This is a genomic window from Photorhabdus heterorhabditis, assembly GCF_001280945.1.
Taxonomy (GTDB): domain Bacteria; phylum Pseudomonadota; class Gammaproteobacteria; order Enterobacterales; family Enterobacteriaceae; genus Photorhabdus; species Photorhabdus heterorhabditis.
Genome location: NZ_LJCS01000023.1, coordinates 1 through 57,671, shown reverse-complemented (window position 1 = coordinate 57,671; position 57,671 = coordinate 1). Strand labels below are relative to the sequence as shown.

The 57,671-nt window shown below is 45.1% G+C and carries 35 protein-coding genes and 6 pseudogenes; 29 read left to right on the top strand and 12 right to left on the bottom strand.

Annotation, left to right across the window (positions count from 1 at the left end; all coding sequences use genetic code 11):
* Positions 1-159 precede the first annotated feature (159 nt).
* The 11 genes and pseudogenes from AM629_RS23010 to AM629_RS10055 all read left to right on the top strand — a co-directional run bounded on the left by AM629_RS23010 (position 160) and on the right by AM629_RS10055 (position 5,670).
* Complete coding sequence (locus AM629_RS23010; RefSeq protein ID WP_054478571.1) at positions 160-969, top strand: TNT domain-containing protein; 810 nt, start codon at positions 160-162, stop codon at positions 967-969.
* A complete protein-coding gene (locus tag AM629_RS10100) occupies positions 969-1,307 on the top strand; it encodes a hypothetical protein (protein WP_054478569.1) in 339 nt (112 codons plus the stop codon). The genes AM629_RS23010 and AM629_RS10100 overlap by 1 nt, the downstream gene beginning before the upstream one ends.
* Before the next feature lie 220 nt (positions 1,308-1,527).
* Positions 1,528-1,860, top strand: a complete 333-nt coding sequence (locus tag AM629_RS10095) for a hypothetical protein (protein WP_054478567.1) — start codon at positions 1,528-1,530, stop codon at positions 1,858-1,860.
* A 365-nt stretch (positions 1,861-2,225) separates the two neighbouring features.
* A pseudogene (locus tag AM629_RS25240) lies at positions 2,226-2,336 on the top strand (Contact-dependent inhibition of growth factor CdiA); the annotation flags it as partial.
* A gap of 177 nt (positions 2,337-2,513) precedes the next feature.
* Positions 2,514-2,750, top strand: a complete 237-nt coding sequence (locus AM629_RS10085; protein ID WP_040150625.1) for a hypothetical protein — start codon at positions 2,514-2,516, stop codon at positions 2,748-2,750.
* A gap of 223 nt (positions 2,751-2,973) precedes the next feature.
* Entirely contained in the window at positions 2,974-3,627 is a 654-nt protein-coding gene (locus AM629_RS10080) for a hypothetical protein (RefSeq protein WP_054478565.1), read from the top strand.
* Positions 3,624-3,866: a hypothetical protein gene (locus AM629_RS10075; RefSeq protein ID WP_054478564.1), complete on the top strand. Its 243-nt coding sequence runs from the start codon at positions 3,624-3,626 to the stop codon at positions 3,864-3,866. The genes AM629_RS10080 and AM629_RS10075 overlap by 4 nt, the downstream gene beginning before the upstream one ends.
* A gap of 16 nt (positions 3,867-3,882) precedes the next feature.
* On the top strand, positions 3,883-4,497 hold the full coding sequence (locus AM629_RS10070; RefSeq protein WP_235525449.1) for a hypothetical protein: 615 nt from the start codon (positions 3,883-3,885) through the stop codon (positions 4,495-4,497).
* Positions 4,494-4,757: a hypothetical protein gene (locus AM629_RS10065; RefSeq protein WP_054478560.1), complete on the top strand. Its 264-nt coding sequence runs from the start codon at positions 4,494-4,496 to the stop codon at positions 4,755-4,757. The genes AM629_RS10070 and AM629_RS10065 overlap by 4 nt, the downstream gene beginning before the upstream one ends.
* 110 nt (positions 4,758-4,867) lie before the next feature.
* On the top strand, positions 4,868-5,434 hold the full coding sequence (locus AM629_RS10060; protein WP_235525448.1) for a hypothetical protein: 567 nt from the start codon (positions 4,868-4,870) through the stop codon (positions 5,432-5,434).
* Positions 5,431-5,670 (top strand): hypothetical protein, encoded by a 240-nt coding sequence (locus tag AM629_RS10055; protein WP_054478557.1) that lies wholly within the window; start codon positions 5,431-5,433, stop codon positions 5,668-5,670. Before AM629_RS10060 ends, AM629_RS10055 begins: the two co-directional genes overlap by 4 nt.
* Before the next feature lie 188 nt (positions 5,671-5,858).
* On the opposite strand, the pseudogene AM629_RS22140 reads toward AM629_RS10055, so the two are convergent.
* From AM629_RS22140 to AM629_RS10045, 3 genes and pseudogenes are all read right to left on the bottom strand, one after another.
* Positions 5,859-5,984 (bottom strand): annotated as a pseudogene (locus AM629_RS22140) (type II toxin-antitoxin system prevent-host-death family antitoxin); the annotation flags it as partial.
* On the bottom strand, positions 5,974-6,858 hold the full coding sequence (gene bla / locus AM629_RS10050; RefSeq protein WP_054478555.1) for a class A beta-lactamase: 885 nt from the start codon (positions 6,856-6,858) through the stop codon (positions 5,974-5,976). The gene bla and the pseudogene AM629_RS22140, both read right to left, overlap by 11 nt.
* Positions 6,859-7,169: 311 nt before the next feature.
* A pseudogene (locus tag AM629_RS10045) lies at positions 7,170-8,045 on the bottom strand (IS110 family transposase); the annotation flags it as partial.
* 212 nt (positions 8,046-8,257) lie between these two features.
* Between AM629_RS10045 and AM629_RS10040 the strand changes: the two are divergent.
* The 6 genes and pseudogenes from AM629_RS10040 to AM629_RS10020 all read left to right on the top strand — a co-directional run bounded on the left by AM629_RS10040 (position 8,258) and on the right by AM629_RS10020 (position 13,091).
* On the top strand, positions 8,258-8,638 hold the full coding sequence (locus tag AM629_RS10040; RefSeq protein ID WP_054478553.1) for a type II toxin-antitoxin system RelE/ParE family toxin: 381 nt from the start codon (positions 8,258-8,260) through the stop codon (positions 8,636-8,638).
* Positions 8,619-8,957 (top strand): helix-turn-helix domain-containing protein, encoded by a 339-nt coding sequence (locus AM629_RS10035; protein ID WP_054478551.1) that lies wholly within the window; start codon positions 8,619-8,621, stop codon positions 8,955-8,957. Before AM629_RS10040 ends, AM629_RS10035 begins: the two co-directional genes overlap by 20 nt.
* A 116-nt stretch (positions 8,958-9,073) precedes the next feature.
* A pseudogene (locus AM629_RS24585) lies at positions 9,074-9,400 on the top strand (plasmid pRiA4b ORF-3 family protein); the annotation flags it as partial.
* A gap of 39 nt (positions 9,401-9,439) precedes the next feature.
* Complete coding sequence (locus tag AM629_RS24580) at positions 9,440-9,607, top strand: hypothetical protein (RefSeq protein ID WP_235525452.1); 168 nt, start codon at positions 9,440-9,442, stop codon at positions 9,605-9,607.
* Positions 9,608-9,934: 327 nt separating this feature from the next.
* Positions 9,935-10,564: pseudogene (locus AM629_RS10025) on the top strand (IS110 family RNA-guided transposase); the annotation flags it as partial.
* 673 nt (positions 10,565-11,237) lie between these two features.
* Complete coding sequence (locus AM629_RS10020; protein ID WP_054478544.1) at positions 11,238-13,091, top strand: polyurethane esterase; 1,854 nt, start codon at positions 11,238-11,240, stop codon at positions 13,089-13,091.
* Between the two features lie 96 nt (positions 13,092-13,187).
* Here AM629_RS10020 and AM629_RS10015 read toward each other — a convergent pair whose 3' ends face one another.
* The gene (locus AM629_RS10015) at positions 13,188-14,168 is read right to left on the bottom strand and encodes a helix-turn-helix transcriptional regulator (protein WP_054478542.1); all 981 of its coding nucleotides are present in this window, start codon (positions 14,166-14,168) and stop codon (positions 13,188-13,190) included.
* A 359-nt stretch (positions 14,169-14,527) separates the two neighbouring features.
* Between AM629_RS10015 and AM629_RS10010 the strand changes: the two genes are divergently transcribed.
* The 10 genes from AM629_RS10010 to AM629_RS09965 all read left to right on the top strand — a co-directional run bounded on the left by AM629_RS10010 (position 14,528) and on the right by AM629_RS09965 (position 44,282).
* Entirely contained in the window at positions 14,528-16,534 is a 2,007-nt protein-coding gene (locus AM629_RS10010) for a TonB-dependent receptor (RefSeq protein ID WP_054478540.1), read from the top strand.
* Positions 16,531-17,778, top strand: a complete 1,248-nt coding sequence (locus tag AM629_RS10005) for an MFS transporter (protein ID WP_054478539.1) — start codon at positions 16,531-16,533, stop codon at positions 17,776-17,778. Before AM629_RS10010 ends, AM629_RS10005 begins: the two co-directional genes overlap by 4 nt.
* Positions 17,768-19,600, top strand: coding sequence for an ABC transporter ATP-binding protein (locus AM629_RS10000; protein WP_054478537.1), 1,833 nt, complete (start codon positions 17,768-17,770; stop codon positions 19,598-19,600). Before AM629_RS10005 ends, AM629_RS10000 begins: the two co-directional genes overlap by 11 nt.
* Positions 19,530-21,338: an ABC transporter ATP-binding protein gene (locus AM629_RS09995; RefSeq protein WP_235525447.1), complete on the top strand. Its 1,809-nt coding sequence runs from the start codon at positions 19,530-19,532 to the stop codon at positions 21,336-21,338. The genes AM629_RS10000 and AM629_RS09995 overlap by 71 nt, the downstream gene beginning before the upstream one ends.
* Before the next feature lie 52 nt (positions 21,339-21,390).
* On the top strand, positions 21,391-27,501 hold the full coding sequence (locus tag AM629_RS09990; RefSeq protein ID WP_054478534.1) for a non-ribosomal peptide synthetase: 6,111 nt from the start codon (positions 21,391-21,393) through the stop codon (positions 27,499-27,501).
* Positions 27,498-37,994 carry a hybrid non-ribosomal peptide synthetase/type I polyketide synthase gene (locus AM629_RS09985; RefSeq protein ID WP_054478532.1) on the top strand — a complete coding sequence of 3,499 codons (10,497 nt, stop codon included), beginning with the start codon at positions 27,498-27,500 and terminating at the stop codon, positions 37,992-37,994. The genes AM629_RS09990 and AM629_RS09985 overlap by 4 nt, the downstream gene beginning before the upstream one ends.
* Positions 37,991-39,085 carry a Gfo/Idh/MocA family oxidoreductase gene (locus tag AM629_RS09980; protein WP_054478529.1) on the top strand — a complete coding sequence of 365 codons (1,095 nt, stop codon included), beginning with the start codon at positions 37,991-37,993 and terminating at the stop codon, positions 39,083-39,085. The genes AM629_RS09985 and AM629_RS09980 overlap by 4 nt, the downstream gene beginning before the upstream one ends.
* Positions 39,086-39,087: 2 nt before the next feature.
* Positions 39,088-39,891: a thioesterase II family protein gene (locus tag AM629_RS09975; RefSeq protein WP_235525446.1), complete on the top strand. Its 804-nt coding sequence runs from the start codon at positions 39,088-39,090 to the stop codon at positions 39,889-39,891.
* Positions 39,892-39,926: 35 nt separating this feature from the next.
* Positions 39,927-42,827 (top strand): salicylate synthase, encoded by a 2,901-nt coding sequence (locus tag AM629_RS25120; RefSeq protein ID WP_152911994.1) that lies wholly within the window; start codon positions 39,927-39,929, stop codon positions 42,825-42,827.
* A gap of 246 nt (positions 42,828-43,073) precedes the next feature.
* On the top strand, positions 43,074-44,282 hold the full coding sequence (locus tag AM629_RS09965; protein ID WP_054478526.1) for an IS256 family transposase: 1,209 nt from the start codon (positions 43,074-43,076) through the stop codon (positions 44,280-44,282).
* Between the two features lie 24 nt (positions 44,283-44,306).
* On the opposite strand, the gene AM629_RS09960 is transcribed toward AM629_RS09965, so the two are convergent.
* From AM629_RS09960 to AM629_RS09925, 8 genes are read right to left on the bottom strand one after another with little or no spacing between them, the layout of a single operon-like run.
* A complete protein-coding gene (locus tag AM629_RS09960; protein WP_054478524.1) occupies positions 44,307-45,497 on the bottom strand; it encodes a 2-deoxy-scyllo-inosose synthase in 1,191 nt (396 codons plus the stop codon).
* 14 nt (positions 45,498-45,511) lie between these two features.
* On the bottom strand, positions 45,512-45,787 hold the full coding sequence (locus AM629_RS09955) for a DUF6137 domain-containing protein (RefSeq protein WP_054478522.1): 276 nt from the start codon (positions 45,785-45,787) through the stop codon (positions 45,512-45,514).
* Positions 45,772-46,545, bottom strand: a complete 774-nt coding sequence (locus AM629_RS09950; protein WP_054478520.1) for a PIG-L deacetylase family protein — start codon at positions 46,543-46,545, stop codon at positions 45,772-45,774. Before AM629_RS09950 ends, AM629_RS09955 begins: the two co-directional genes overlap by 16 nt.
* Positions 46,542-47,792, bottom strand: a complete 1,251-nt coding sequence (locus AM629_RS09945; RefSeq protein ID WP_054478518.1) for an aminotransferase class III-fold pyridoxal phosphate-dependent enzyme — start codon at positions 47,790-47,792, stop codon at positions 46,542-46,544. Before AM629_RS09945 ends, AM629_RS09950 begins: the two co-directional genes overlap by 4 nt.
* Entirely contained in the window at positions 47,785-49,698 is a 1,914-nt protein-coding gene (locus AM629_RS09940) for a hypothetical protein (RefSeq protein WP_054478516.1), read from the bottom strand. Before AM629_RS09940 ends, AM629_RS09945 begins: the two co-directional genes overlap by 8 nt.
* 7 nt (positions 49,699-49,705) lie before the next feature.
* The gene (locus AM629_RS09935) at positions 49,706-53,386 is read right to left on the bottom strand and encodes a hypothetical protein (RefSeq protein WP_054478514.1); all 3,681 of its coding nucleotides are present in this window, start codon (positions 53,384-53,386) and stop codon (positions 49,706-49,708) included.
* A gap of 19 nt (positions 53,387-53,405) precedes the next feature.
* Positions 53,406-54,059 (bottom strand): histidine phosphatase family protein, encoded by a 654-nt coding sequence (locus AM629_RS09930; protein ID WP_072161862.1) that lies wholly within the window; start codon positions 54,057-54,059, stop codon positions 53,406-53,408.
* A 21-nt stretch (positions 54,060-54,080) separates the two neighbouring features.
* On the bottom strand, positions 54,081-55,346 hold the full coding sequence (locus AM629_RS09925; protein WP_200905762.1) for a DegT/DnrJ/EryC1/StrS aminotransferase family protein: 1,266 nt from the start codon (positions 55,344-55,346) through the stop codon (positions 54,081-54,083).
* A 754-nt stretch (positions 55,347-56,100) separates the two neighbouring features.
* Between AM629_RS09925 and AM629_RS24565 the strand changes: the two are divergent.
* Both AM629_RS24565 and otnK read left to right on the top strand, forming a co-directional pair.
* Positions 56,101-56,367 (top strand): annotated as a pseudogene (locus AM629_RS24565) (DUF4158 domain-containing protein); the annotation flags it as partial.
* 101 nt (positions 56,368-56,468) lie between these two features.
* On the top strand, positions 56,469-57,671 hold a 1,203-nt coding region (otnK, locus tag AM629_RS09915; protein ID WP_072161861.1), incomplete at its 3' end, for a 3-oxo-tetronate kinase.

The following is a 57,671-nucleotide window of genomic DNA, read 5'->3' as shown; positions in this document are numbered from 1 at the left end:
AGATGATTGGTTCCTCCATTCGCGATGACCGAGACCAACTAATCGGTGGTAAAAGTCGCGTCGGGGCATTATGGGCCGGACATCGAACTACCCCGGGAAAAATCGTTTGTAACCGATTGAGTACATTGGAGTAATTGGTGTCCGGCGGTCAACTTCGCAATGGAATGCGTTGTTGCGGATAATAATGCCCTCAGCATGGGAAGTCTGTTTGGTGCCGAAGGCGCTAAACATTTTGAAGGTGCGGGGTCGCTGGCTCAAAAGATGGCTCAATCCGGGGCAACACCCGAAGAAATCAACGCAGCCTTAACTCACTATCTAAAAGGGCAAGTCCCTGATGGTCAGGACCCGGCAAAAGGTCTGATTATTGCGTGGGGGAACTTCTTTGGTGTTCCATTGGATGTCGTGTTATCGAATGAGCAGATGACACCGCAGAAGGCGGCGGAAATTGTTGCCGGAGGGATACCCAACAGTGAAGCAAAGCTGATACAGTTTGCGGCAGCGAAAGCATATCTGTCTTTGAGTAAATACGCTACAAAAGAGTCTTCACCACAACTTCCCAATCGTGTTGCAGAAAAGAATACGCTTGTGGTGGATGAAGAAGCTGCTGGATGGTCTCAATATGGTAAATATCGAAATGAAAAAGGGGACTGGAACTGGCCCCCAAATAATGGTGCACTTCCAGGAAGTGTTTCACAAACGACACTCCCCAAAGGGACTATCCTTGATAGATTTGGATCTGAAACAGGCACTTTTGTGTCACCGTCTGGAGTTCCATATCCAGAGCGTTCATTAGCTCCTGGAACGGTCGCTTATCCACCTGTTAAGTATGAAGTATTAAAACCAATACCTGGAGTTGAAAAAGGCACCATAGCTCCGGCCTTTGGTGAGCCGGGAGGTGGAGTTCAGTATAGGTTGCCATATAGCATTGAGTATCTAATAAAGAATGAATATATTAAAAAGGCTGAATAATGAACATATTTAATATGCTAGATAATTATGAAATACAGAAGGAAATAAATAAAAAATTACCTTTTGAAGATATATATACAGAAATAAGGAAAATATTGAATGCATACGATATTCCAATAAATAGTTTTGCATTAGGGAGTCCTGATTGTGATGAACATTATTGCTTGCATATGGAAGATGGTTTTTGGATTACGTATTTCTCAGAAAGAGGGGTTCGTTCTGGGTTGTGTATTTTTTGTAATGTCCATGATGCTGTCAATTTTTTTATATGGTTCTTGTTAAAAGATAAACTGCCTGAAATCAGCTGGAAATCAATTGATCTTTTTAAAAATACATAAGTAGCAATCTTAGATAAAAGCCTGTCTTTTCGTCAGTGTTTCCCGATGAAAAGACAGGCTCTATTTTGGATTTTTTGTTTTAGTTTACTCAGTTAGTACCAGCCCACCAAGATAATATTTAATCTAATCAATGGCAGAGCTGGGATTAAATAGAACAATTATCAGCACCCACCAAATGTAGCTAGTGATGTAAGAACAAATATATTAATAAGGTCGAAAAATGAGATTAGAACACGATTTGGCTGAAAATACTTTGGCAAGAGTTGTTAACATGCAATTACCACTTGATGAAATATTTAATGAAATTAATAGGTTACTCTCTGAGCATGGAGTAGAGGATGACCTCTATGCTCTTAATCAACCTGATATAGATGATAAATATTGTTTACATTTAGAGGAAGGTCTCTGGGTAGCGTATTATTCAGAAAGAGGTGGAAGACATGGGCTATGCATTTTTTGTAATTACCATGACGCCGTTAGATATTTTATCTGGAATTTGTTACGTAATATTTTGCCTGATATTCAGTGGGAAAGAATAAATGTTTATAAATAGTCGTTGATAATAATGCCCTAGCTATACCAATGCCACCACCACCGATAGCCGGTTCAAACACGGGTGAAGCCGTGAATGAAGCAAACCAGACAATAGCTTCAGCTTTGGACAAAAAATTGAAGGAAATGGGAGAGTCTATAGATAAAGCCACCCAATGTTCTTTTGGCCGGGTATGTTCGTCAGATTATGTCGATAATGAAAGCCAACCAAATGTAGGGAAGAATCTGACAAATGAAGAAAAGTCTCAGTATGGTGGAGTTGGTTCTGGATCACCTAGTGGTTGGGAACCACAGGATGAGGAGAATGCGAGAACTCAGCAATCTGATTCCAAAAATTTTGATGATAAGTTTAAAAAGAGTGATTTAGTATCTTCTGCTAATAAGCCTATTAATAATCAAGGATTATCTGCTGGGGCTCGTGCTTGGGAAAAACACGCAGGAAGACCAGGAGGAATATTTGAGCCGTTAAAAGGAAATGTTACTCAGAAAAATGAAGCAGCTAGCCGGTTCGTAAATGAAGTGTTGAATAATAAGAATACTGTCCGAACCGATTTATCCAAGGGTGGTATAGAATACCGTCTACCTGATGGTAGAGGTGTCCGCTACAACTCAGATGGTTCTTTCTCAGGTTTTTTAGATCCTAAAAGGTAAAAAATGGCTAATAATTTTGAAGTGGATTTTTTTAGTGACTCCAGATACGAAGAGCTGACAGCAGAAATTTCGTATAGGGGGCAAATACTTTGTCAACTTAACAAAGACAAGGGAATTGATTCTATTGAGATTGAATTTTTTTCAGATAGTAGGATTTTGGAAAAACCAATAGAAATGAAATTCCCGTTAGACGAGTTTATAAATGTGTTGATGAATACAAAAGTAGATCTCATTACATGATTAAAATCTCGGTTTTTAAGTTGGGATTTTACTTTTAATTATCGGTTTAGAGGGGGCCTCATCTAGATGATTGGTTCCTCCATTCGCGATGACCGAGACCAACTAATCGGTGGTAAAAGTCGCGTCGGGGCATTATGGGCCGGACATCGAACTACCCCGGGAAAAATCGTTTGTAACCGATTGAGTACATTGGAGTAATTGGTGTCCGGCGGTCAACTTCGCAATGGAATGCGTTGTTGCGGATAATAATGCCCTGAGCTTACCCAAAGGCATGGCGGATTATGGTCGGTCAGCATCAAGTCTGGCTACCGCTATGTTAAATGAAGGTAAATCCCCTCAAGAGATTTCGGCAGCATTGTCAAAACATGCCAAAGGCGATCACCCGGAAGGACAAGATCCGGTAAGAGGATTATTAGTCGCTTGGGGAGCAGGAATGTCCACGGTAGCAGCACCACTGCTACTACCATCAGGAGCAACAGTGGGAAGTATTTTTGCTGGAGGTATAATCAGTGGAACCGCTAATGTTAGTAATCAATTGACAAATGGCCCAGTGAACATGACTGACGCATTGATAGCCACGGGAACGGGGGCAGTAACACAAGGCAAAGGCTTTTGGTTTACAGAAATAGCGAGTATTACTGGTGCGTATGTTGGGGCAAAACTACAGGATAAAAGCCCACTTGCACCGGTAGCAGGTGCAGCAGTTGGTAATGTTGTAGGTGCAATTGGAGGAAAAGTTATTACTGATAAACTAGCGCCAATAGTGGCGAACCCAATTAAAAGTGAAGTCGGCGGTGCTATCGGTGGAGCTCTAATTTCTGAAGCGGTAGGAAATAGAGTTGAAAATCAGTTAGATAAACGTGGAGGTGGTAAGTGAAACATCAAAAAGCCACTTATCGGGCTCTTTTATTGCTTACCAGTCTATGGTTTATATTATTTTTTTGTATGGTTTTTATTACCAGCCTTATTCTAGCAACCATTTTTTATTTCACCGATGGACAATTTTTCTTCTCTCTAGAAGATGTCTATTACTCTTTTAAAATGGGTGCTAGTACAGGTATTCCTACAGGAATCGGTATCTGGATTATGTCCAAGTTAAAAGAAAATAAAGACTGACAATAATGCACTAAGCTTGCCAAAAGGGCTGGCGGATTACGGTCGGTCAGCATCCAGTCTGGCTACCGCTATGCTAAATGAAGGTAAATCCCCTCAAGAGATTTCGGCAGCATTGTCAAAACATGCCAAAGGTGATCACCCGGAAGGACAAGATCCGGTAAGAGGATTATTAGTCGCTTGGGGAGCAGGAATGTCCACGGTAGCAGCACCACTGTTACTACCATCAGGAGCAACAGTGGGAAGTATTTTTGCTGGAGGTATAATCAGTGGAACCGCTAATGTTAGTAATCAATTGACAAATGGCCCAGTGAACATGACTGACGCATTGATAGCCACGGGAACGGGGGCAGTAACACAAGGCAAAGGCTTTTGGTTTACAGAAATAGCGAGTATTACTGGTGCGTATGCAGGCGCTAAATTACAAGGGAAAGATCCTTTATCGCCTGTAATTGGTGCAGGTATTGGTAACGTGATAGGTGCAGGGACCGGTAAAGTAGTTACTGATAAATTTAAACCTGTAGTATCAGGAGCTGTTGCTGAAGCCATTGGTGCGGGTTCTGGTGCAATAAGCTCTGAAGTTGCGAGCAGTACAGTAGAAGAGAAGTTAAATAAAAACTGGAGTAAAAAATGAAATCTACGATTGTTTTTCCATATTTATTGTTTTTTCTGACTCTATCCACTATTGCATCGTTATTTACTACAACCTTACTTATAAGATTTGTCGTCGGAATGATTGCTTATTATCAATTTGGCGAAATAGACTTTAATCTTAATGATGTTATATATGCTGCTAAAGTGGGTATTGCAGGAGGGATACCTTTAGGTATTGGAGCGTCGATTTTAGCTAACCTAAAAGAAAGCAAAGAGAAATTTCCCCCTTCCGGTTCTTAGCAAATAAGAATTCTGGCCTTCTGGTCAGGATTGTTGCGGATAATAATGCCCTTAGCTTACCCAAAGGCATGGCGGATTATGGTCGGTCAGCATCAAGTTTGGCTACCGCGATGTTAAATGAAGGTAAATCCCCTCAAGAGATTTCAGCGGCATTGTCAAAACATGCCAAAGGCGATCACCCGGAAGGACAAGATCCGGCAAGAGGATTGTTAGTCGCTTGGGGAGCAGGAATGTCCACGGTAGCAGCACCACTGTTACTACCATCAGGAGCAACAGTGGGAAGTATTTTTGCTGGAGGTATAATCAGTGGAACCGCTAATGTTAGTAATCAATTGACAAATGGTCCAGTGAACATGACTGACGCATTGATAGCCACGGGAACAGGAGCGGTAACACAAGGCAAAGGCTTTTGGTTTACAGAAGTGGCGAGTATAACGGGTGCTTATGTTGGGGCAAAATTGCAAGATAAAAATCCACTTGCACCGGCAGTAGGTGCAGCAGTTGGTAATGTTGTAGGTACTGCTGGAGGAAAAGTAATCGACGTTGGAAATAAATATTTCCCTATAGTATCGGATAAAACGGCAAGTACTATCGGAGCTATTGGTGGTGCTATAGCCAGTGAAGTTACAGGCAGTAAAGTTGAGGATAAGCTGGATAAATCAGGAGGAGCGAAATGATAACTCATTTTAAGTCATTACTGATTCTTCTGTTATTCTGCACAATTATTATGATTATGGTGGTCTTATCAGGATGCCTGTGTGCTGCGATTTTAGTTTATTTGAAAAACGAAACATTCATCTTTAGTTGGCATGATGATGTTGTTTTTTCAGTAAAAAAAGGGGTAGTGACAGGTATACCGACTGGAATAGGAATCTGGATCTTATCCCGTTTGAAAGGAAATCGTGAGAATTAAGACCGTTGCCGTTCTACTGTCAGGGATAAATATCGTCAGGAATACGATAAGGTTCAGTGGATAATAACCATTTAAGCGCCGATAAGAATCGTTCAAATTTCATCTTTAAACCCAAGGATTTAATATTGGTACGTCAGTCAACTCAAAATCAATGATATTTCGTGTGACAACAGTCATATCATAAAAAGCTTGGTGATTCGTTGGTACTCTTCAAAAGTTAGCAAGACATGCGCTGGCTTACCGCGATCTGTGATAAACACAGGGCCGTTTTTAGCCGCCTTCTTTGCCCTGCTAACATCTTGGTTAAGCCAAATGCTCCATCACCAACCGCGTAGCCGAAGCCAGCACATCACGACGTGATTCGGCATCTTGCTGAAATTGGGTGAAGTAAACTGCCAGGATCACAGGTGCTCCCTTTGGCGGCCAAAGTATGGCTACATCGTTAGTGGTACCGTAATCACCACCGCCAGTTTTGTCTCCCACTACCCAACCTGCCGGAGCACCAGCACGAATACTCGCATCTCCAGTGGTATTTCCTTTGAGCCAGTCGATCAACTGGTCTCGTTGTGATGCAGCCAGAACCGCCCCAAATGCGATTTTATTCACACTGGCCGCCATTGCTGCCGGTGTTGTTGTATCTCTGGGATCATCAGGAATGGCGCTGTTCAAATCAGGTTCCCAACGGTCAAGCCGGAATGTATGGTCACCAAGGCTTTGGGTAAAATGGTTAATAGCCGCCACCCCACCTAATTCTTTAATTAACAGATTGGCTGCCGTGTTGTCGCTGTATTGCAATGTTGCAGCACATAATTGCGTGATGCTCATCCCCTGATCCAGATGCTTGCGAGCAATAGGCGCATAAGACAGCAAGTCCACCTCGCTGTAATTGATATGTTTTGCCAGCAAGTCCGATTGAGACATACTTTTGTGCAGCACCGCAGCAGCAACTATCAGCTTGAAAGTACTACAGAAAGGGAAGCGTTCATCCCCCCGATACTGGATCGCCTGACCATTTACAGTATTGATCAGCGTCACCCCCAAACGGCCTTTCGCACTATTTTCCAACTCAGCAAGTTGTTTATGCAATGATGAAGGAATCGCACCTGCCCAAGCGGGAAAAGCAAAGTTGACCAATGGAAGAGTAATACCAGCCAATAACAATGAACGCCGCAATGGAGAATGCTTCATATCTGGATCTCGCAAAATAAAATAGTAGAACTACATGAAGAAAGGCTCATTATAGAGATAAAAACATTAAAACAGCATGCCAATTCACGATAAAATACTCCTTTTCTGCTTAAATGGAGATGTTATTTACTGTAACTTGTATGGAATCAATAAAAATTTCATGGACTTACTCAATTGAATGAGTGAATCAACGATAAAGTTTTTCCACCATAATTCACACTAATGAGCAACTGTCTTTCACTTTAAACCGTGTGGAATGATTCATCCCACGGTTTATTTGTTTTTATCATTGCATTGAGAATGACCAGTCATTTACGCATACAAGCAACGATGGCGACTTTATTTGGCTTGCCTGCTTCGGTCAATCTCTTGTAGAAAGCGCAGAGAACGGGGTTAAATCTAATTGCTGTTAACGTAGCCATATATAACATTCGACGCACTATTGCTCTTCCTCCAAAGATTGTTCGTTTTCCCCAGAAGAATCCCGAATCCTGATTAAACGGTGCAACGCCAACCAAGGCACTAATTTCACGGCGTGTTAACTTACCCAACTCCGGGACATCGGCGATCAAAGTGGCTATTGTGGCAGGACCAACGCCTTTTACTGTCGATAATAAATCGAGTTTGGAACGATGATGGGCCTTGATGTGTTTAGATAACGCCGATTCAATGACCTTAAGTTGTTCTTGTATAAAACTGATCATTAAAGTGATGCTTTCTCGAATTTCTGGATGGCAACTTCCTAATCTTTGGCGCTCCGAGACGGAAAGTGTGACTAATTGGCGACGACATGTGATCATGGCTTGCAGCACTTGTTGCTGAGCAGAGGGCAACACTCTGGTTATTTTATCCCGATCTGTTTGTTGAGATAAAACCAGGGCTAACTGTGCCAGCATTTGGGCATCTATTTTATCGGTTTTGGCTAGATATCCCATTGCCTTAGCAAAATCACGGGCTTGTCGGGGATTGACGATAGCAACAGCCAGCCCTCTGGTCTGTAAAACACAAGCAACGGGCATCTCATAACCACCGGTTGCTTCTAATACAACTAAATCAATCTCATAGTTAGCCAAAGTAGATGCTAGTTGATCATGGCCTTCAGGGGTATTTGGGAATGTCATGACAATTCCCTGTGCACTAAGCGCAATTTCGAGTGAAGCTCTGGCAACATCAATTTTAAGGTTCATCAGGCGCGGAACTCATCGAGGCGCAGGTTCCTTGCCTATAGTGACGCCGGATAGATTTAAGCAAGCCCAAAATTCATCAAAATGAGTGTTGCAAAAACGAGGGTGACCATAGATTTTTACGCTCTCCTGTAACTGGATGGTTGAGGGAGTTGCAGAATATACCATTTATGGTATAGTGTAATTTACGCCATACCAGAAAAGGTATAATCAGGATGGGGCAACAAGGTGAAAAGCCGCTAGTGTGGATTGGCAGCAGCAAGAAAGATTTGCTGGATTTGCCGAAGGACGTGCAGCGCTTCTTTGGTTTTACACTGGACTTTGCGCAGCGTGGCGAAAAGCATGATGCGGTGAAGGTAATGAAAGGGTTTGGTGGCGCCGGCGTTCTTGAAGTGGTCGAGGATGATATAGGCGGTACCTACCGGGCCGTTTACACGGTGAAATTTGACGAGGCGGTCTTTGTGCTGCATGCGTTCCAGAAGAAGAGTAAACGCGGCATAGCGACACCGAAAGAAGAAATGGACATCATCCGCAATCGACTGAAAGTGGCTGCTGTCATGGCCCAGGAGATGAAAAATGAAAGAGAAAACCATTAATGGCATAGAGGTTGAAATCAGCTCCGGTAACGTGTTTGCCGATCTGGGCTTCGCTGATGCCGAAAAACAAAAAATCAAATCTGGCCTGGCCGTTGAGATCATCAAATCTATCCGGCGGCTGGGGCTGACACAAACCACTGCTGGCGAACGTATGGGGATCAGTCAGGCGAAGGTGTCTCATCTGTTCCGGGGCGACTTCTCCAACCTGTCAGAGCGTAAGTTGATGGCGTGTCTGAACCGGCTGGGCTGCGACATTGAGATCACCGTCAAGCCGACCACCGCCGAGACTGGGCATTTAATCTTGGCACATAGCGGGTAAGCTCATATGCCCCTGCTTTGAAACGAGGGGCAAAGAGAGCATAAAAATCTGTGGGGTACTGTGTAAATCGACGATAGAATGAGCAATTAAGTACGTGTTTCATCAGACTCTCTACCATGAAAACTTATATTGTGAAAGTCGCCCTCCGAGGTATCAGTCCAATGGTCTGGCGCCGATTCAGATTATCAGGCGAGACTTCTTTAGCGGCTTTGCACTATATCATTCAGATCGCGCTGGGATGGTAGGATGATCATCTGCATCAATTCCGTATTTATGGCAAAAATTACGGTATTTCCTACTCCGGTGGGATCGGGTTTCCTGACAATCCTTACAAAATCATGCTGAATGATTTTGAATTTGATGCCGGTGACCGTTTTACCTACGAGTACAACTTTTTCGAACACTGGATTCATGATATCCGTATTGAAACGGTTCTCGAAAATTCTAATTTAGCGTCCCCATTTTGTTTGGCCGGAAATAGAATGCCCGACGCGACGTTAGGCGATGAATCTGATAAAACACTGGCATTGCTTGACGTAATTATTCATGCCGATGATTCGACAACGGTTGGAGAGATCCGTCCACTGGAAGGGGTAGTGACCGGGCTACCCGGTCACTACCCCTTCCTGGCCGAACAATCGGTTGAATGAGCTGCTGCCTTGGCCTGAGAATCCCTTCAGTTAACATCCCATTTTGTTGTTATCTGACAACGCAAGGTGAGTTCACCGGAATATTACGTTACTGTCGGCAATCCAGTGAGAGCGTAAAAAAATGTGGGGCATGGATTCGATGAAAGCTGGATAAAATAGTTTAACCACTCAGGTTACGGGGAATTGTGGCGATTGAGTGGTTCTCACTGCTATCTGATAAGCACGCTTAATTGCTTAATTTATAGTGAGTTAAAAAAGTGCCCCACACTAATGAGCTCATTAACGGGCTTAATCCCTTGATGGTTGTCTGACTGCATGATTGTTGCCCGGGAATCGCTGGTCCGGGATAAAGTGAAAACCACTAACCAGATGCAGGCTTTCCTGCTTGAGTTTGGCATCAGTATGCCCAAGGGAATTGCTGTGATAAAACAGCTCTCCACTGTGTTGGGTGAACATGAACTTCCCCCTTATCTGGTACAGGTATTACTGCGGTTACAGGCGCATTATCACTATCTGGTTAAACAAATCACCGAGATTGAAACCGCCCTGTCACAGGAGATTGCTCAGGATGATGCCGGACAACGGCTGATGACGATCCCCGGCATTGGCCCTATCACGGCGAGTGTGCTTTCCTCACAACTGGGCGATGGGAAGCAATACGCACACAGCCGGGATTTTGCAGCCTCGACGGGATTGGTTCCCCGCCAGTACAGTACTGGGGGAAAGACAACCTTATTGGGGATCAGTAAACGGGGTAACAAGACACTCCGGCAACTGTTAGTGCTCTGTGCCCGAACGTTCATACTGCATATCGAGCATAGAAAAGGCAAACTGGCTGACTGGGTTAAGCAGCAACTTGAACGAAAGCATTCTAATCTCGTGGCCTGTGCGTTGGCTAATAAACTCGCCCGGATAGCCTGGGCTATTACGATACAACACACGGTATTTGTTGCCTGAAACTGACGTCATTGTGAATCTATTTAACGATTACCCCACTGGTTTTGCGAAGACTGATAATTGATGACATGAACGGCCTACCGGCCTGATGAGAAACCTGGCATAAAAATTGGCTCCTTGAAGCTGGCACACTTTTAAGGTTCATCAGGCGCGGAACTCATCGAGGCGCAGGTTCCTTGCCTATAGTGACGCCGGATAGATTTAAGCAAGCCCAAAATTCATCAAAATGAGTGTTGCAAAAACGGAGGGTGACCATAGATTTTTATATACCCAATAGATTTCAATTTGCAGCGCGGCGGCAAGAGAACGCATCCCCAAGAGCATAGATAACGATGTGACTGGGGTAAGTGAACGCAGCCAACAAAGCCGCAGCTTGAAAGATGAAGGGTATAAATACTAAATCAAATTAATAAATCCCCTTTATAGTGGCATGAACTATTGCCATCCATCATTTACTCCATTTTTAATCTTGTTCTCCAGCTCCCTAGCACTGCTGCAACATTTATTCAACATAAGTTACACAAAAATATCAAATCTTCATGATGGCTCACTAATTTATAAATTATCAGATAATTAAACTTTAAATCAACTGTAGCAATCTATACTTACCTAGTTCGTTAATATTTTTAGAACACTCTTTTAACCTTATTTTAACCTTACAAGGATATGCATCATGGGTGTTTTTCAGTATAAAGATTTTGATGACACTACTTCAAAAGAGTTATTTTCCGACGCTAAAGCTATTTCCGGGTATGCTTATCATAATCTGGGGAGTGGATTTGCCGAGGGATATTACAATTACGGTTTTGGCTTAGGGATGCCATTAACGTTATTGAAGGCCATTATCGGCAGTACAACCTCACAAGGCATCACGCCTAAATTGCCCTGGAACCCAGATTCGGAAAAACAAGCACGAGATAACCTTAACGAAGCCGGATGGTTTACTATCAGCGCTGACGAGTTAGGCTATCAGGGTAAAACAGATGCCCGCGGTACCTTTTATGGCGAAAAATCAAGTCACTCCACAGCCCAAGCGGAAGTGATGGGGAAATATGATGCCGACGGCAATTTGATTTCTATTGGCATTGCATTTCGTGGCACCAGCGGCCCACGGGAAACAATAATCACCGATACATTCGGTGACATTATCAACAATGTGTTGGTCGGCTTAGGAAAGACAGAATATTCGAATAACTATACACCAAACGCTTTTGGTCGGTTGTTGGATCATGTGGCTAATTACGCTAAAGCTAATGGCCTGACTGGCAGTGACATTGTGGTCAGCGGTCATAGTTTGGGAGGATTAGCGACGAACAGTATGGCGGAAGCCAGTAATGAAAAATGGGGTGGATTCTACTCCCAGTCTAACTACATAACTTTCGCTTCACCATCACAGTATGAGAAGGATGGCAAGGTGTTGAACGTGGGATATGAAAATGATCCCGTATTCCGCGTATTGACGGGTACCAGCGTCACTTCGTCATCACCCGGCGTACATGATGCACCAAAGGATTCTGCGACAAATAATATTGTTAACTTTAATGATCACTATGCTTCAAACTGGTGGAATGTATTGCCTTTCTCTATTGCTAACCCATCAACCTGGGTTTCGCATGTAACTCCGTTTTACCAGAGCGGCATGCAGCGCATTATGGATTCAGTATTTTACGACCTAACTCATAAAGATTCGACTATTGTTGTCAGCAATCTTTCCAACGTCTCTCGTGTAAATACCTGGGTACAGGATTTAAACCGAAATGCTGAGAAACACACTGGCAGTACTTTTATTATCGGTACCGACGGCAACGACCTAATTAAAGGAAGTAAAGGAAACGATTATCTGGAAGGACGCGACGGGAATGATATATTCCGTGATGATGGCGGATTTAACATTATTGCCGGCGGGAAAGGCCATAATACCTTTGACTTACAGAAGTCGTTAAAAGGTGCGGAAATAGCCTATGACAAAGCGGGTACATTGTATCTGCGCGATGCACAAGGTGGTATCACCATTGCCACCGATATCTCCACAATAAGAAGCAAAGAAAGTACCTGGCTGTTTTTCACCAAAGAAGTAGATTCTCAAGTCAGAAACGACGGTTTGTACTCCTCCAATAAGGGGTTAACGAAATACTCTAATTCAGTAACCGGCAACGACGGGGATAATACTCTTACAGCAAAAACCTCCGGCTCTTGGTTATTCGGTCTGGATGGTGACGATACTCTGATCGGCTTCGGTAACAATAATGTCTTTGTTGGCGGTGAAGGTAACGATGTGCTGAAAAGCCAAGGCAATAACAATACCTTCCTGTTCAACGGTGAATTTGGACAAGATATCATCTATGGTTACAACAAAACCGACAAACTGGTGTTCCTGGGTACCAAAGGTAGCAGTGATGAAAGTAGTTATCTGGATCACGCCTCTATAGTAGACAATAATCTGGTGTTTACCTTCGGTCAAAACTCCGTCACTTTGGTTGGCGTCAGCATGGATAGTCTATCCGCAGATAATATAATACTGGCATAACATAAAAATCATGCGATATCCCTATCCATAGAGTGGCCATAAAAAATGGCCACCTTTTGAGAATTCCCTTAATCTTCAACGATAAAATAGAAACTTCTACTTACTTTCCGCGGCAATATGTTCTGCCAATAATGTGTGGCTCACAGCATATTTCGCCTGCCATGCTTTGGGGTTGATCAAATAATGTTGCCGGAAACGTTTAGAAAAATGACTTGGACTGGAATAACCCACCGCAGTGGAAACCTCAATCACACTCATCCCTTTTTTCAATAAATCTTCCGCCGTGATCATACGAACGTTTTCCAGATATTGATGGAAAGTACGGAAAACAACAGCACGAAATCCTTCTTTTAATTTCCGCTCATTCAAACCAACTGCTTTCGATAATGATTTTATTGTCCAAGGGTAATGATAATCGCTGTTAATTATTTTTATTGCATTATAAACAGCTCGACGCTGCAAACCGTTAATCACATTATATTGACAATCATAAATTTGAGCCGTCACACAAGCGAGTATCTCTAACGCCTTCGCCTTTAAATAAACCTTCCTGACATTACCATTTAATTGACATTCTTCTATTTGATTGACTATCTGCATAAAGGGGGGATAGATAGGACGAGCCATCATCAAGACATCACTGTAGCTGGCATTTTTCTCAAAACCCGCAGTTAATTTGGTAAAACAGGGCAACTCCTGAGCTTCAATTTCTTTCAGAGAAAAACGGATATCGAGAATATGCCACGTTCCACGGTTAAAGAAACTCATGCCACGCGTCATCTTAGGTGAATAGAAAAATACCATTGTTCCTGGATTAATATCCAAAACATCACTGTTCTCAATCGCCATTTTCCCCTTCCCACTTAGAATAAAAGCAATTGATACGTTTGGCGGCTCCTCACAATATTCTGTGAAATCTTTGTTAAGCTCAAAACGAATTCGGTTTATGTGAATTCCGTCAGATAATTTCTCAGTTAACAACGGAGGATTTGTGTTGTTTTCCTCTACCTGTAAGTGCATACCATTGCAATAGTCAGCAGTGAAAACTTCCAATTTTTCGTTATAGATCGTCTTCATGAGATCCCCTGTAAAATTAGCATCAGACATCATTTCAAAATTTAAGCAAAGCGAGTCTCTTCCATATACATGGTTTTTCAGAGTCGTGAGCATCAGAAAAATACAGATTTCGGTTTCTACTACTGCGGTACTAAGAACCGTATTTTATGTGTATATCAGGATATTATGCTTTTATAATATACATAGGCAATATATCTCCATATAATGATAATCACTATCAATAGTCCGCAATGCGCTATTTTTGTCCCTATCCCGTTAGCTCTACTTTACTATTTCCCGTTAGTCTCCCTGTATGTTTTTTTGTTTTATCACACTTACTTTTTGTAAAACATGATTTAAAAGAACATAAAGGCATTTATATGAAAAAAAAATATGCTAAAGCGTCTATCTTATATTGCCTGATTTCATCTGTAGCCTGGGCAGAACATTCGCCTGAAACGATAGAAGATGCTTTGATTGTGACGGCTAACAAACGGGAAGAAGCATTAAATAAAGTTGATGGCAGCGTTTTGGTTAAAACAGGCGAAGAACTTGAGCAAGCGGGTATTACTCAAGTGCAAGATCTTGAGCGTGTTTTCCCAAGTTTACAAATTCGTTCACGTGGTAACCGAACTTATTCGGCAACCACAATTCGGGGTATCAGTTCACCCGATTTTTATTCACCTTCTATTCGGATTTATGTTGGTGGCGTTCCTCAGGATCACCAGTTTCTTACACAAGAATTAATCAATGTAGAACGTGTAGAATTATTACGCGGCCCCCAAGGCACTTTATATGGCGGAAATGCCCAAGCGGGTGTTATCAATATTATCACCCGTTCGCCAAAAGAAGGCCCCTGGCTTAACCTTTCTGGTAACTATTCTAAGTTGAAACAAGGCGGTTCCTTTAGCGGATCAATGCCTCTTATTGAGGATGTTCTTTACGGCAGTGCCAGCCTACGCTGGGTAAAAGAGCCTGGACAAATCGATATACCAAGTCGTGGTGATAAAAATATTGACTCCAGCAAAACCTGGCTAGGTAAAGGACAACTGACATTTGCGCCAGAAGACTCCCCTTTCAGCGCTGAACTTAGCTTTGCTCATGAAGATCTCGATTCACATGAAGAACTTTATTTAACCGACGAGCAATTCCGCCAGAAGAAATATGAAGGCTCTATCCCTGAGCTGACAAGACGAGTCAACAGTTATGCATTCAAGGTTGAATATGATTTTGGCAACAGTGTATTAACCAGTGTTACCTCCTATCAGGATCGCGATATTTTCCGTGATTTCATCGGAGGTAAATGGAAAGAGAAACACCACGCCACAACCCAAGAACTGCGTTTAAACTCCAACTATTCAAATGGGATTAGCAGTGTTCTTGGCGGTTGGTTCTCAGATGAGAGTAACAAACATCATACCAGTGCCTATCCCGGCTACTATGGTGCTGCCTTTAACACGATCAAAGCAGAATCACTGGCGCTGTTTGGCGAAGTTAAACTACCGATTGCTGCTCAATGGGATTTGACTCTTGGCGGTCGTTTGTCACACGAAAAATCGCAGATAGACTATGCCGGTCGTTCTGGCAAGATGGCAGTCGAGGCTTTCGATAACCAAGTTTCCAATAATGAATTCACACCTAAGGCGGCTCTGGGCTGGCAATTGACACCCGATACCCGTTTCTATGTTTCTGCAACTAAAGGTTATAAACCCGGCGGATTCAATAATATTGTTTCCTCCGCCAATGATAGAAAGCCTTACGATACTGAAACCTCAGCCAATTATGAACTTGGCTGGCACACGTCGTTCTTTAATAACGCAATAACATTAGATAGTGCTGTCTACTACATCCGTTCGAAAGATAAACAGATCTATGTTGGACCGGTTGGTATGCAGTCTATTCGCAATGCCGGAAAAGCGGAAAGTAAAGGTATTGAACTGAATAGTCAGATCAAACCAATGCAAGGAGTTAAATTTTCTCTTGGCGGTAGTGTAGGTAAATCAAATTTCACGGATGCAACCGATACAACAACTGGCGTGAGTTATAACGGCAAACGTCTGCCTTATGCGCCAGATGTCATGCTCAATGCAAGCTTCGACTATATGATCGATCAAACCTTGCTACCAGGTAATCTCTATTTCAATGCCAGTGCACGCTACTATTCAAAAAGCTACTTTAATGAAGCAAATACCCTTGAACAAGGGGGATATACGCTCTACGACACTTCATTAAGTTTAGAAATGGCCCATGGTATCAACGTCAAACTTTATGGCGAAAATTTAGGCAACAAAAAGTACCGGGTCTCTAGTTTCCAACAAGGAAACAGTACGCTCAGTATGATAAATAAGGGCTTGAATATTGGGCTGGATGTGAGTGTTACACTATGACGCACAATATCTCACATCCCCGTCATGTCTCATTGCTACTTCTGATTTTGGCTGGTGTTTATACCATCCAAAGTACCATCGGTATGTTAACGTTACAAAGCATGCCAGCATTTTTGCGCAGCCACGGTGTTACTCCAGATAAAATAGGGTTGCTTTATCTGTTGATGTTACCCTGGGCGTTCAAATTCCTCTGGGCTCCCGTTATAGAACGCTATCGTAAATCAGGTTCTGGAGATACCCATCCCCGGCGTATCATGCTCTACGGTAACCTGTTAATTACACTGCTTTTTTGTTCAATGTCATTGGCAAAACCCGCCGAACATATGCCACTGATTATCATTGGTCTGTTTCTGATCACCCTTTGCCTGACCGTGATAGATACCACCACCGATGGTCATGCTATCGACCGGTTATCACCACAGTATCGTCCCTGGAGCAACGTCATGCAGGTTGGGGGCAGTTATCTGGGGTCCATGATAGGCAGTGGGCTATTTTTATATCTGACCTCACTGTACGGCTGGCACATTAGTGTTGGCGTGTTAACCATAGTGATTTTACTGATGTCATTGCCTGTTTTGTTCATCCGAAAAACACAGGGAAAGAAAGAATCAAATGTTTTAAAGACTCCGGTAACACCATCACTAAAGAGTGCATTACACCGTACTCCGGTTAAACAGGCATTAATGTTAATACTGCTATGTATGATTGGCACACGCCTTTCATTGGGTATGCTCTCCCCGTTTTTGATAGATCGCGGAGTGGATTTAACCCAACTTGGCATCATTGCTGCCAGTGGCGGCGCATTAGCCGGGTTATCCGGTGTTCTGCTTAGCGGCATCATTGTACGTAAGTTAGGCGCCATTCAAACATTATTAGGTCTGATGTTGTTTGAATGTATAGTGTTAGTCAGTATTTTCTGGCTTGCTCAACAACCAAAAACCCCACTAGCCCTACTTTCCGTTGCATACGTTTTCATCACATTAATCACTGCGGCCAAATTTGTTGCTTTGTATACCCAGATGATGTCTCTGGCAGCAGGCTCGCAGTCTGGCGTGGATTTTGCCTTGATGCAATCCGCAGATATGAGCATTGCGATCATCTGTTCAATGCTAGGCGGGCTGGTTGTAACTAACGCAGGCTACGCTGCCCTTTTCGCTCTTGCGTCACTCTTCACCCTTTCTGGCCTGTTCTGGACATTACGCAAGTTCCGTAATTCCCAAAAGGAGAACCTACATGCTCAATAATGACTCTTCTGTTCAGAACTCGCCAGAGCAACGCGCCGCTGATGCCGGTGTCATTCAAGAGCTGTGGAATATGATGCGCCCATACCGCACTCTGAGTTACGTTGCTATTGTGCTTGCCATCGTTTCCGCTGGTCTGCAAATACTACCGGCGGCAATTGCCGGGCTGATCACCCAATCTATCTATGACGAGCAATATGACACGCTACTGAGTTACGGCATCATGTTATTAAGCTCCACTTTTGCCGCTATGTTGACTTTTAGTGGTTCAACGTTCGTTTCTCATTTGATCGCTGCCGATGTTCAGGCTGATGTTCGTCGTAACATCAGCAGTAAGTTGAAGTCCGTTCCTTTAGGCTTCTTCATGCTGACTGACAGCACCGAAATAAAGAAGATGATGTTAGATGACGTAGAACAACTTGAGGATGGTATTGCCCATATCATTCCAGAGATGTCAGCAACTTTGTTCAGTCCACTGATCGCATTGAGTGTCATGTTGGTCATCGATTGGCGGTTAGCATTGGCGGCATTTGCGCCAACTTTAGGCGCCTGTTTATTATTCATCTACATTCAGATAAAAGTTCAAACCACTACTCAGCGCTTTTACGCAGCCCAAAATCGTATTGCTTCGACAATGGGTGAAGTTATCAACGCCATTCCCGTAGTAAAAACTTATTCAGGCGGTAATGTTGCACTCCAACGCGCTGAAGGGGCGTTTACCGCTCTGACCCGGATTATCGATGTTTGGGTTGAGAAAGTGCAGGTCAAATCCAGCCGGTTTTTCGTGCTATCCAGCGCCAATCTGTTGTTTGTTCTCCCTTTGGCAGTTTGGCTATTCAACCGACAAGAAATCTCTTTATTTGAATTCACTTTCTTTATTCTGGCTGCAATGGCATTCGGTAATATTGCTTCATCCATGTTCGCGGTGATGACACGTCTGCAACAACAAGAGGCGCTGATCACACGCTATCGCTGGTTAATGAATCAGCCTGAACTGGCACCATGCACTCAGAGTCAAACACCTGCCGATCCCATCCCTGTAGATCATAGTGTTCCTGTAGATCATAGTGTTACTTTGCATAATGTCAGTTTCTCCTATCAAGATGCACAGGATAACGCGTTAAATAACATCTCTTTTTCCATACCTGCCGGCAGTTCATTAGCCTTAACCGGCGCCAGTGGTTCTGGTAAATCCACGATAGCAAACCTGATTGCTCGTCTTTGGGACCCTCAACAAGGTCAGATTACTGTTGGTGGGGTGGATATCCGCAATATGGATGAGCCAACTCTGCGTAATAACCTCTCTTTTGTTTTCCAGCGGGTATTTCTGTTCAACGATACGATAGCCAATAACATACGACTCGCCCGCCCTGATGCTTCACAAGCTGAAGTTGAAGCCGCTGCCGCCGCAGCACAAGCGCATCAATTTATCCAACAGTTACCACAAGGCTACAACACGGTGCTTAACCACGGTATCAGCTTGTCTGTCGGAGAAAAACAACGTATCGCCGTTGCCGCCGCTATCCTGAAAAACGCCCCTATTCTTGTATTGGATGAAGCCACAGCCTATGCCGATCCAGAATGTGAAAAAGAGATGCAACAAGCACTCAATGCCTTGTGTCGCAATAAAACAGTGATTGTTATTGCCCACCGCCTGCCGACTATCCGCCATTTTGATCAAATACTGGTCCTGGATAAAGGACAAATCATTGAACAAGGCACTCATGATGAACTAGTCGCACAGCAAGGCGCATATGCCAGACAGTGGTCTGCCTGGCGGAGAGAAAATACCGGGACAGGAGCAAATTATCATGGGGCTATTTAATCGTCTCCAGCAACATTTGTCACCAAAACTGCAACGGGTTTGGTTCAGCGGATTGTTATATAAGCAGCTTGATACCATTGCGATTATGGCTCAACTTGCTATTGCTGCCTGGGCTATCACGCATCTGGAGGAAAGTGGTAACAACATGCTGCCACTGATCATTCTGACGTTATTGGCTATTTTACTGTTGCTCCGGTTCGCCTTTATGGCCCGCGCATTACGTAAACTCACCATTGCTGCTTATGGACTGGGTATAGAAATCCGCCGCTCTTTGCTACAACGGCTGGTCAGTATGTCGGTAGCCACAATTCGGGGATTGAGTGCCGGAAAAGTAGCGTTAACGTTATCTGAAGATGTGCAATGGCAGGAAAACCAGTCAGCCTATACCACACCGCAAATCGCCTGTCAGGTGATGATGCTGGCTCTCATCTATCTGGCTTTATTCTGGTTCGATTGGGTTGTTGCCGGTAGTGCATTACTGGTGCTGATGGTTGGCATGCTGATCCTGGGGGCCATCCGCAAAAAACTGAATGAAATATTGCGCCAGCGAGCCGTTATGATGGCTAATGCATCCGAAGCAATTGTAGAGTACGCCCAAGGTATGTCCTTTATTCGTGCTGCGGCAGCGACCACAACGGTAGAACAGCGTTTTGACCGCGAAATCGACCAATTACGTGTTGCATTCCGCCGCGGGGTGTTCAGAAGTATTCCGCTATTGAGTTTGTTTTACATCATTATTGATACCAGCGTGGTCGTTGGCATTCTGGCAGGCGCCCTGCGCTTTAATTCACCAGAAGCATTAACACTTTCGGAAATGCTTATCACTATTCTGTTGTTGTTCGCCACTATTACCCCTTTACGCGGGATCATTCCTCTGCTCAATATAACTGCATTGACGCAAGTCGGTGAAACCCATATTGCAGAGATAGAAACTGTTGCTACGCAAGTCTCTGGGCCATTAGCAGCGCCAACCAAATATGATGTTGAAGTTAATAACATCTCATTTAGCTACCCAGGTACTCGTCAACCAGCCATCCAAAACGTTTCATTTTATGCCCCCCAAGGCAGTATAACCGCCATTGTGGGACCAAGCGGCAGTGGTAAATCCACTCTGGCCTATTTATTGCTCTCTTTCTATCAACTGGATAAAGGTGAAATTCGTCTGGGTGGGAATCATATCCATCATTACCAGACTCAAGCACTGTATGACACCGTCACCATGGTGTTCCAGGAAACCGCACTATTTCAGGATACTGTCGCTAATAATCTCCGTTTGGGTGATCCCAATGCGACTCAGTTACAACTGGAACAAGCCGCCCGCCTTGCCAATATCCACGATACGATTATGGCATTACCGCAAGGATACGAGACACCGTTGGGTGTGGATGGCAGTACGCTGTCTGGTGGTGAGCGCCAGCGGCTTGCCATTGCCCGGGCGATTCTAAAACAATCACCCGTTTTATTCCTGGACGAAGCCACGGCTTCGCTGGACCCCGAGAATGAGCAGTTGATACAAGAAGCGTTTGATTCTCTTACTCAAAATAAAACCGTCTTTGTCATTGCTCATCGGCTAAGCACGATAACCCGCGCTGATCAAATATTGGTGATGGATCATGGAACCCTTTGTGATAGCGGTACCCATGACGAATTACTAAGACGTTGCCTGTTTTATCAATCCCTTTGGGAAAATCACCTTGGCTCAGAAGAGCATTGGCATTTACACCCGCATAAGGTGTAACCCACCCACTATCTGATTTATTACGCAATTGTCATTTTTATAGGATGTCTTCATGCATACGGACCTTCTCTCTCCAGATTCGCTGCGCCAGCTCGTATCTGGACTGTTTAATCAAAAAAATATTTTGGTGGACGATAACGACGATTTAATTCGCAATGGGCTGGATTCAATGCAAATAATGGCATTGCTAAACCAGTTTAGACGTCAGGGACATCGCGTCACTCTGCGCGAACTTTACCAAAAACCAACACTGCATGCCTGGAGCCAGCTTCTACAACGCCACGTCCCTGCCGCTCACGCAGTGTCCCAAAATGCAACGCCACAGCCACTGATTGCAGATGCTCACCCATTCCCATTGACAGCAGTACAACATGCTTATTTTGTTGGACGTTCACCGGAACAAACCTTGGGGGGGGTTGGTTGCCATTTATATCAAGAATTTGATGGTGTTGGGCTGGAACCTGACCAATTGGAGGCAGCGATTCATGCACTGATTCAGCGGCATCCGATGTTGCGCGTACGGTTTTTGTCAGAGGGTCGCCAGCAAGGTATGCCCAATGCTTACTGGAAAAAATTAACGGTTCATGACCTGCGCAACTTGACAACAAATGAACAACAACAAGCGTTGAATAACATACGTGAACAACTGGACCATCGGGTATTACAGGTTGAAAAAGGGGAAACTTTCGATATTCAGCTTAGCCTGTTTGGTGACAATCAACATCGGCTACATGCCAATATCGATCTACTGATCATGGATGCCGCCAGTTTCAGTCTGTTCTTTACTGAACTAGCAGCATTAATTACCAAACGCAACCTGCCCGCTATTTGTTCCGACTATGATTTTTGCAGTTATCTAACACAGTATCAGGCCCAATTTAAACAGGCTCGGCAAGAAGCAGAAATATTTTGGCGTAACCGGTTAGATGCCCTCCCCTCTGCTCCGCAACTTCCGTTAGCCAGGGAACCTTCCTTAATAAAAAACATTCGGATTCAACGCAGATGTTTCCGTTTAACGCCTGAACATTGGGAACGTTTTAAGCAACTTGCGCAACAAAATGGTGTTACGCCAACCATGGCACTCGCGACCGCATTTGCCGCTTTATTATGCCGCTGGAACAACGCAACCCGCCTGTTATTTAACCTGACGCTATTTGACAGAGCGCCACTGCATACCGCAATTGACAACATGCTAGCCGATTTTACCAACATTCTGCTGTTGGACATTCCCGGTGATAATTTACCGTTCTGCCAACTGACTCAGGATGCACAAGCAACCTTTGCCGAAGCTTACGAGCATCGTCACTGGTCTGGTGTAGAAGTTTTACGTGAACTCAAGAAACGTGGTAGCCACCCACATGGCGCGCCAATTGTATTTACCAGCAATTTAGGTCGGCCTTTATATGGTGAAAATACCCGTGATGTTCTGGGAAAACCAAGTTGGGGAATATCACAAACACCTCAGGTATGGCTGGATTTCGTTGCCTTTGAACATGAAAATGCTCTCAATATTCAGTGGGATAGTAACGATGAACTGTTCCCTGATGGTTTAATGGATACCTTATTCACGGCTTATCAGGGACTGATTGAGAATCTGACGGAAAATGCCGCGCAGTGGAACGAAAAGCTACCGGATTTGATGCCTGAGTCGCAATACCATCTGCGACATCAAATCAATAACACGGCTGAACCACTACCAAACGCCCTGCTGCATGAGGCAGTGTTCATACAAGCAGAACGTACACCCAATGCTGTTGCTTTAGTGACTCATAATAAAAAAATGAGTTATGGCGAATTAAGTCTGGCAGCTCGCCGGTTAGCCGCCGTGCTGCAAAAAATGCCAGTTATGCCAGGAGACCGAGTTGCTATTAGCATGGGAAAAGGTATCGGACAAATTGTCGCCGTATTAGCCATACTTTACGCTGGCGGTGTCTACGTTCCAGTTCCTGTTGATCAACCATTAAACCGACGTCGGGCAATCTGTGAAAGTGCCGGGATCAATATCGTTATTATTGACGCTGAACATCAGAATGATGTTTGGTCACAAGATATACACTGCATGTCCTGGCATCAGGATGAACAATTATCTCCTTTAGCAAACATGTGCAAGTGTGCGGTGACTGATCCGGCCTATATCATCTATACCTCTGGTTCAACCGGGATGCCCAAAGGTGTGGTTATCAGCCACCAAAGCGCACTCAATACCTGTCTGGACATCAATCGCCGTCATCAAGTCCAAAGTAGTGACCGGTTACTGGCGCTTTCTGCCCTGCATTTCGACCTCTCTGTCTATGACATTTTTGGCATTCTCAGCGCAGGAGGCGCGCTGGTATTAATTAATGAAGCACAACGCCGCGACCCATCAACTTGGGAAATGCTGATCGAGCACCATAGCGTTACGTTGTGGAACAGTGTACCGGCGCTGTTCGATATGTTGCTGACCTATTGTGAAGGGATGGAGGTAGATGCGCCGAAAGCTCTTCGTACTGTGATGCTGTCTGGAGACTGGATCGGTTTATCACTGCCTGAGCGTTACCGTGTATTCAATCCTGATGGTGTATTAAGTGCTATGGGTGGCGCAACGGAAGCCGCTATCTGGTCGAATGAATATATCGTCAAACAAGTTGACGCACAGTGGTGCTCTATTCCTTACGGTTATCCTTTGGCTAACCAGCGTTACCGTGTCGTTGGTGAAGATGGTCGTGATTGTCCTGACTGGGTTGTCGGTGAGCTTTGGATTGGTGGTGCCGGTGTAGCATTAGGCTATTTTAATGATGAAGAGCGTACTTCTGCCCAATTCGTCGTCAATCAAGGAGAACGCTGGTACCGCACTGGTGATCTGGGCTGTTACCACCCCGCAGGCTGGCTTGAGTTTATGGGACGTCGTGATAGCCAGGTGAAAATTGGTGGATACCGAATTGAGTTAGGAGAAATTGATGCTGCCCTCAATCAGGTAACCGGAATCAGTAAAGGGGTCACTTTAGCTAGTGGCGAAAAAGAGAAATCGCTGGTGGCATTCCTTGAATTGGAAGGCGATACTTTATGCCAACGCGTAAATCGTGCGCCGCAATTACCCATAAGCTACCGTGATCTGTTTCCCTCCGCTCAGGCAATAACTGATGATAACCGTGAACCTCAAGTTGCCATATTTCTGTTAGAACATTTGTCTCGTCACGGTATTACGTTTACTTCACCTCAATCGCTCACCGATTGTCTGAAATACTATCAGCCACTGCCGGAATATCATGACTGGTTTGCCCGAATGCTGGCATATCTTTGTCAATGCAATCAATTAGCTGAATCGACACATCATATCTATCAGGCCGTATTGTCAGCCAAGACATTCAATAATGAAGCAGAATGCATCCCTGAACGCTGGCATTCTATGCTACGTGGCATTCTTACCGGGCAACAGTCAGCCGTCACATTACTTGATGATCCGCAATTCGCACCGGAACAACAGCTGTTTATACTACCAGAAACCCAGCAAGGGTTAGCAGGATTGAAACAGGTCATCATTGCCCTTTCCCAACGGTTACAACGCCCTGTTACTTTGATGGAGTTCGACGCCCGCAGTGGTCTTTGCGCTCAATGGCTGGCAGAACATATCACTGACCAACATCTGTCTTATCTCGGTTTTGAACGTTCTCAAGCACTACTCAACCAGATGCAAATACGGTTACGTGATCACAGGCATGCGTCAGTACAGCATTGGTCAAAAAAATGCGGGTCAGAACAAATTCCAGAATCGCTACAGCATCAGGCAGATATCATCCTGCTAAACAATGTGTTACACCGCGAGCAAGATCCAGCAAATTGTATCAAGGCGTTGATGCCCCTGGCACAACCCGGTGCGTTGGTGTTGGCAATGGAGTTGCAACAAGCTTCGTCTCTCTCTCTGATGACAACGGAATTGCTCTCACCTCACGGTATTCAGCTACGCTCTGCGTCACAGTGGCAGCCTCTTTTACCACTACCCGCGGAAACACCTATTACCATTGGCAATCTTAGTGTGTTGTTGATGCAAACAAGTGACAACGTCACTATTCCTGATCGGGAAAAAATTAAATCCGTACTGGTACAACATTTGCCGGGATATATGATCCCACAACGTTTACATGTTATTCCGCATCTGCCCTTGACACCTAACGGCAAAATCGATCGTAAGGCGTTATCACAAACCCTGCAATCCACGACAAAAACAGCCGTGTCACACCAGAATGAAATGACCTTGTTGAATCCGGTGGAACAAACCGTTGCCAACATTTGGCAACGTCTGTTAAATACCGAGCAGTTAAGCCGCAATAGTGACTTTTTCCAACTTGGCGGTGATAGTCTTCTGGCTACACGTTTGATTGGTGAACTGACACAACAAGGCTTCAAAAGCGAACTTGGTCATCTTTTCCGTAACCCGCAATTGGCGGCGTTTGCTGCCACACTTGCTCCTCTGTCTGAAACTGCATCAGAAACCTATTCAATCCCAGAAGAACAAGATCAATATCAACCTTTCCCATTAACCGAAGTTCAGCAAGCTTATCTGGTTGGACGCCATCCTGGTTTTGCCCTAAGTGGTGTTGGTGCCCATTTCTTTATCGAATATCGGATAGAGCAGTTAGATGTTCAACGTTTAAACCGGGTATTAAATCTCTTGATCCAGCGTCATCCGGTGCTTAGAACTGTTGTGATTAATGGACAGCAAAAGATATTGAAAGATGTCCCGACGTTCTCAGTTAAACAACACCAATTTACTGACATTACTGAGGCAAATACATTACGTGAACGTCTGTCACATCAGGTCTTAGATGCCAGTCACTGGCCAGTGTTCGATTTCCAACTTGCACAATCCAACCGCCTTGTCTCCCGGCTATTTGTCAGCCTGGATAATTTGTTACTAGACGGATTGAGCATGCAGATATTGCTGGCTGAATTAGAACAGCTCTATCTCGACGAACAGCACGAATTGCCGCCACTGAAAGTCACATTTCGGGATTGTGTGTTACGTCAGCAACAAACGCCGATAAATCATAGCTCACTGCAATATTGGCAGGAGCAAGTGAAAACATTGCCACTGGCCCCGCAATTACCATTACGTATTGCACCGGAAAGTGTTCAATCCCCGCGCTTTGTACGCTATAGCGATCGGTTATCTGCACATGAGTGGAATCAGTTAAAGCAACACGCTGCTCCCCATCAGATAACCCCTTCTGCGCTCTTAATTGCGGCTTATGCGGCTGTTTTGTCCGCATTCAGCACCAAACCGGAGTTAACTCTCAATCTTACCCTTTTCGATCGTCCGCGCTGGCACGAGGACATCAATCACATTCTGGGTGATTTCACTTCACTGTCACTACTGGCCTGGCATCCTGAAAACAATTGGTTATCAAGTACACGGCGACTGCAACAACAGTTATGGCAGGATCTGGATCACCGGCATATTTCTGCTATCAGAGTGATGCGTGAACTGGCGCAGAGCCGTGGCCCCGATGCTGCCATTATGCCAGTCGTTTTCACCAGTGCATTGGGAACACATGAAGGACAATTCCTTTCGCGTTCATCATGGATGAAACCGGTTTGGGGTATCTCACAAACGCCACAAATCTGGCTGGATCATCAGGTTTACGAATCTGACAATGAGCTTTGCCTAAACTGGGATGCTGTCGAAGAATTATTTGAGCCGCATCAGTTACAAAACATGTTCAACAGCTATATGACGCTATTGCGTACCCTCGCGTCACAACCAGAAAGTTGGCATTCAACGTTGGAACAACTGATGCCACGCCAGCAATGCCCAATGGTTGCAGATAACGCTACTGTTGTTACTGCATCATCACCGCGTTCAGAAGGACTCGATCCCCAAATATGCAGTGAAATTCAACACCTGTTTTTATCGGTAACAAATCATCCTATTAATGCACAACAAAACTTTTTTGAGGCAGGAGCCAACTCGCTACAGCTCATTCAATTGCACGGTAAATTACAACAGGCGGGTTTCCATCACCTTGCCGTGACTGATTTATTTGCTTATCCAACACCAGAGACGCTCAGTTTGCGCTGCCGAAAGGATGCCTACGACGGAAATTGCCAGTCGATTACCCCTCGTCAGCGTCAACAACAAAAGCGTCTGCAACAACGGGAAAAACGTCATAAAGGAGCTGCACAATGACTGATTTAACGCCTCACTACGATAATTGTGATCCCGTCGCAGTGATTGGCCTTGCCTGCCGCTTTCCTCGGGCACCAGATAGCCATGCTTTCTGGCATAACCTGCAACATGGGGTTGAGTGTACTGCCGCACTCTCCCGTCAAACATTATTAGATGCAGGTATTCCTCCTGAAGTCATTGATAGTGAAAACTTTGTCAATCAGGCCGCGATACTGGAGAACGCGGAACAATTTGACGCCACGCTGTTTGGCTATTCACGCCAGGAAGCAGAGATGCTCGATCCTCAACAGCGTCTATTCCTGCAAACGGCCTGGCATGCTCTTGAACATGCGGGTTATGCGCCGCGTAATATACACCTGAAAACAGGTGTTTTCGGTAGTAGCCGGGTCAGTACTTGGCCTTCATGGTCACAATTCACGATGACCGATGTCGGCAAAGTCAAAGGGCTCCAGGCACTAATCAGTAACGATAAAGATTATCTTGCGACACGTACTGCCTATAAATTAAACCTGAAAGGTCCTGCACTCACGGTACAAACAGCGTGTTCAAGTTCACTGGTTGCCGTGCATACGGCTTGTGAGAACCTGCGCGCCGGTGAGTGTGACATGGCACTGGCCGGTGGTGTGGCCGTTTCTTTCCCACAAGAAAGTGGTTATTTATATCAACCCGGAATGATCTTCTCACCTGATGGACATTGCCGCCCCTTTGATAGCCAAGCAAATGGCACCTATGGCGGCAATGGTGTTGGTGTTGTCACGCTAAAACGTCTGAGTGATGCATTACGCGACGGTGATCCCATCATGGCGGTATTACGCGGCAGTGCAATTAATAACGATGGCAACGAAAAAGTTGGCTTTACTGCACCTTCGGTTAATGGTCAGCGCAGCGTTATTACCGAAGCATTACAACTGGCCGATGTCAACATTGATGATGTTGGCATGATTGAAGCACACGGTACAGGCACACCTCTTGGCGATCCCATCGAAGTTGACGCATTACGTAGCATATTCGCTGATCGTAGTGTGGCAGTATCGCCCTGTTACCTTGGCTCAGTAAAAAGCAACATAGGCCATCTTGATACTGCCGCAGGCATTGCCAGCTTGATTAAAGCGGTTCTGTCTGTCTGGCATGGTTACATTCCGCCAACTATCAATGTACAGCAACCAAATCCGGCATTACGGCTGGAACAAAGTCCGTTCAGACTGGCAACTCAAGGACAGCGCTGGACGCAAGAATTGCGTACCGCAGGGGTTTCTTCATTCGGTATTGGCGGCACTAACTGTCATATTGTGGTGCAATCATTGCCCGAAGAATTACAGCGGCGCCGTGCCCATAATTCACAAACTTCGCCGTTACTGCTCTCTGCTGCTTCTGAATCCTCGTTGCGTCAATTGGCACAACGTTACGCGACGGCACTCAATGATGCGCCAGAGCATCATGCAGATTTGGCCTGGACCGCATTGCAGGGGCGCGACCTTTCACTCCCTTGGCGCTTAGCACTGACATTGACCCCACAAAGTGCGGCAAGCCTGTCCACCTTTGCGAACAATAACCCAACGCCAAACATTTTTAGCGGGCAAGTTAATAGCGAAAGTAAACAACTCTGGCAATTCAGCGGCCAAGGCTGTCAATGGTCTGGCATGGGAAAAGCCATGTATGCCAGCTCTCCTGTTTTCTCGGCTATGTTGGATCGTTGTTGTGCGGCCTGTACATCCGAGTTGGCATTACCATTAAAAGCAGTGATGTTCGGAGAGCATGATGCCGCATTAGCCACCACCGAATACGCACAACCGGCAATTGTGGCGCATCAAATTGCGCTGGCAGTACATTGGCAAGCGCTTGGATTAAAGCCTGATTACGTACTGGGACACTCCGTCGGAGAATTTGCCGCTGCGGCTGTTGCCGGGATTTTCACGCCTGAACAAGTGATGCCCCTAGCCGCGGTACGGGGCAAACTGATGCAAAAATGCTCTCAGGGGGGAGCAATGCTGGCAGTTTTTGCCAACGAAGAAGATATTCTTCCCTTTACCCATTCACTGGCATTGGATCTGGCGGTTTGCAATGGCCCGCAACACTGGGTTTGGGCCGGTACAAAGGCGGAAATTGATATTCTGGCACAACGTCTGGAACAACAGCAGATCCGCTGCCAGCGTCTTAACGTTGCCTGTGCAGCACATTCAGCCATGCTTGATTCAGTTCTGGATGCATTTTCCCAGCGCTGTAACGGCTTACAGCCGATATCGGGAGAAATTCCGCTGATTTCCACCCTGACAGCGAATATTGCAACTTCTGAACAATTAGGTTCACCAGACTACTGGCGTAACCATATGCGCCAGACTGTGCGCTATTATCAAGCAGTTGAATTTGCCCGCCAGCAAGGTGTTGCATTATTCGTCGAGTTTGGTGCTGATGCCCAGTTAACGGGCATCGGGCGGCGTGTCAGTCTGCCACGAGAAACTTGGGTTGCTGGTACACAGCGTCAACGTTCCCCTGAGACCGCTCAGCAAACAGCACTGATGCAACTTTACTGTGCCGGTGCACATCTTGATTGGCAGCACCTTTTCCCGCTCACCGGGGAAAAATGCCATGCGCCACTCTATCCATTTGATGAACAGCATTACAGCTTCCCTGTGGCTGAATCTGTGCCGCTCGCAGCCAATATCAATACCGGGCTTGATGCCAATTCCCTGCTCGATCCTGCCATTGAGCAAAACGCCGATGCGGCAACCCTACAAGCACTGTATACCGATGCATTGGTATATCAATGCATCGGGCGTAATGCAGAACAAGGTTTCAGTGCCATCGACACGATTCGGGCAGGCCGGCTGCAACCTTGCTGGCGTCCTTTGCTGGAACAATTATTGACTTATTGTGTCCAGCAAGATTATTACCGGGAAGTTACCGGACCAACGACAAGTAAAATGTATCGTCCTCACAATGCCCTGCCGTATGCCAAACGCCGGTCATTGGAGGCGAGTTTACTCGCGACTTTCCCCGCATTGATTTATGCTGGCGAACGCTTATTCGCTCTGTTGAGTGATCGTGCCGATCTTTCCTGCCAATTTGTGGCAACACGATCCATGACAAAATCATGGCTCCCTGCACCACAGCCATGCCCTGAGACTCATTATGCCCTGCATTGGCGTACAATAAACACGGCGGATAAACAGCAATCTTCAACGGCATATACCCTCCGTTCCTCAATTGCAAATGGCGAGATTATTAATCACTGGCGTCAGGCAGGTATTAATTTACAGCCTGAAAGCGGAAATACGTTATTACTGCTCGAAGGCAATGATGTTATTGAATTATGTGATCAGGTTATTAGTGCATTAAAAGACAACGAAACAGCACCGTTAACCGTTGTAACCTGCCGCGCTCAACCGGAAACCACCTTATCAAAAGAGGATATCAACCCAGCTCAATATGCTGTCTGGGCGTTGCTACGTGTCGCGGTTGAAGAGTATCCCCATCGTCATATTCAGGCGATTGATATTGCTGATATCAACAATGTTAACTCCTTGTCATTGGCACTCGGCTATTTGAATAAACACAACCGCTGGCTGAGAGTACGCGGGAATCAAGTCTCTGTACCTGTTTTACAACGTCAACCATTACCGTTATCACAACAATCACCGTTATCACAAAAACCGATGTCGATTCCCCATCAAGGTTGGCACATTGTTACAGGTGGTATGGGCGGTATCGGTCAGATTTCTATCCGTTGGTTACTAACGCAAGGCGCCCGTAAAATAGCTGTGTTTGCCCGTCGTCAAAATGCAGACTGGGATGCTTTTGTACAAGAGTTGTCACTGAGTACCGAATGTGAAATACGTTGGGTTCACGTTGATGTCACTGATACACCAACCCTGTTAAACGCAATACAAACGCTGGCACAAGAAGATCGTATCGCCGGTGCGATTCATGCGGTAGGAATAGCGGATCATACCCGGCTGGCAGAACTTGAGCGTCCACGTCTGTCACAGATGTTATCCGTCAAAGCTCAGAGTGCATCGACGTTGCAAGCGGCGCTCCAACAACATCATGCACAATATCTACTGCTTCACGCTTCTGCCGCATCAATGCTAGGTGCTCAGGGACAAGGTGCTTATGCAATCACCAACGCTTGTTTGGAATCTTTAGCACTGACAGCATCAAATCAATTGACGGTAAAAGCGTTGGTTTGGGGCGTTTGGGGTGGTATTGGTATGGCTAGCGACCGACGATTAGTAGAAAAACTGGCGCAAGATGGCATGTTACCGTTCAGCGCAAATGAAGGTATCTGGCATTTCAATCAGTCTCTGCGTACCGCATTCCCTTGCTATCTGGCAATGCGATTGGATGAACATCATCCTGATATTTTGCGCCGCTTACAGGCTGATATTACCCAGACGGCTGATAAGTCTCCTCCTGCACGCTCTACTGATAACACGCTATATCAGGACAGTGAACAACGGCTCAATTGGTTGCGTCAACGTGTCGCAACATTATTGCGCTTAGAACAGCCTGAACGTTTGGAACCACAACAGGATTTATTGCAATTCGGTTTAGACTCCCTGCTGTTCCTGGAGCTGAATGCGGTCATCCACCAGCAATTTGGCTTTAGATTAACCGCTGGAGTGGCTTATCAGAATATGACGCTGAAAGGGCTGAATGAGCTGATTGGCGACGCATTGCCTGAACAGCCAGTAGGCTCTTCTCAACCTAAAATCATGATTGACAGTTCCCAGCGTCATGCACCATTCCCTCTGACGCCAATTCAGCACGCTTACTGGATTGGTCGTACTCAGGCCATTGATTTTGGTGGTGTAGCTTGTCACGTCTTATTTGAATGGGATCTGGCACTGGATAGTTTTGATATCCCGCGTTTTGAAAAAGCATGGAATGCTTTAATTCAGCGTCATGGCATGTTGCGCATGGTCGTGGATGAAGATGGGCAACAAAGGATTTTGCCTGAAACGCCCTGGTATGCTTTATCACAGGATGATTTGCGTACACTGAGCAACACCGCTTGCGAACAAACACTGGCTCAGCGTCGCCATACCCTGTCCTATCACGTACCACCTGCCGAACAGTGGCCATTGTTTGAAGTCTCTGTTTCGCTGCTACCGAATGAACATTGTCGCTTACATATGAACTTGGACCTGTTGCAGTTTGACGTACAGAGTTTCCGGATCATGATGGACGATCTACAACTTGCCTATCGCCAGCAACCATTGGCTCCACAAGCATTTACTTTCCGCGACTATGTGATGGCAGAACAAGCGCAACGTGCAAGTAAAGAGTGGCGGGCATCGTGGGCATACTGGCAGGAACAATTACCTTCACTGCCCCCAGCGCCAAGATTACCGTTGAACCCACAGCTGCACCAACGTAGTCAGCCACAATTTACGACTTATGAAGGTCGATTGGCACAATCTGACTGGCAGATACTGAAACAAAGCTGGAAAAAATGGGGCGTGACGCCTTCTGCTGGCCTGCTGACACTATTTGCGCATACACTTGAGTGGTACAGCCGTCATCCGCTGTTTACCCTCAACCTGACATTCTTTAACCGGCAGCCTTTTCATCCAGAAGTTCAAAATCTGATTGGTGATTTTACCTCGGTCATGTTGATGGATTTTGATTTACGCAAGACAACCTCCCTGCGTGCCAGCATGGAAAAAACCCAAGCCTTGCTCTGGCAACGACTGAGCCATCACCATGTCAATGGTGTTGAAGTATTGCGGGAACTTGGCCGCCGACAAAGCCAACAAAATAATAAAGCTCAAAGCAGACAACCTCTGACACCCATAGTTTTCACCAGTATGTTAGGAATGGTTCAGGAAGGGGTCGCCATCAAACAATCCATCACTCAATTACTGGGCGATCCGGTCTTTGTTCTGAGCCAAACTCCGCAAGTCTGGCTAGATCACCAAGTCATGGAAGTGGATGGTAATCTGCTATTTAACTGGTATTGCATGAATGACGTGCTAGAGCCGGGTGTTATTGAGGCGCTGTTTGCTGCTTATAACGCACTTTTAGTACAAATTTGCCACCCGTCTGAACACATAGAACATTATGATCTTCATACGCCACCTGCCGGACATACACGTTATGATTTCTGGTCACAGCATCCTGAATCCAGTTATGACCTGATTATGGCAGGTAACGTGTTACATGATGGCATCCACCTAAGAATTCAGCAGCAACAGCAATTACCGCTGATAGTGACAACTAAAGAGAGCATAACCACAGAAGATGACCAACTCCATGATATTGAACAGCAAGTCATCACACTCTGGTGTTCACTGCTTTCTCAACCCATACAGCGTCACAGTGACTTTTTCCAAAGTGGCGGTGACAGCTTAATTGCTACCCGAATGGTGGTGCAACTACGCCGCCAAGGTTATAAACAAGCTAATCTGCAACAACTGTTTGAACATCCTAAGTTGCGTGAATTTTGCCGTACTTTGCGGATAGTCGAGACAAATTCAGCGCCACCTGCCACACCACATCAAACTGAACCAGCAGCAGAGCAAACTCTGCCACTCACCGCACTGCAATACGCTTATTGGTTGGGAGAAAGTCAACTGTTTCAGTTTGGTAACGGTATCGCCCATTTCTACGCTGAACTGGCTATCAACGGGCTTGATCTGCCTCGTTTCACCACTGCCTGGCACCGTGTGATCAGCCATCATGGGCAATTACGCGGTTATGTGAAAGATGGGCAATATCATATTCTGCCAGAAGTGCCCTGCTATACACCGACGGTCATTGATTGCCGTAACATGATGCCGAATGAGCACGAGACACAGTTGAGTAATGCCCGTGACACACTGCGTACTCAAGGGGTTCCCAGCGACAACTGGCCGCTGTTTAACTTAACGCTCTACCATACTGATGACCGGACACATCTATTACATTTGACTATCGACCTGCTGGTGGTCGATGGAAAAAGTTTAACGTTAATCTTACGTGATTTACACCATTGGTATCAGGAACCTCACTGGCAGCCAGAGCCGCCAGCGGCGACTATTGCTGACTATATTCAAGCACTGGAGAATGAAAAAACCGGAGAAACCTGGCAACAAAGCCGGCAATACTGGCTTGATCGCTTACCTTCACTTCCTGATGCTCCGGTGTTACCACTGAAAGATCACCAATCACAGCAGCTCGATCAACAGAGCCTGACAGGATATATCAGCCCACAACAATGGCAGCGTTTGCAACAACGTGCAGCAAAACACCGGGTATCCCCTTCACAAGTTATGCTCACACTATTTGCCCATATTCTGTCGGTATGGAGCAACAACGCGCATTTCACTATCAATGTCCTGCATAGCAACCGCCTGTTAATGCCACAACATTGCGATATGTTAGTCGGCAATTTGTCTACCACATCATTGTTGGAAGTGGATTTACGCAATATCACAGGCTTCGGTGATGCCGTAAGCCGGATACAAAGGCAGTGGTTATCGGATCTTCAACATGCACTGTTTGACGGGCAATTGGTACTCAGAGAGAAAAATCAGCATCATCACAACTTGAACGCCGGAATGCCAATCGTATTCAACGATACGACCGGTATTGCGGTTAAAGGGCTATCAGGGTTAGGAACACTAAATCTTTTTGGTGCACAAACACCCCATGTTTATCTTGATTGTATGCTAATTCCCAGCACAGAGGGGGGTGTCACCCTAAAATGGACAATCTTGCCGCAACTGTTCCAGCCACAAGTTGCAGAAAACATGTTTGCCCATTATCAAGCCAGTATCGTTGCTCTGCTCGAACCGGATTACCAATGGAGCGCCCCACTTCCTGACTGGCTGCCGGCAAGTGATCGCACGTTGTGCCAGAACAGCAATGCGACAAAAAACATATTTCCACCACACACCCTTTGTTCGCTAATTGAACAGGCAGTAAACCGTTACCCACAACACACTGCGGTTGTCGATGCCTCTCGTCAAATCGACTATCACACTTTGTGGTCACAAAGCCTGACACTGGCGGCTCATCTGCAAGCGCAGGAAAATCAGACTTCATCTCTGATTGGCGTAGTGATGGAAAAAGGCTGGGAACAGGTTGTCGCGGTGATTGGGATTTTATTAGCAGGACGAGCTTATCTGCCTATTGATGCGAGTTATCCGCAACAGCGCATCCATCAGCTATTAGCCTCAGGAGAAGTTGATACCGTACTGACCCAACCTAAGTTTATTCAACAGATAAGCTGGCCTGACAATGTGCAAGTCATCTCTCTGGATGAAACATTACTTAACCGCTTACCTGTCAATCCCGGTGAACATAATTTATCCATACACCCTGAGGATTTGGCTTATGTCATCTTCACCTCAGGTTCTACCGGAAAACCAAAAGGCGTGATGATAGATCATCAGAGCGCGGTCAACACCATCCTTGATATTAACCAACGCATTGCACTCAACGAGTACGATAGCGTGCTGGCAATCTCAGAGTTAACATTTGACCTCTCAGTTTATGACCTATTCGGCCCGCTGAGTTGCGGAGCAAAACTGGTTATGCCTGCTCCTGGTGACAGTAAGCAGCCCGATAAATTACTGACATGGTTACAACAAGAATCGGTTACCGTTTGGAACTCTGTTCCGGCATTTATGCAACTGCTTGAGGAATACGCCCGAAGCTACCCACATTCCTTGGATAGTCTGCGCTGGATATTAATGAGCGGTGACTGGATACCGACCCATTTGCCGGCAAAATTATATGCTCTCCACCCTGAACTAAATCTTCTCAGTTTGGGCGGTGCTACCGAAGCATCGATATGGTCTATCGCCTATCCTATCGCACAAGTTGATCCAAATTGGCGTAGCATTCCCTATGGTAAACCTTTGGCTAATCAGACTTTCTATGTGCTTAATTCCGCGCTTTCACCTTGCCCGGTCTGGGTAACCGGTGAACTTTATATTGGCGGCCAAGGACTGGCACTGGGTTATTGGGCCGATTCAGAAAAAACTGAACAAGCATTTATCACACATCCTCAAACCGGTGAGCGACTTTACCGCACTGGTGACTTAGGACGCTGGCGACCAGACGGTAATATCGAATTTCTGGGACGCAATGATCACCAGATTAAAATTCGAGGCTACCGGATTGAGCTGGGCGAAATTGAGCACTGTTTATGTGAGCACCCTGAGATACAGCAAGCATTAGTGTTTGCTCATACGACGTCAACTGGCGCATTGCAACTCGTCGCGGGCTTACGTTTAACTGACAACGCCCCCGTATCTACAGAGCTTTTACCGATACTGCCCCACTGGTTGCAACAAACCTTGCCGGTTTGGATGTGTCCACAGCGATTTATCATTCTTGATACGATCCCCGTATCAGATAACGGTAAAATCAACAGGCGCACATTGGTTACTCTGGTTGAAGCAGCGCAAGAAGTTAATTCAATGCCATCGGCAACGATTCTCAACGCGACCGGACAAGCGGTATTAAGCCTTTGGGAATCGGTATTAGAGCAACAAGGTATCAACGTGCATGAGAGTTTCTTTACTCTTGGCGGAGATTCCCTTGCGGCAGTACGGCTAATGGTGAAAATCAACCAGACGTTCAATCGCCAATACCCGCTCAGCCTGCTACAAACTTACGATACCGTACATTCATTGGCTGAATTTATTGAACATCAACCGGAAGATTCTTGCCAGGGTGTGATACTGAACAAAGGAAACGTTGAGCAACCTGCTTTATTTATCGTACATCCTATTGGTGGTCATCTACTGGGATACCGCCATTTGGCGGCTAATTTCAACACCCAACGTATGATTGGGTTAGCATTTGCGCCAGATAGCCTGAATACCGATAAGCCTTCCGTTGCTGCGCTGGCAACTAACTATATCAATCAAATCCGTAGATTCCAGCCTAAAGGACCTTATGCACTGGCGGGTTGGTCTTTCGGTGGACTCGTGGCCTATGAAATGGCGCATCAGTTACGGGCTGTGGGTGAAAGCGTTTCTCATTGCATCCTGATTGATAGTTTCGCGCCAAATATACGCACTGATTTGACTCTGAATGATGCATTCTGCCATCGTCATTTCCTGCTCGATTTACAGGGGCAATTCCCTGATTTGGAGCTGGATAACGGCGCTATCGCAGCTAACACTGAAACATTCCTTCAAGCACTACACGCAGCCTTGCCACAATCTGCACAAATTGATAGCTCGCTGACGGCCCTTTACTCGGTGTGGCGCCATAATCTGAGTGCATTGCTTAACTACTGTCCACCGCAGACTTCACAGCCTTTCTGTCTTATCCGGGCAGTACAGGCATTACCTGATTTTATGGATTACCTTGATCCAACCACAATCACCTCAAGGGATCTTGGCTGGCAGGCTTTCGGGCCAGTTAATGTGACACAGCTTGATGGTGATCATTACAGTCTATTCCAACACAAACATGTCGGCTCTCTGGTTACCTGTCTGAAAGACATCCTGAATCCAGTTCCAGCTATTGAGCCAGTTAAGGAGGAGAACATATGATAAAGCCACGGCGAGTTCTGATTGTCGGTTCAAAATTTGGCGAACTGTATCTTAATGCGTTTCTACAACCTCGGCCAGATCTGGAATTGGCTGGGATTCTGGCGCAAGGAAGTACCCGTTCACAACAACTTGCCCGTGATTTCAATGTGCCCCTATTTCGCTCATTAGATGAACTGCCAGACGACATCAATATTGCCTGTGTGGTCATACGTGCAGAGGTTATTGGTGGCAAAGGTGACCAATTAACCCAGGCATTATTGACGCGGGGTATTTCTGTCATTCAGGAACACCCGCTTGATGCCGAAGCCATCAAAAGACACCAGTTAGCCGCCAACCAACATGCCGCTATGTTTTGGGTAAATAGCTTTTACAGTCAATGCCATGCCGGTAGAAGCTGGTTACATGCGGCACAACAAATCAACCAATTATCACAGCAACGTCCGGTAAGTGGCTATCTGACAACCAGCCGCCAGTTACTATTTTCCGCACTCGACCTGTTATTACAGGCATGTCATTGCCCGGAACAAATAGAGATAGTTTATGTCGGTCAACGGAGCAAGGCATTTCATTGCTTTGAACTCAGCTTTGCTGATACAACGATAACGTTAAACGTTCAATCCTATCTGGACCCCAGTGATCCAGACATGCATAACCTGGTCATGCATAAAATGACGCTGATCTGGCCTGCCGGTTATCTTACGCAGGAAGCCAGTTATGGACCGGTTATCTGGACGCCAGTTCTTCATGCGCCAAATCATCTAAATAATGAGCAAAGCTTTTACCTGAATGCCAGTCAGCCGTATGGAGCTTATCTGCATCAGACAACATCACAAATTCTTTGTCCGGCAACCAAAAACTGGATGACAGCATTTGAATGTGATGGTGCTGAAGGTGTAGCGTTTCTACTCAATACCTTAAGTTCTGTATTAAATGGCGCTCTCTGCCCCGCTGCTTTTGCCTACGGCTACCAACTACGGCTGGCAGACTTATGGCAACAAATTTTACGCATTATGGGAGAGCCTGTTACCCAGGATTTATCACCTCCAGTCTGGATTGATCCAGCCCAATTGATGCTAACTGAGGAAAAATAGTGATGACGTGGCTACTCCCTACACACCCGATGATTCGTCCATGCCTGACGACTCACGACAAACCGAAATACACATTGCTAATCTGCCCCTTTGCCGGGGGCAGTAGCAGTGCATTCCGCCAATGGTTCACATTGGAAAATTCAGATATCGCGGCTTCACTGGTGATTTACCCCGGACATGACAGTCGTATGAATGAACATGCTGCCACCCGGATTGAGCCATTAGCACAATCACTTGCCGATCTGATCGTATCATTCACTCCTGCACAGAGAGAGAACTTGATACTGTTTGGTCATAGCATGGGCGCTCAGGTCGCCTTTGAAACTTGCCAACGCCTTGAACAGCATAATTGTTCTCTCAAAGCACTAGTACTTTCGGGGTGTCATGCACCCCATCTTCAATCCCACCGCCAACTGAGCGGATTGCCTGATCATGAATTCATTGAACAGCTGATTGATATCGGCGGTTGCAGTCCGATGTTACGAGAAGATCCCGGATTACTTGAGTTGTTCTTACCCATGCTACGAGCTGACTTTTTTGCTACAGAGCACTATCACCATGTTATTCAACCTGATTCAGTAAAACTGCAAACACCAACGCTATTGCTTTATGGCAACGAAGACCAAGAAGCTTCTGCTATGGAAGTTCAGCAGTGGCATCATTGGCTTGCAGATGACTCGCAAAACCTTTCGTATTGCTGCCAGGAAGTTGCCGGCGACCATTTTTATATTACTCAAGATCCTCAGAGCGTTATTCGTCACGTTACACAGTTTATACAATATGTCTATTTACAGGAGTTCGCATAATGGCACCTTTTTCTATCCTAGGGAAAACACTGACTATGACGCCAGACTATCTTTGGAATGGCAAAACGCTGGACCAACAACTTGCCGGTTGGTCTAGTATCTGGGGTAATAAAACAGCGCTGATCTATCAAGAACAACAGCTAACTTACCGCGAATTGCACCAATCCGTAGAAAGATTGGCCAGTGGATTATTTCACCGTGGAATACGTCGTGGTGATAACGTCATAGTACAACTGCCTAACCGCATCTCCTTTGTCATCACCTGTTTTGCTTTGTTCAGACTGGGTGCTCATCCAGTGTTATTAATGCCTACACAACGGGCACATGATATTCATGCGCTTTGCCAGATTGCGCGCCCGGTGGCTTACATTATCCCTGATTGTATTCATGGTTTTGATTATCGGGAAATGGCGCGGGAAGTGGCGGCATCTTGTCCCGATCTGAAACACATTATCGTTGATGGAGAAGCGGAGGAGTTTACCGCATTAGCATCCATTGATGATGAACCGCTCAATGTTCCTGGACCAACCTATAGTGATATTGCTGTCTTGTTACTTTCAGGCGGAACAACCGGTACACCGAAATTAATTCCGCGTACGCACGACGCCTATACCTATGATTTTGTCCTCTCTGCCCGTCTATGTGCGATAAATACGGACAGTGTTTATTTAGCCGTATTGCCTGTTGCCCATAATTTCACCTTAGGCAGCCCCGGTATTCTGGGTACCCTTTCCCAAGGGGGATGTGTACTCTTGAGTGATACCGCCAGCTGTGATGAAGCCATGCCATTGATCGAACGGCACAAGGTGACACATTTAGCATTAGTTCCCGCTCTTGCACGCCTCTGGGAACAGGCCCGCGACTGGGAACAAAGCGACCTTTCATCCTTGCGTTGCTTACAAGTCGGTGGTGGCAGGCTCACACCGGAACTGGCTGAACAGGTCATGATACGCCTTGGTCCTTTGCAGCAAGTATTTGGTACAGCAGAAGGATTACTCTGTTACACCCGATTGGACGATCCCCACGAGGTCATCATTAATACCCAGGGGCGCCCGCTGTCAGAAGAAGATGAGATCAAAATCGTCGATGCCAATTTGCAACCTGTTGCACCCGGTGAGGTAGGTGAACTTATTACACGAGGCCCCTACACCATTACCGGATATTATCGTGCAGAACAGCATAATGCCGTCGCTTTTACCACTGATGGATTCTACCGTACCGGCGATCTGGTTCGTATGACTTCAAATGGCAACCTGATCGTTGAAGGTCGAATTAAAGAGCAGATTAACCGCAGTGGGGAGAAAATTTCGACGCAAGAAGTTGAAACATTGTTGCTGCAACATCCTGACATTAATGACGCGGTTGTCATTGCTGTTCCAGATGAACTATTGGGTGAACGCATTTGCACCTGCCTGCTCAAGAGTGGCAATCAACCAGAACCCGCACAGATACAGGCATTTTTGCATCAGAAAGGCGTTCAACGCCATAAAATCCCTGATCAATGGTTGTTTGTGGCGTATTGGCCATTAACCACTGTAGGAAAAATCGACAAACGCCAATTAATACAGATGGCACAAGCAGAACATGGCCATCCAATGCAGCAATATCATGAACACACTATCGCTATTACCCGTAATCCGTTAGATCTCATCACTCATTTGCTCTCAGATGATAATGATTCACAACCTTGTACGCTCTATGAAGCAAAAGATGAATGGTCATTGGGGATGGGCTGTGCCGCGACTATAAGTGTAAATGCATCGGGACAATTGATTGATTCACAAGGTAATCATCATCCATACGATATTAATACATTAAGTCAAAAGCTTGAGCAGGCGCTTAATGCTCTCCCTATCAAAGACTGGCGTGCTTATGGAAGAACACTATTTGAGTTTTCCCATATGACCTATGGATTACCATTAGAACAACAAGATGAAGCACTCATTAAAATCACTATTCCACAGCATGAATTACGCATAACTCAAGGACAGGTTCTGATACGGACACTTGAAGAAGATCAGATCGCTATATTGAGCGAGAAAATCATGCAAGCTGATCAATCAAGCACACCGGCTTTCCCATATACAAAACATATGGAAATTATCAATACATCAGACGCGGCAAAACATTATCAAGCTAACGTAGCGAATGCGGTTAAGGACATTGCCGAAGGTCACTACCAAAAAGTGATCCTGTCACGCAAAGTAGAGCTTGGGTCCAATATTGATATGACACATAGCTACTGGTTGGGCCGTCAGGCTAACACGCCTGCCCGCTCTTTCTTCTTACGTGATGAAGATTTCTCTGCTTATGGTTTCAGTCCAGAAACCGTGGTTGAGGCGGATGGTTCAGGTTGGGTCAGCACCCAACCACTGGCAGGTACCAGAGCATTGACCCATGACAAAGAGCAAGATCAACAGCTACGTGCAGATTTACTTTCTGACCCGAAAGAAATCTCCGAACACGCAGTTTCTGCCAAACTGGCATTAGAAGAATTGGCGCCGATTTGTCAGACTGAAACGCTTTGTGTGTCAGAATTTATGGCTATTCGTGAACGTGGTTCGGTACAACATTTGGCATCACGAGTAAAAGGATTACTACAAACAGACAAAAATCGTTGGGATGCGTTCATCGTCCTATTCCCGGCAGTCACTGCTTCGGGGATACCGAAGAAACCTTCTTTACAGGCAATTTCACGCTATGAAGGTGAACCCCGTCGGCTCTATAGCGGTTGCGTCATGTTATTAGATAGCTCAGGTAAACTGGATGCCGCGCTGGTATTACGCTCTCTCTATCAACATAAAGGACGCTGTTGGCTTCAGGCTGGCGCGGGGCTAGTCAGAGATTCCAAACCAGAAAGAGAATGGCAGGAAACCTGCGAAAAACTTGACTGTATTATGAAATACGTTCGCCCTTATTCCGAAAAAGAAGATTAATAACACTGCGGGAAAAATCTGGACCCGCTCTGATTTTTCCTGGGTAGTTAATCTGTAACAAAATAGTCGCTCATCCTATGAAGGAGAAAGCAATACGGATGAGCGTACTGTACTATTCCTGTATTGGCTATTTTTGCCCATCCCCCGATAGGGTTCAAAGTTGATGATGAAAAATGGAGACTGTAATTTAAATTGTGTATTTGCCTGCTTTTGATATGTTACATCCAACAACAAAGCAGGCATATTATGGACGAGAAAAAACTTAAAGCACTTGCAGCTGAATTTGCAAAAGGCATCAAAACGGAAGCTGACCTTAATCAGTTCACCCGAATGCTGACTAAACTTACCGTCGAAACTGCATTAAATGCAGAGCTGACTGAGCATTTAGGGCATGAAAAAAATGCCGCTAAATCAGGCTCTAATACTCGTAATGGCTATTCCTCTAAAACGTTACTGACCGATGATGGCGAGTTTGAATTGACCACGCCACGGGATCGTGAAGGCAGCTTTGAACCTCAATTAATCAAGAAGAATCAAACTCGTATTACGCAGATGGATAGCCAAATTCTCGCCCTCTATGCTAAAGGCATGACAACGCGTGAAATCGTGGCAACGTTCAAAGAGATGTACGATGCGGATGTCTCTCCAACACTGATTTCCAAAGTCACAGATGCAGTAAAAGAACAAGTTCAAGAATGGCAAAATCGCCCCCTGGAGTCACTGTATCCCATTGTTTATCTTGACTGTATTGTTGTGAAAGTGCGACACGACGGTAGTGTTATCAACCCGTCAGTTTTTCTTGCACTTGCGATTAATACTGACGGTCATAAAGAACTTCTCGGTATGTGGATAGCTGAAAATGAAGGGGCTAAATTTTGGTTATCGGTGCTTACTGAGCTGAAAAATCGGGGTGTTCAGGACATTCTCATTGCGTGTGTTGATGGTCTAAAAGGTTTTCCTGACGCGATAAATAGCGTTTATCCACAAACTCAGATCCAGTTATGCATCATCCATATGGTGCGTAATAGCTTAAAATATGTCTCATGGAAAGATTACAAAGCGGTAACCGCCGGACTGAAAACAATTTATCGAGCAGCAACAGAAGCATCAGCATTGATAGCACTCGATAAATTTGCTCAAGCGTGGGATGACAAATATCCACAAATCAGCAAGAGTTGGTACGCCCATTGGGAGAATCTAAACATGTTCTTTGCCTATCCCGAAGATATCCGTAAAGCCATTTATACGACGAATGCAATAGAATCCCTCAACAGTGTGCTCCGCCATGCGATTAAAAAACGTAAGGTATTTCCAACGGAAGATTCTGTGCGTAAAGTTATCTATTTGGCGATTGAATCAGCTTCAAAAAAATGGAGCATGCCGATCCAAAACTGGAAACAAGCGATGAGTCGTTTTATTATTGAGTTCGGTGACCGCCTGGACGGCCACATTTAATGAAAGGCAAATACACAGAATTATTTACAGGGTCGGCACAAGCGTTAAAGGATGCCCTTCACCACTCCAAAGGGGGGTTCCCAATTCATTTAACAGAATCATCGGAATTTCATTGGGCTTCGCGCGCAGATAACCACGTTTATTATCAGATTGCAGTATCTGCATAATGGCTTCCAGGGTTGTTCCTACAGGTGCCTTAATATCGACGCCGTTAAGGTGAATCAGGCGGTAGTGCATATCACGTGCTTGTGATGTCAATAAACCAAGGGTGTGAGAAACTTCAGCTGCGACTATCATGCCAAGAGCCACAGATTCACCATGAGTCAGTCTTCCATTACAGCTTAATTCGATAGCGTGCCCTACAGTGTGACCATATTCGAATACAAGGGCATGATGTCTCTCCCGCTTATCGTTAACCATGACTTTTTGTTTGGTCAAAGCCCCCGCCTGAACGATGCATGCAAGTGTTTGTTCGTCGTAATCCGCTTCTGCATTCAGTGTCCTAGTTAAAAATGGGATATTTTCGGTTTCTAATATCAGCACATTTTTAATGATTTCGCATAATCCAGATCGCAAGTGTTGGGACGGCAACGTCAGCAAGAAAGCAGTATCAGCAAAAACCGCTTCTGGCGTATGAAAACAACCCATCAGATTTTTGCCTTGTGGCATGTTCACCGCTTGTTTAAGAGAAATAACAGAATCGCTCATTGCAATCAGGCTAGTGGGAATATGCACGAAACGAATACCACGAAATAGTAGCGCGGCCAGCAGCCCTGCTATATTGCCGATAACCCCCCCTCCCATCGCGACAATAACACTTTTGCGATCAACATCCGTATTAAGCAATTGATTTGCCAGATAATCCAATGTATTGAGTGATTTATTTGCTTCTCCTTCTGGAATTGACCAGACCCAAACCGGCACCTTTGTTTTTAGAGTTAGCCGTTGTACGAAAGGAGCAGCATGAAGCTGGTTTACGGTATCGTCAGTAATGATATGCAGAGAAGACGCCGACATCTCAGCTAAATGCGCCGAAATTTCCTCTGTGCAGTGGCTCCCTATCCAGAAAGGATAAGCAACATCTTCAAAACGCAACTCAATTTTATGCATAGAATGCGCATTATCTTGAAGTAAACAGGATGAAACATTGCTTTTTTCATGTAACTTATTGTTATTAAAAGGTATATCAATACCATTTTTTTCGGTATTTATCATTTTTTTACCTATGATTAAGGTGATAATGGCATTGGTTCATCAGATGATTGTGCATTAAGCTTCTTGTTTATTATTTCTGCGAGGTTATTAATTCCCATTGACAAATGTTCGTATTTCGACCAACCCAGAGTGCAGTCAAGGAGTGCTTCCAGACGTACCATAAATTCAATGGCATCCCGTGCAGGGATCTCTAACCATCCTCGCTTGATGAGTTCTTCTGCGTCATCTCCCGTTGTCTCACAGGCGATTTTGATAATTAATTGACGAATATAACCTACTGATATTGACATGATTTCTCCCAAAATCTTTCTGCATGGTAAACTGCTTGCCCGGTATGGAAACATGTTTGTGCCAGACGTTGTGCATGGACAATAATTGCATCAATCGTTTCCTGATCGGTTTGGCTGGCATAATTAGATAGTGCTGCATATTTATCTGCTAATGTTTGATCGATACTGATGGCTTCTAGTATGCTGAATTTTCGCTCTGCCAACTGTTTTTCCAAAATATCCAGTGTAAATTCAGCTGCATAGGGCAGGTCTTCGTAAAAAGCAAGTTGCCATTGATGATTATGTAGTGAACAAATGGCGTGATGGACAATCTGATGGTCGATATGATGACCAATGGCGGCTGGCGCAATCACAACATCAGGGCTGGACCCTGCCAAGACCTGCTGTAGCTTCTCCAATACGATTGAAGTTCGTATGTCATTAGTAAGTTGTCCATGAGTAAATTGCAATTGGCGCTCACTCCCATCGTCATAGCCGGACAGGCTGGAATCTGAGAGCCCAAGAGGGTATAACTTCATCTTAAAATTTTGACAAAAAGTCTGCTCTTCTTTTACTCGTACTTTACTGATAACGGCGGAACCCGCATCACGCAGGGATTTAGGGAGCGCCCATCGACTTTGGGTAAATACGGTCACAACCTCTAATGTGGATACAGCCGCCAGTTGTGAGACGAAACCACCTATCGAATAAGCAATATCATCGGGATGTGGAGCAATTAAGGTCAGACGTTTACCATACCAGTCTTTTATTCTGCTCATAAGGCATACCTTTGTAACCAATGAATAGCATCGGCAGCAGGCATAATATCACTGGCACCGTCGATCATATTGAATGCAGCTTCCATTTGTCGCTCGATAGAGACATGGATTTGGTGCTGCGTAGAGAAGTGTAGAGCAAGTTCTGAAAATACCTGTTTGAAGTGGATCTCCAATTTCGTTAAAACGGCTTCAGTTGCCAGCGAAACAGCCTGATTATCAAACTTATACAGTAACAGGCCGTGTTTACCGCAAGCAGTATAGAAAGCCTCATCCAATTCTGGCGTTGCACAGATAAATTGCAGTAATGGCCCATCCCCCATGACTTTTATTGGCAACTCTGCCTGCGCAATCAGTGTGCGTAATGTGTTTGCCAGCATTGACCCACACGTGACCAGACGTTTGTAGCCTTGTTCGTCACGCATATATTTCAATGTGGCTAAAGCAGCAACAATAGGCACTGTGTCAAAATAGGCGGTATAGGTCATATGTTTAGTTTTTTGCATCATTTCAGTTGGCCCGACGAGGCAGGATAAGCGTTGCCCATTGCATAGTCCTTTGGAAAAGGTATAAAAATCAGCCTGTTCGCCAATAACCTGTGGTAACGCAGAACCAGTCACTGAACGATAGCCATTTTTGACTTCATCACTGCAAAATAGAACGCCATATTCACGGGCAAGATGAGCTATTTTTTTTAATGTTTCTGGTTTGAGATGTACATAGTCGGGAGAAATCATCACCATTGCGACTTCGCCATGATAGTTTTCTAACACATCAGCCAGTAATTCAGGGATGAAGTAGAAATCGATAATGCCGCTTTCATTTGGCTGCAAAAAATGGGAAGGCGAAGCCCATAAATCCCCCCAGCCGTGGTAACCTGCGCTGGCGATGATTTTTTTGCCTGTTATCTTCCGTGCACACTGGACAACAGCACGGCAGGCTTCAGTTCCTGAGCTGAAAAAAGCAACTTGCCCATTTGGGATACCACTATCAGCAACAATGATTTCTGCAAGAGCCTCAAAAGGCTCTGACCAGCAGGTGGAAGACCCCTGTTCATTATTTAAACTGGAGATTATTGCTTCTGTGACTACCGGATGATGATGTCCCAACGTGATGCTACCTTTGCCATTCATCAGGTCAATATAGTCTTTTCCATCACTCAGTCTGACGATAGCACCACTTGCAGATAGAGCACGTAAGTTTGGTGCCGGTACGCCAACAGCAGAGGCGATTTTTTCAGGTTTACTCATAGACACTCCCCGATATTTCAGTCGGTTGCATATTCGCGATGCTTTCAATAATCAAGTTGTGGTACTGGATAAAAGTTTGGAATAACAAGGTGAGATCTTCACATAATCGCATCTTACCTATAGGGCTAAATTGACGTACTTCCCGGCGGAAACCGTCAAGCAGCAAAAGCAGCGCAACAGGTAAGGAAGTGAATATCACTGGTAAATTATCATTCTCTGTCTGGTTACTGTTGTACATCAGCTGTAATGTGGCGGGCGGCAGTTGATATACCAACAGAAAAACAGCTATCTCCAATTCTGGCCAGCTTATCCCTCCCCAGTTAGCCTCCTGATGAAAACGGTAGAGATGCCCATCCTTGTCAACTTGCCAGTGCCAATCACCAAAGGCATAGCTAAGGGAAGAGCGTATTGGTCGGGTACTTCCTGCAAAAGGAGGAATATTGAGTGAATCGAGCCAAATGGGTAAGTCAGGTAATTTGTGTTCACTCAATTTACTTTTACCCATTTTGTGTTGCAGGCGTTCCCATGCATTACGAATGGCTGCTCCTATTGGAATCTGAGGTAGCTGGCCGACAATATCTATTAATGGTGATTGGCTGACAGACTGAATAACAGCGTTGCACTGTGTAAGCCAAACTTGATGATTTTCATGAGGTGTTTCAGCCATAAGATCCCGTAATGGCCGCAATCCCGGAAGATGTTGAGCAATATGATAACCATCAAGAAACCACGCCTCAGGATGGGCAGTATTGGCTTGCTTCACCCGATTGAATTCCGTGAGTCCATAGGTGCTTTCCCCAATAAATCTCAGGTGCAACAATGGCGTTTCATGTTTATCCGTGACTAACAAGGGAGTTTTTTTGGGGTTAATCAACCTTCTTGCATATTTTTCCATTGCTGGCGAGTTCCAAGGCAACCAAGCCTCACCCAAGCCATATCTTTTTTCCATTGTTGGGCAATGGATAAAGATCTGTGTATCCGCGTTATTTATTATTGTCGAATTCAGTAAATCAGACGCTGGTATCGCAGAAATCAATGTAGAAAGAAAATGGCGGTGATCATTTTTTAACAACAGTTGCCAGAGTGAACGCCGTTCACGTGTCATCAGTGGTGATCGCACAAATACGGTTGACCATGAAGCTGATGTTGTGATTTTTCTCACATGCCCAATGCTGGCAAACCAGATGTTTTCTGCTTTGAAGGCTAACCATTCCGCAAGTTTTTCAACGGTATTGCCTGTATCGGGTTGATCATCAACAATCACGACGTCTGGACGTTCAGATTGTGCGTCAAGAAGACGAAATAGAGTATCCAACTCTGAAGGATGGTACTGACAATAGGCGTTAATATGCCTTAAAGGGCGCAGTGTTAGCCATGCAGGGGGCACACCATTAATCTGAGTTAATCCTGCAACCCAACGTGGAATAAGAAAACTCCCACCACTGCGGAGACCGACAACCACGATGGAACGCCCGGAGGCAAACTGGCGGGCAAAACGGATTGCATCATCCACACAGACTTCGGTATCCCCTAAATCATAGCCATAACACTCTGGCAAGGGGAGTGCCAAAATACGGGTCAGTAGATCCATCCAGGGAGAAAATTGACCTTGCAATACAAGGCCTATTTGTTGAGAACACTCCGTTTCAGCCGTGATTTTATGACCACCAGCGATAGACAAAGCGGCCTGTTGCGCATGTGTAGCAGAACATTTGGCCTGACGGCGGACAGATAACGGCTGTTGACTGACTTCAGTAAGAAGACTTAGGTCGCTCCATATTTGTCCCAGAGCGCAGGCTGATACATAACCATCACCGTTTTGAGCATATTCAGTGGCGAATAACTTCGCCACTAACTCTGAGGGGGTAATCTGTATTCTAGCAACCTTGCCTAGGTATTTAGTCATTCTGCCCTCATTTTGTCCGCATAGTGCTAATAATCGCAATCGGATCAACTTCAGACAATTTAAAACGGCCTTTCCCCTCTGTGGCTATGGGAGCCAGAGCACGTTGAATATACGTTTCAATTTCCTCTGTGATGCCATAAGGGATAAGACTAAGTTGTCTGACAAATTGTTGACATTGGCCCTCAGAGAGTACATTTGCATGATAGGCAAGCAAGTACTCTTTGCAGCGTTTAAACTGACTTTGCCAAATCGCGATTTCACCTGCGATTGAGGCAGCAGAACCTGCATTTACCGCGATTTCAGGAACGTGGTGCAAAACTAAATTACGCAATCCGGCATTTTCTGGAGCAGTAACCAACCGCTGCAATGTAGCCGACAAATCACGACGATGTAACAAGCTGACTGCGATCCGTTCAGCCCCAACCCGGGAGAGTGGTTTTTGTACCATCCGCATCAACGTCTGCTCTGGCCATACTGCTGAAAAGAGTAATCCCATCTGCCCTGCGGTGGTGTGAAGGCATTCCCACTGTTCTTGGTCATCCTCTGTTTTTTCCAGCTTCTCAATAATTCGGTGAAAAGCATCCCAGGCATGGTCAAAACCAGCAAGGTAAGCGCTGGTGACCTCATCACGTATAGATTCATTCAGACAGAGTGCAGCGAGCGTTGAGGCAAAGGGCAACGAATAAACTGTGATACGCTGAACAGAAAAATCAATCACAGCCCGGTAATTAACATAAGCGTGGAATAGATCACTCCAGGGAGAATGTCCCAGCATGTCATATACATGAGAAACTTCATCATTAGGCACATAGGAGAAATCATAAGCAGTATCGAATAGCACCCGCAACCAAAGCACCAGTTGTTCGAGATCCTGTCTCTGCCAATGTAAGCCATCAGCGCGCTTTAAACGTAAGAAAAGTGTCCAAGTGCCTAATTGGCAGACCCGATTTGATGATATCTGCCATTGTGGTTTCCATTCTGAAATACGTGAAGCCAATGCATCGAAGACATATAAGCGACCAATCTCCTCTTCCGGGGCATTCGGAAGCTCGCAGAACTCAACAACCAACTCCTTCTCATTAAAGAGGAAACTGGCCTTGTGTACGACAAAGGGCAGAGAAATCTCAAAGAGGTTATTAGTTAACCTTAAAAGGCAAGAGCGGGCATCACCAAAACCATCAGCGATATTGATCAATTTATGTAAAAGCGCAGGTAGATCAGGCCCCGATTCAGCCCGGAAACGAACCAGCATCCACTGATGCAATAGATTGTGTAACTGGTGAGCATTTTCTATCGGTAGCTGTTCCGGTGTCATATTACCGGCGACAGGCATTAAAACCTGCCAACGTAAGAAATCATCCCCCAAGATTTCTACAACATCTTCTTTTAATTCAAGAAAAAAAGTATCCGGCATAGGGTTATGACGAACATGTTCTACCCATCCCTGGAAAACGCATAATGCCGATTTTTCTGTGGCAGAAAGCGTTGATAGCTGAGCAAACTCCATCCAATCGCTGAGCAGATCTAGATAATTTTGATACGTGATCAGCTCATGTCTATCAACCACATCGGCTAATACCGCCTTGAGTACCTGATCGTAAGTATCCACTAAATCTATGCGACAAAGTGCCCTCAAGGTGAATAATTTCGCCTGATGTAACGCTTTCATCAGGCTATCCGTAGCTTGTAGCAAATCAGCAGCTTCACTCGCTCCTGCCAGTGCTGCGGCTGCTTTAAAGCGCTTAAGTGGAGACAGGAAAGCCACATAGTCAGCAAACGCTTCGGGCGCATAAACCAGATTCGCCAGTGCAATCGGTGACAATTGGCGATGATGGATAACTTCAAACAGTTCGTGAACAGAAAGTGTAGAACCTGCTGCCTGGGTTAACGCGTGTAAAATGTTGATCCGGTCTGCATCTTCATAAATGGGAATAATGTCTGTATCTGCGAGCACATGAAGTAGACACTCCAGTAGCAGACGCCCATCCCCATTTGGGGACGTTATCGCAACATCAATCCATTGCGCCAATGGCATTGAGGGAATTCTCTCAATCCATGATTCGGCTTTGATAAATAACATCAGCAGGCGCAGGTCATTGAGTTGCCTGATCTTGTCTGCCAATGTTGGGATAGCCTTACATAAGTGCGGTAATGTCGATTGCGGATCGGTTTTGGCTCTGAAAGCACAGAGATAATCTGTTGTTTCGTCAGTTGCTGACCAATGAGCAGGGTAGAGCGTCATTGCTTTCTCACCGACTTGTGCCAGGAGCCAACCTGTTAAACTTGGGCTTCGGACAATGTCACCATGCTGTAACCATGTGTCCATTGGAAAAAGAGTACGTTGCCTGAGTGAAACACCGATTTTTTCCTCTAATACCGGTAAGCCAGCCAGCGCACGTTGCAAAACATCCGAAAGATCTTGAGAAGACAGCGCCGTAGTGGGCAGAGATTCTCTATCGTCAAAAATATGCTGTACAGCAGCGGGCAAATTAACCGATTCAATGGTTTCCGTTTCCAATTCGATAAGTGGTTTTTGCGCACTAAAGTAGGCTTGCTCTCCCACACTATTAATAATGACCAAAGGAACTGCGGGGATATTGGTTAACTGGGTAAGAAAAACAGGCAATTTTTGTTGACGGAACATGATGCCAGCATGTTCACTGGCAACGCCTGATTCAACGAAGACAGCCACAAGAGTGGATCGCACTGGCAAAGGAAGACGCAAATAACGAGACCAAGCATCGTCTAATGTGGATGCCGAAAGGAAAACGCCTAAATTAGGCTTTGCAGGATGCAGCAATGTTGTTACGGGAACCACCTGCATACTACGTGCCAGCTCTTCTTTCACTTCAGTGGTTAACTGTTCAACCTGACGCTCAAGTACATAACCCGGAGCGGGACGTGCCTGTACTAACCAAATCTTATCCACGCGAACCTGACATAATTGAGCGCCATACCACAAAGGTGCAGCTAACGTTGGCCAATGATAGGCCACAGAGTTTGCCCTTGAGCCGGGGGATTGTGCCGACGCAAAACCAAAACCGAACGCCAGTTCTCCCCGGATACCTTCAGAGGCATGTAAAGTCAATCCGGTCACGGAAACCAGGCCATGATCCGTTTCCAAAACCCACTCAGTGTCTAACGCAATTTCAGAGAGATATTGATGTAATTGATTGATAATTTTATTTAAATCATGACATGCATCGTCTGTCAGATACGGAGCCTGTAAAGCGCCCACTGTAGATGGCGTACCTTCAATCAATTTTTGAACAAAACAGGTGATTGGCTGCGGTTGATAACCCGGATCACTTAACCGTTGCTGTTCAATGGATTGAAGTTCAAATCCACTGAAAGCTACCGCAGAAAGCGTATCACTAAAATCTGCCGGACAATGACAGATGATACTGGCATAGCCTCCAGCATTCACGAAAGTATCACCATCCTCCAAACCCGCACTGCGAATAATCCAGGGGGCAGGACCACAAACTTTCTCAACCTGTTTTATCCAGTCGGGGTGCTCAGTGATGTACTGACTGTAGAGGGTGCGTAGCAGCGCAGTATCTGCTTGCGGATAATGTCTTACAATGGCAAGCGCTTTATCAGCCGCAAATCCCACTAAAGGTGGAACCAATGCTGAAAAATCAGTGTGCCGGGAAAGTTGTTGTAATCGTTCAAATTTTGCAGCCATACGTTTTATCTTCTTACCTTTAAAGCCATAATCTCAAATGATTTTTCGCGTTAACAAGAACAAGCCTAGATTTTCCACCTATCTCTTCATTCTCTATAACGTGCAATGCTGTATTACTAATACGCATATGCCAGCGTTGTAATAGGGAGATTTCCAGCCCTAGCAACACAAACATTGCTAACTCTATAGTGAATGCATGGGAAACGATCAGAGTGACCTTTTCCCGGCCACGCTGTTGGTGCCGTTGACGCAAGAAATCGGTCACTCGTGCTCGTTGTTCAATAACAGTTTCTACTTCAGGTCTTACTTTAATTGTGGGACTATTCAAACGTTCTTCCAGCATTGCATCCCATTCCGGCAAACTTAATGGCGGTATCAGTGAAGGTGCTATACGCACTTCTTCCAAACGCTCATCAGATATCAACGGTAAATTGTACCGTGCAGTGAGAAATTTGGCCGTTTGCATTGTTCGGACCATTGGGCTGCTAAATATCTTGTCTCCGATTAACTCCTTGGGAAAATTATCTGCTAATAATTGTGCTTGTTGCTGGCCCATTTCCGTCAGTGGTGAATCAGGCAAAACTGAACTGATTAACACATGGTCATCCTGTAGATTGCATGTTGCTTCTGCGTGTCGGATGAACACAAAACGATGGCAATGTGTTGACGTCATAATAGTTTTGACCTTTTAGATTCACAGATGCTCGGCATGGCTCATTACCTTCTCCAGAGCACGCTGGACATCAAGCATGTCAGTTTCTTCTGCAAGTAAAAAATGATGCGGCAAGGCAATGTGGCTATGGGAGAATACCTCCGCTATTGGCAGACTAAAACGCTGCGGCTGAACGGATGACTGAAAGTCTTTTCCTAATGCGAAACGCCGCCGACTCTCGGGTTGGTATAACGTACATTGATTTAATGCGGCATACATAGGCTTACAAGGTAAATTCAGCTCTGCTGACAGGGCTTCTGCCAGTTTTTCTACTGAAACCTTCTCTAAGACAGATTCAGGTAATCCAATGACATAGCTATAATAGACACGTTCAGTGGTACCCAGAGTGGTTTGCTGAGGAAAACAGCCAATTTGCAGCATCAGCTCATCCAAATATTCAGCATTACAGCGCCGGATAGCATTCTCGGTATCAAGTTTTTCTAATTGAGCTAACAAAATTGCGGCATGAAATTCAGACAAGCAATAGTTCGAACCCATTAACTCAGCAGTTTCTAATAACTCCATATGATCCAACGGTGGTGGTACACTGCTTAATGTACGTCCATCGGCGCGTAGATGGGCTAATCGTCTAGCAATTTGCTCATCTTGAGTTAGTACCGCTCCACCTTCTCCACTGGTCAACAGCTTACTATGTTGCATGCTGAACGTTCCAGCAATACCAAATGTCCCCACATGTTGACCAGCAAAACGAGCACCGTGTGCTTGAGAGCAATCTTCAATGAGTGGCAAATTATTTTTTTCTGCAATATGCATTAAGGCATTCAGATCTGCAACCGCAGAACCGAGGTGTACAACTGTAATCGCACGACAGCGAGAAGTAATTGCTTCCTCAACCGCATTTGGATCTAAGCACCCTGTCTGAGGATTCACGTCGGTTAGCATTGGAATAGCATTAATATTAAGAACAGCTGATGCTGAAGCGACCCAAGATAAACCAGGTACAATGACTTCATCACCCGCTCCGACCCCTACTGCCTCTAAAGCCATAGTCAAGCTGGCAGTACCACTGGAAGCAGGAACACAATAATTAGCATTCGTGTAACGTGCATAAGCTTCAGCAAAACGCTGTTCAAAAGAAGGTACCCCACGGTATGGTCCACTTATTGACCAACGCTGACTATTTAAAACAGAAAGTAGATTATCTACAGTTTCGGGAGAACTTGTAGGCCACCCAGGCCAAGACATTGTTCGAATGGAAGAGCCACCATGTATTGCCAGTTTAGACACGATGAGTAATCTCCTTTTCAAATAAGAAGTGATATTAATCCAGCGAAAAATCCATAGGTATCGTTAAGCTATAAGGGATATGTCTCTCTTTCATTTACATAGAATATCCTATGTGAATTACCACCGGTTTACTAAGTTAAATAACCAATAGCACTACTACACTCAGTCCTTAAACTCAGTTATAGCTATAGGCTTTCACTTAATACAAGGTGTTACACTATTTTTAAGTTTAACTTAAATGAAATCGTAAGATTTGAAAAATATTAACATTTGGCATTCTGCTTCTTAATAGAAGATGTATTATCTCGTTGGATTTTTTAATTTCTCAATCTATAATTTATTTTAAACTATGTATAAAAATACAAACCATACAAAAAAATCAATAAATTAATAATCTAATTTTCAATATCGTGATTCACGTCATAATTAATTACACGTAAACACCATAAATTAAAATATAATATTGCCAATTAGAACCACACACCAGACAATATATTTAATCTTAATAATCAAGATTATACATTAAATAATTAGATCTATACCCTATGGATTTCAAGATGCGTCGCGACGGCAAGGGAGCGAATCCCCGGGAGCATTGATAACTATGTCATAGAGAACGATGTGACCGGGTGAGTGCAGCCAACAAAGAAGCAACTTGAAAGATAACGGGTATAAATCTATGTCTATTAAAGGTGGTAAGGAAAAGATAAAGTGACATACTCAATGTAACCCTGCCATATTAAGAATTAAAAAAATGAATACCAATAAAAAGCGCCTGACTATACTGACTCAACCTGAAATTCAGGACTATTTTGGCCTGCCTCGATTTACTTTGGAGGAACGAGAATACTATTTCACCTTATCCGATACGGAACATCAGATAATACCGCAAGGTTGGTCTGTTAACTCCAGGGTGAACTTCATTCTTATACTTGGGTATTTTAAATCCAGGAAAATATTCTTTACCTACACACTGGAAGATGTCATCACGGATATCTCTTATATTCTGGCTTGCCATTTCCCTGATCATTCTGCCGCCAATATAAACGAAGGTTTTGGTCAATGGGATGACAGCGCAGTTATCAAAACTTTTAAAGGTATCACTTTACCGGAGAAAGAATTATGACCATTAAATTGGGTGTTATTGCCGATGACTTTACCGGCGCAACCGATATCGCAAGTTTTATGGTGCAAAGCGGCTGGCGGGTTGTTCAGTTACTGGTTGCACCTGACGAAAATACAGTCGTTCCACAGAATATTGATGCCATTGTTATCAGCCTAAAAAGCCGCTCTTGCCCGGTAGATGAAGCGGTGAACAACTCACTAAAATCCTGCCGCTGGTTACGCCAAGAAGCAGGCTGTCAGCGAATATTCTTCAAATACTGCTCAACATTTGATTCCACCAGCAAGGGTAATATCGGGCCAGTAACAGATGCTCTGATGGGGGAACTAAACGCAGATATCACGCTGATCTGCCCTGCACTGCCGGTTAATGGGCGTACCGTTGTGCATGGACATCTGTTTGTTAACGGGCAACTGGTCAATAAAAGTGGTATGCAACACCCCCCAATAACACCAATGAAAGACGCTAATCTAATACGCCTGATGGAGCAACAGGCCCAGGGAAAAACAGGTCTGGTAGATCTGACATGTGTTCATCAGGGAGAGCAAGCAATCCGCAAGCAGCTAAATAAATTACAACAACAAGGCATTCGCTACGCAGTAGTAGATGCCATGTCCATGAATGATCTACTACCTATTGCCAGTGCTGTGTCAGAACTGACATTAGTAACCGGGGGTTCTGGCCTTGGTGCCGCACTTGCCAGTACAAATACCGGAAAATTATTGTCACCACCTCAGCCGGAAGGTGCAACACCCCCTGCTCAGAATAGACGTACCGTGATCCTTTCCGGCAGTTGCTCCGTAATGACCAACAAACAAGTGGCTCAGTATCAGAAGCTAGCCCCTACCCAATCCCTGGATATTGGATTATGCCTCCATGATCCACAGTATGCGGGTCAACTGGTGGAATGGATTATGCAGCCATCCGAAAACAACCTTGCACCAATGCTATATTCAACCCAACTTCCAGAAACATTGCAGAAAATCCAACAACAATATGGTGCCACTACTGCCAGTGAGGCAATAGAAAATACCTTCGCCAGCATTGTAAAAAGCCTACAACAACGAGAAATTGACCAATATGCGGTATCCATGGTTGAAGATGGACAAGTTGTTTATCTTGATGCCGGCACCACCACATTTGAAATTGCCAGAGTATTGGCTGAGCGTTTTAACCTCACCATTATTACTAATGATTTTTCC

Excerpts from the sequence above, each read along its gene's own strand:
- AM629_RS23010 (WP_054478571.1), top strand. The coding sequence starts at position 160 with ATGGAATGCGTTGTTGCGGATAATAATGCCCTCAGCATGGGAAGTCTG.
- AM629_RS10100 (WP_054478569.1), top strand. The coding sequence starts at position 969 with ATGAACATATTTAATATGCTAGATAATTATGAAATACAGAAGGAAATA.
- AM629_RS10095 (WP_054478567.1), top strand. The coding sequence starts at position 1,528 with ATGAGATTAGAACACGATTTGGCTGAAAATACTTTGGCAAGAGTTGTT.
- AM629_RS10085 (WP_040150625.1), top strand. The coding sequence starts at position 2,514 with ATGGCTAATAATTTTGAAGTGGATTTTTTTAGTGACTCCAGATACGAA.
- AM629_RS10080 (WP_054478565.1), top strand. The coding sequence starts at position 2,974 with ATGGAATGCGTTGTTGCGGATAATAATGCCCTGAGCTTACCCAAAGGC.
- AM629_RS10065 (WP_054478560.1), top strand. The coding sequence starts at position 4,494 with ATGAAATCTACGATTGTTTTTCCATATTTATTGTTTTTTCTGACTCTA.
- AM629_RS10060 (WP_235525448.1), top strand. The coding sequence starts at position 4,868 with ATGTTAAATGAAGGTAAATCCCCTCAAGAGATTTCAGCGGCATTGTCA.
- AM629_RS10055 (WP_054478557.1), top strand. The coding sequence starts at position 5,431 with ATGATAACTCATTTTAAGTCATTACTGATTCTTCTGTTATTCTGCACA.
- bla (WP_054478555.1), bottom strand. The coding sequence starts at position 6,858 with ATGAAGCATTCTCCATTGCGGCGTTCATTGTTATTGGCTGGTATTACT.
- AM629_RS10040 (WP_054478553.1), top strand. The coding sequence starts at position 8,258 with ATGGGGCAACAAGGTGAAAAGCCGCTAGTGTGGATTGGCAGCAGCAAG.
- AM629_RS10035 (WP_054478551.1), top strand. The coding sequence starts at position 8,619 with ATGAAAGAGAAAACCATTAATGGCATAGAGGTTGAAATCAGCTCCGGT.
- AM629_RS24580 (WP_235525452.1), top strand. The coding sequence starts at position 9,440 with ATGCCCGACGCGACGTTAGGCGATGAATCTGATAAAACACTGGCATTG.
- AM629_RS10020 (WP_054478544.1), top strand. The coding sequence starts at position 11,238 with ATGGGTGTTTTTCAGTATAAAGATTTTGATGACACTACTTCAAAAGAG.
- AM629_RS10015 (WP_054478542.1), bottom strand. The coding sequence starts at position 14,168 with ATGAAGACGATCTATAACGAAAAATTGGAAGTTTTCACTGCTGACTAT.
- AM629_RS10010 (WP_054478540.1), top strand. The coding sequence starts at position 14,528 with ATGAAAAAAAAATATGCTAAAGCGTCTATCTTATATTGCCTGATTTCA.
- AM629_RS10005 (WP_054478539.1), top strand. The coding sequence starts at position 16,531 with ATGACGCACAATATCTCACATCCCCGTCATGTCTCATTGCTACTTCTG.
- AM629_RS10000 (WP_054478537.1), top strand. The coding sequence starts at position 17,768 with ATGCTCAATAATGACTCTTCTGTTCAGAACTCGCCAGAGCAACGCGCC.
- AM629_RS09995 (WP_235525447.1), top strand. The coding sequence starts at position 19,530 with ATGCCAGACAGTGGTCTGCCTGGCGGAGAGAAAATACCGGGACAGGAG.
- AM629_RS09990 (WP_054478534.1), top strand. The coding sequence starts at position 21,391 with ATGCATACGGACCTTCTCTCTCCAGATTCGCTGCGCCAGCTCGTATCT.
- AM629_RS09985 (WP_054478532.1), top strand. The coding sequence starts at position 27,498 with ATGACTGATTTAACGCCTCACTACGATAATTGTGATCCCGTCGCAGTG.
- AM629_RS09980 (WP_054478529.1), top strand. The coding sequence starts at position 37,991 with ATGATAAAGCCACGGCGAGTTCTGATTGTCGGTTCAAAATTTGGCGAA.
- AM629_RS09975 (WP_235525446.1), top strand. The coding sequence starts at position 39,088 with ATGACGTGGCTACTCCCTACACACCCGATGATTCGTCCATGCCTGACG.
- AM629_RS25120 (WP_152911994.1), top strand. The coding sequence starts at position 39,927 with ATGACGCCAGACTATCTTTGGAATGGCAAAACGCTGGACCAACAACTT.
- AM629_RS09965 (WP_054478526.1), top strand. The coding sequence starts at position 43,074 with ATGGACGAGAAAAAACTTAAAGCACTTGCAGCTGAATTTGCAAAAGGC.
- AM629_RS09960 (WP_054478524.1), bottom strand. The coding sequence starts at position 45,497 with ATGATAAATACCGAAAAAAATGGTATTGATATACCTTTTAATAACAAT.
- AM629_RS09955 (WP_054478522.1), bottom strand. The coding sequence starts at position 45,787 with ATGTCAATATCAGTAGGTTATATTCGTCAATTAATTATCAAAATCGCC.
- AM629_RS09950 (WP_054478520.1), bottom strand. The coding sequence starts at position 46,545 with ATGAGCAGAATAAAAGACTGGTATGGTAAACGTCTGACCTTAATTGCT.
- AM629_RS09945 (WP_054478518.1), bottom strand. The coding sequence starts at position 47,792 with ATGAGTAAACCTGAAAAAATCGCCTCTGCTGTTGGCGTACCGGCACCA.
- AM629_RS09940 (WP_054478516.1), bottom strand. The coding sequence starts at position 49,698 with ATGACTAAATACCTAGGCAAGGTTGCTAGAATACAGATTACCCCCTCA.
- AM629_RS09935 (WP_054478514.1), bottom strand. The coding sequence starts at position 53,386 with ATGGCTGCAAAATTTGAACGATTACAACAACTTTCCCGGCACACTGAT.
- AM629_RS09930 (WP_072161862.1), bottom strand. The coding sequence starts at position 54,059 with ATGACGTCAACACATTGCCATCGTTTTGTGTTCATCCGACACGCAGAA.